Below are 57,671 nucleotides of genomic sequence, written 5' to 3'. Positions count from 1 at the left end.
AATATAAGTATTCAATTTTGTTTGGAAGCAGCAGCCTAAAAAATTGGTCTATTTTTTTAGAAAATCTTCAACCGTATATTGGGTAATTACTTTCTTACCTAAAAGAGTTATTGCTTTTTGCGGACATTGGTTAATGCAGCGATAACACATCGTGCATCTATTGCTTACAGTCGGTTCCTCGTAAGGCATAGATAAATTATTCATAGGACATACCATTACACAATTACCACATCTAACACAAAGTTCTTTATCAATTTTTAGTTTGTCAGAATAACTTCTGGTTTTATTGAAAAACCAGAGTCGCTGACCAAAAAGTCCAGCTAAATGAGAGAAAAAACTCAATCCTTCCTGAGTTGGTTTGCCATTTCGCAACTTCTGGGCAGCAATATCCAGTTTATTATTAGCTCTTTCGACTAGTTTCGTATTTTGCATTAAAGAACGTTTTAGCGCTTTTACATCACATATACAGTCAGGCATTTTTATATGTAATCCACCTGTGATAGTTGCTCCATACTTTTTCAAAATTCTTGCTGATACGCCGGCTCCATCACCACTGAAAAGCGACATTGTAGCTATTATAAATATCTTTTTCCCATTCCAAATATGAGAGTTGTCTATTATAAAGTCTCGAACTGTCTTGGGCAGATTACTGTAATATATGGGATAAGCTATTATAAGGCTATCATGGCTTGAAATTTCATTTATAGCTAACTCCGCTTCTTCTAAAGGGATTGCTGAAATTTTCTTATCATAGATGGATATAAATTTTTCTATACAATATTTTGTATTTCCCGTACCGCTAAAATATATACCAATCATTTTACTCCTCCGATTTCAAGATTTATGATAGCTTCAAGAATATCCCATTGGTTTTTCCAGCACTGCCTTTGCCTCGTCGTAAGAAATATTTGTTTTGTTACGTAACTTTCCTACCCCCTTGCAATTCTTGCAGGATACCATTTGGCAAACCATGCTGTAAAAAGCCCCATTAATAAGGGGGCGAGCAAATTGATTAGTCCTATGTATTTTGCCACGGCACTGCTCATTAAGAAATATGAGTATATGGCAATAATTAGATATAATATACCCCAAGCTAAGGTTAGAATCTTGTTTGTTTTTATAAACAGCGGATTAGCAAACGCTTCGTCGCCATTATAATCATTACTTGAATAGTAGGCTGTCAGCGGAATTTTGGCAAGGCACGATAAAATCCACATTAACCCGAACAGCAGGTAGGATAAACAAACTATAAGTTTTAAACTTATGTTAAGCAATGCTAAAACACTTAAAGCAGAAACCATTACAATACTTATTTTGTCGTATATTGTCAGTTTGAATTTGTATGTTAAAATCGGCACAATCGAGCATATTATAACCCCTGCAATACCCGCCCATGTTTTATTTATCGGCAGTAATACCCATAAGATTATCCATTGAATTAAAAGGATATTCATATTGGTTTTAGGTTCAGCCTCAGGAATAGATTTTTTTGTGCCAAAATAATCATCCATTCTGAGCATTGTATTAAAGTCGCCTAAGACTCTGCACTGTTTTTTCATCATGACCGCTGCACCGTTTGCTTTTCCCTCTGAAATTTTATGCCATAAATCAAATGTTGTTTCAATTCGTGTAGTATATGGCATAAAATCATCAGTTTTCAGGATGCACTTTTCTTTTTCGAGCCATAGCTGATATGTTTTATTAATGTCGGCAAAATAAAATTCAATCACGGCATCTTTTACATAACTTTGCGGGTTGTATACTGCAGCCATTTGCCGCATAAAGTTATAAGATTTATCATCTTGGTTACTGTTTTTAGCAGGCTCATTAATCTGCCAGCTGGCATCTGCTGCTTCAACAAATACTTTCGTCGGCAATATGAGTTCATTTAACTTATTTTGCGTGAGCTCAGAAAACTTCCCTGTTTCTGCAAATTCTCTGCCTGCTTGTTCTGCATAATATAAATATTCAGAAGTTTTACCGTCAAGCTGAGGCACAGAAAAAAGTTCTCCTTCAGGACAGATTATTTTCGTCAGTTTATCCCCGAATATAATCTCAAATTGGCGAAAAAGTGCGTCATAGTTATTTTTTACAGTATAAAATCCGCAAGTTGAAATAAGAACATAGCATTGATGTGATAAATCATAACGTGGAGGGTGGCCCGTTGTCCCGTCTTCGTTTATGCTCATATATGGTAAATTTGTCGGCAGCATGCGGTCAAGAAAAGCCTTGATTTTTGACGGCATACCAAAATAATAGAGCGGAAAACTCCATATGATAAGATCTGCTTTGATATATTGCTTAATAAGCTCTTCCATGTCATCTTTAATGACACATCTACCCGGCGTTTTTGTCCAACAGGTAAAGCAGCCCCGGCAGGGCTCTATGTTTTTTGTTTTGATTTCCACAATGTCTATATTGTGCCTTTGCTTGCTGCAAAGCCCCTTTAAAAAGGCTTTCGTTATTTTGAGAGTATTACTTTGCTCTCCCTTCGGGCTGCCATTGAGCACTAAAATATTCACAGCGCTGCCTCCAGATGTAATAAAATACTGGTACCTTGTTAATCCATAAAAATTCACCAGTTTCAAATATCCTTATTCCATTACTTTTGCCTTTGTTCTGATTGTTGTTTGATTGCTTCTGTATATCTTTTTTCCGGAAGCGTCAAAGCCTCGTATTTCATAATAGTATATTGTATCAGGCTGCAGGTCTTCGTCTGTGAAGATTCCATCAAAATTTCCGGATATCTTTTTACCATTGCGATAAAGCGTATATCCTGCAATATCCGAATCAACTACCGCTGCGCTAAAGCTTAAGGCGGCTTGTGTATCAGTTACATCTGATGCGGTCAGTTTTCCGAAATCCGAACTTGCTACCACATCTTTATTATTCTTATTTACTGTAAATCTTATCTTATTATCTGCACCTTTGTAAGTGTCAAAATTAAAGGTATCCAAGATTTCAATTATAACTGTTGCTCTTCCTTTTTTGTTGATTCTAAGGATATCATCATCAATATCGGCTATTTGGAAGTCGCTGGTAGTTATCTTATATTGACTGCTGTCAAGATACATAACGGCAGAGCTGTTATCGCAAAATACGGCTTTCACCTTCAAAGGCGCTTCTTTTTCCTCCTTCAGCATCTTTACCGGTACCACCGCCTGAAATTCCCTGACTTTATGGTTTGCCATAAAACTATGATTTGAAATATATTCTTCTAAGATATTAAGCGCAGCATTAAGGTCTGCCTTGACTTTCGCGGCTACCTGCATATTTAGAGTTTCATCGCCGTCTATTATATCCACTAAATCTTCAATGTTATTTTTAATTGAACCTGCACTTTTTACCGCATCTTTATCACTTTTAAAATCAACTTTAATGTTCCTGACGAGTTCTTTATACTTCTGAGCCTCCTCGCTATCCATGCCGCCATATTTTAAATATATGTCATCGATCTTTCTTAAAATATCGGAAAACATAAGGTTTACAGATTGCTCGGTATCTTCCGTTGTAATTGCAGGCTGTCTGAACACGCCGAGTTTTAGCGCACTGTCATATCCTCCGCTAAAAAGCGACTGAAGTTCAAAAATTCCTACACCATTTGCAGATGCGGCTCTTGCAGCTGCAATTTGCCTTAAAAGTATCTGTATATCAGGTTTTGTAGTTGTGGCAAGCCCCACGTTTACCTGTGCATGCCCTTTAGCAAAAGCCTGTGTTTTATTTATATCTTCAACAACCGGCTGTTCGTAAAGATAATATGACATAGGTATTATTGTGTTAATATAATCCTGCGATATCCAATCCTTTGGATTTTGAAATGTGTCCATTATAGTCTTGTTATAATCCGGCCATACATCTATAGATATTTGAATATCCGGTTTTATAGACTTGACTTCCGAAATAACCCTGTATGCAAAGGAATTTATTATGCCGACTCTAAAATCGCACCAATCCTGCCACAATTTATCCTCCAGAGTCAATGATGCAGGATCAGCTCCGGCGTAATTTTTGAAAAGCTGCCGCGTGTATGAATCGTACCCGAAATCATTAGAATAATCACCAGACTCCGGATATCTCATATAGTCAAACTGTATGCCGTCAATGTCATATTTTTTGACAAGTTCTTTATACATTCCTGATATAAAATCACGAACTTCGGGCATGGCCGGATTCAGGTAATAATATTTAGTTCCCAAACTGTCTTTAAAGTATCTGTCACCTTGCCTGCTCTCAATCATCCATTCGGGCTTTTTCTGTGCTACATTCTGACCTACTAAAAAATCCTCAACCCACGCATAAAGCTTTATTCCTCTGGCATGTGCCTCTGTAATATATGCTTGCAGCACATCAAAACCATCATATATAGGATTATGCTCCATAATTTCATTATTTGTCGGGTATATGCTGTATCCGTTCCAGTATGTTTCAAGATAGACGATATTTATATTGATATCTTGCAGCATGTCAAGGCGTTGTTTTACTTCATCGATGCTGGTTTCCCTAGGTCTGTGCCATACCGCCCTGTTTTCAACTTTTGGTGATTCAAATGTCATATAATAAGCTATATTTGCCTCATTTTGTATATCATTTACGGTTTGTATCAGCTCTCTGTACTCACCTTGACTTAACAGTTCATGCACTTTTTGCATTTGGGATTTGGTCAAATCTATTTTATCCTGTATTTCATCATAATCAATATCGATATATTGTATTTTAGCCAAATTCAAACAGTCCTGAGCCGTTTTTATGGCAAGGTCGGCTGTATCGACATATGAATCCGGTGTTAAAATAATCCTTATTTCCTGTTTCTCTTTATTCAATATTACCCTTGACCCTAAACGAGCATAACTTTGCAGCCAATCTGCTCGGGTTCCGTGACCGGATATTACGAATCCGCCATCCGGAATTTGCAGATTATTTCCGCCCACATTTATTATTTTACCGTCTTCCTGAACAGTCACTTCATAGCCGTATGGGTTTGTGCCGGTATAATCGCCGTAACTTGAGTCGTAGATTATTATCTGGTCCGGACCGCGGAAACCATCATATGGCTTGTCGTTTTTCTTGTCCCAAGCCAAGGGATTATCTTCAATAGACATGGGGTTAAACGCATCATATGTAGTCTTGCCGGCGCTGTAAAGTTTCATATTATCTGTTACAACTGTTACTTTATCACCAAGCTTGACGTTTTCATGGAGCTTATTATAGAAGGAATTCCCGGAATGTATGGATATAACTACTCCATTTGATGGTATGGGTGAGTTGTTGTCTACTACTACTCCGTCGTCATTTTTTATATCAGCTATATCACAAACAGCTCCATCCACCACCGTTAATTCCATTCCCCACCCATTAGTCTTTGTAGACTCGTCATAGGACGAATCATATAATACGATGCAATTTGCGTTTCTTTGTGAATTGACATCATCTATCGGCACAATCAAATTCCCTAGTTTAAAATATTTCTCAGGCAGAATAGGCACATCCAAATTTACAAGTGCTGCTTCCTCACCTATATTAACATTATTTACAAAATCGGCCTTCTCTTTTGTATATGAAATAACATAGCCGTCTGCCGGGATATAAGTGCCTTTGAGCCCATTGGTATTTTTATATGCTACTATATTATTTACAACTACAAACTCAGCAACGCCATCAGCAAAAGGCTTTGTATATTCTCCAAAATTCCTGGTATAAATCGCAACTTGCTCTTGCTCTCGCTCTTTATCAACCAAATTTACGGAGTAGGCGGTGCCATTTTCAAAGACAATCTTCGGCATGCCGGATGCCGCTATATCTATAGTGCTCGCTCCTGCACTAAACTGTATTATGAAGACAGCCGCAATAAAAGCGCCTAGTGCGATGGTCTTGGTAACTTTCAAATTATTTAGCTCCTTTCAGTTTTCGGACAAGATATATTTTATATATGAGTATGTATCAATTATAGCAGGTAACAGCGAAAAACCCAACCAATTCCCTTGTCAAAAATTGTTTTTTTAGTAACAATTCAGAGGTCTGTCATTCTGCTATATACTGCTGTCATTGTTATGAATATATACCTAAACAAAGACGCACTTAACTAAGGGTGGTTGATTAATCACCCTTCGACCAGCTCAAAGAGCAATGCCCAAAAAAAATTATATTTTAGGTAGCCACTGAAACGGGAAATGACACTCCTAATTCTTGTAATTTTTTAAAGTAATAATTAGCTTTTTTCTCTTTATTGAACTTTGTATAATAATCGCTACCTAGATCCTTAAAATGAACATTATCTTTTAACATGTGGTATATTGCAATGAGCATGGAATGGGCTACGGCAGCAGTTGCTCTATCAGCTTACGGCTGCTTACACCGGTTAAGCTGGAAGCGAAAGAACTTAGCTTTATATTAGCACCTTCTAAGGTTTTTTCCAGACGATTAAGTTCTCTTGAACGCTCTTCGATTAGATTTTTACGGCAGCGTACTATTTCACGAAGTTCGCGTTGTTCCTTATCAGGGATAAAACTACTCTTTAAAAGACTATGTTGTAAAAGATCTGCTATCCATTGAGCATCTTTGATATCAGTTTTACGCCCGGGGACAGTTTTCATGTGACGTGCATTAACAACCATCACATCAATGTTTGGTAATTCCAGAATGTTATAGATAGGTTTCCAATAAGCTCCCGTACTTCTGCTTTTTTCCCGTTTCTAAAGCAGGCAACAATAAGTTTTTTGTGCACGTCAATCCCACAACAACGCTCATAAACAGTTTGTATAATAATATTCCTTGCTATTGTTATTATGGCGTTACCCCTGTCTTAATAGCTACATTGCTATACGTCTTTCAAAGACAATTTGTGGTTCTGCAGCAGGAGTATTTTCAAATTCTGAGTCGATCTCATTGTGACAATGACACTCGAACTCATGCCATAACTAGTGTATAATCAAGGAATAGCAATTAATATTCGTTTATTGTGGCGTGGAAACACGTGGGAATTCTGAGTGCAGCGAAGAATCTTATCTATTTAATCCTTATAAAGATTCTTCACTGCGTTCAGGATGACAAGTTGTTTCCAATCTCCGAATAGTAACATATAGGACTTTCTGTATTAAATTTCTGTTAAACTTGGATTCTATCACAAATCTCAAGTAATGCAAATATAGTTTTATCTTTACCCGGTCTGTCGCATTGAATTTTGTCGAAGTTATTAATACAATCGTTTTAATTATTGGTTTTTAGAGACCTTATGTTATGCTTGTTCGCTGCTAGTTGCTAAATTATATTTGGTATATATTCTATATATTATCACCGCTGTTTCTGCTCTTGTTGCATTTCCTTTCGGATTTATCATGTTGCCTGTGCTTCCTTGAATAATGCCTTCTTTTATCAGTGTGGCCACACCTTCAATTGCATAGCTGGAAACTTCGCCAGCATCGGCAAATGTGCTGATGTCTTCAAATGTTCCGGTGGTGGATATCTTGTTTGTTGTTTTTAGGGCTCTTGCTACTATTACCATCATGTCTTGTCTGGATATTTGTGCTTGTGGGTTGAATTTGTTGTAACCTATTCCTTGTGCTATGCCTAGTTTTTTGGCTATGCCTAACGGTTCGTAGTAGTAGGTGCCTGGTTCAATATCGTCAAAGTTTGTGTCAATGTCTGTTTTAAGATTTAGTGCTCTCACTAGTAATGTTATGAAGTCTGCTCTTGTTATGTTTTTTCCCGGTTCAAAGGTGTTTTCTGTGGTTCCTTTTATGATGCCTTGGGACGCTAGTGTTTCTATTGCTTCTTTTGCCCACGGGTAGTCTGTTATGTCGTTGAAGGTCTTTTTGCTGGGTGTTGGTTCGGGCTCTTTTTCTTCGGTTTGTTCTGTTTTATTACTGCCTCCTCCGCTGCTTGTTTTTTTGGTAACTTTTACTTCACAGGTGGCTGTCTTACCTTGGTAGGTTGCTGTTATTATTGTTTCTCCTACTGTTTTGGCAGTTATTATTCCTTTGTCTGTTACTGTGGCTACTGATGAATCGGATGTTTTGTATTGGGCTTTGTCTGTTATGTCTTGCTCGCTTCCGTCACTGTATGCTGCGATGACTTGTAGTTGTTTGGTCTGGCCTATCTTTAAGGTGTATTTTGTTTGGTCTAATCTAATCATTGTTAGTGTCGGTTCTATTGTTTCTTTTGTTACGTTAAATTCTTTTGTATCTATGATATCCCCTTGCCCTACTATTAATGTGTATTTTCCTTCTGGGGTATCTTCCGGTAAGGTGAAGTTGTCTTCAAAGGGGCTGCCGGTTAGTACGTTTACGTATAGTACTGTTTTGTTAGGTCGTAAGACTTTTACGGTTACTTCTCCTAGATTGGTTGTGCCTTTTATGGTAATCTGATCACCGGGTCTTTTGTTATGTATGTCTTCTAGGGTTATAGTATCAGCAGCTATTGCTTTAAAGGGCATTAGTGTTGTTAAGAGGATTATTAGAGTTAGAATGCTTGTCATTCGTTTTTTCATGGTTTCATTCCTTCCTCTTTTGTGCTAGGTGATTGTATCTACAACAGATACAATCACCTTTGGTTCTTTATTTAGTGTTGGTATTAAAAATATCTCTTTTTATACTTAAATGTTTAAAATTCAATATATCAGCTTATAAATACTTTTTCTCTAGTCGAGTTCAGTCGGTTCTGCAAGATTTAACGGAGCAGTTATATCACTGTCAAAGCGATCAAATACGAATACTTTTACTTTGTAAGCTAGGCTTTCATAGTCTTTTACATTAAAGTGAGCTGTGAATACTTCTTCAGTTACTATATCTTTCTCTAATGCAATGATGCTTATCGGTGTTGTGCCTTTCATCAGTTGGAATAGAACTACTTCATTACCTGGATGTGTATTTGATTCTGTCTTGTGTTTTACTTTTACCTTGGCTTTGATACCTGTGGTTCTGTCAAGTTTAGTTCCAGATATAATGGTGAATGACTTTTCTTCTGATATTGCTTCTACTGTTATATTTGCCACAGCTTTGATGTCTGTCCCTTCAACAGTTCCTTTTACTGTAAACTTGCCTATATTAGCATACTGTTCAGGATTTATTTCATTCCAAATTACATTTACTTCAGCTGTTGAATTATCGCTGTATATCACTATAACTTTGTCAGGAAGTATAGGAGGTTCTCCAACTTTAGTTGTAATTTCTACAGGTTTGATTGATGATATTACTTTTTCTGGGATATCTTCTGCTATTACCTCGATTGTTTTTTCTATGGGCTGTACTTGTAGTTCTTCAACTTCTGTTGTTTTTATAAGAGCTTTTGATATTCCTATAATACCTGATTTAGTTTCGGTAATTTCTTTGGCTTTAAAAACTATGTCAAATAGTTCTATTGCTTCAGCTGTTACCGGTTCTTTAAAGTCGATGGATACCTTAACGCTTCCTAGTTCGTCCTCATAGACTTTACTTATTACAGTATTGTCATCTGCTGTTTGACATGTTATAAGTTCAAATAGGTTAGTGTCGTAATTTATTGTTATGTCTGCTGCATAGACTGCTTCTGTTACATTGCTTAAGCCTATTTTTGTTGTAAATTCAATGCCTGACTGGACTGAGTTAGGGCTTGTTAGGGTGATTTTTGGTTCAGCAATTGGTTCTTCATCTGATTTTTTAAATTTGGCATCTGCCCAGTCAGCATGATCCTCCGCATTTCCATCTCCCGCGTCATGGGCCACTAATTTTAGCTCATTTTTACCTCTTACATCTATACTTATAAATTGTGCTGGGGTTCTTGCAGTCATTACATCACTTTCAAATACTTTCTCACCATCTAACCAAACTTCAAATATAATACTGCCATTGCTTATTTCACGGTCTACCCCGATATATGACTCAAAAATACCATAACCCTTTCCTTCAATGTCATATATGATTTCTGAGTCGGCATGTGTTCCTATACCTTTTTCGAATGTTATTACCTGATTCGATGGCCCTAACAATCTTAATGGATTACCTTCAACGCTTTTATCTCTTTGGATGGTTTGCCAGCCACAAGTAGCATTTATCCAGTCAATATCGGAAAGATATATTTCTGGAACAGTAATAAATTTGATTGAATAAATAGTTGTAACTCCTAATTCTGATGTTGCTGTTATAGTCGCGGTTCCGGGCAGTGTTTCTGCTTGGGTTACTTCTAATTGGACTTTATCACTCGTGGGTATAGGCTCAACTACAGGTGGTATGGTTCTGCTTCCTTCTAAAATTTGTATTTCATAATCCGGTATTTGGCTATTAAAAGATGGTAACGGCTTTCCATCAATGTTAATACCTTTTAATGCATCTAGGCTTATTACTTCCTTGTTCAATTCCATAGGTGATTGTGTTGACAAAGTAATTGGTTTTAATCGATAGCTGTAAGAATATGGTTTGCCAGGATAAAGTGTAAACTCAGAATGAGGTTTTGCACCCCAGCTATCGTCACCACCTAATCCCATCTGCTTATAATTTAACCGCAAAGTAATATCATCGCGACGTACCAGTTTATAGGGATGGCTTGCAGTAGATAAGTCTTCAGGTGTGTAATGCAGTGCGTTAACTTCAATAAGCGGCATTCCTATAGCCAACAGCCCAAAACCTTCATCATTTGTCAATGTTACCCATCTAACATCGGTCTTATTTCCGGTTTCTGAAGGTTCAAGATACGGTATAAATTCTTCATCCACAGTACTATTATATACTCCCACAAGTGCACCTGTATTTCTATCCCAATAATTTTCTTGAGGTCCTCGTCCATACCACTTAATATTTTCAAATTCTTCCGGCAATGTTAGTATTGTTCCTATTTCAGGTATTTCAGGGAGGCTTGAATCCGATATTAATGTATTGTTAACCACCACATCGCCACTGCCGTAAAAAACATATGTTGCTTTGTATTCTGACTCTACTTTTGTAGGCAATGTTGCATCTACGTCTATCTGTATAACTTGATCTGCAAGCCTTGTTACCGTTACATTGCTTATTTGCCTATTTTCTCCGGCATAGCGCCATGTAGCAGTTCTTGACGGCATGCCGTTTCCTTTATCATTATCAATAGGTGCTCTCCAGAAGTTGGGTATTGGACCTTCTTTAATGACTTCTTTGTCATCATACACATAAGATGACATAGTTCCTTTAGATTTATCAAACACTATGGTAAATTTATCTCCGTTTATTAATATTTCCTCATCATTTTCCTCAAGTTCAAGCTCAGGCATATCCGATATGCTTAAGGATAATGGTTCTTTGCTAAAAGGCATACTAAACTGTTCTTTGGCAATTTCATGACCTGCATCAGCCCAAGGAGTATCTTCTTTTAATGTAAAGTTTATATTTAGCCAATATTCTGCACCGGGTTTTATCTGTGGAGTCTCAAAAGGCACCGTAATAACTTTAGAAGAAAGGGGGGCAAGGTCAATTACTATATTGCCTGAGTCGATTATTTCATCATCTTCTAATAACTCCCATGACATATTAAATTCTTCAAGATTTGTAAACAAATATTTATTTTGTATTTCTATCTGACCGTTTTCTAAATCAACAGCTTTAATTCCTATATTTTGATACACTTTTTTTACTTCATAAAGTTCCGGCTGCACTGTCCTGTCAGGGAATATTAAGCCATTTGCACAGAAGTTTCCATCATTTGGATTGTCTCCCCAATCTCCGCCATAGGCAAAGAATTCACTATCACGATAACCATCTTCCTCTACATCTTCAAAATCCACCCACAGCACTGTACTTTCATCGGGTTGTCTTTCATGGTTATTTATTTCATCAATAGTAAGTGCACGGTTATAGATTCGGGCATCATCAATTAAACCATTAAAACCTCGATTCCTCTCAACATCCCGGCCTATTCCCACAGGGTATGCGTTAGCCGTGATTTTTGCGGTGGTTTCTTTTTCAGCTTTTAATTCACCATCGATATATATCGTTAATTTTGTTCCATCATAGGTTCCTGCCACATGATGCCACTCTCCAAACCAGTCTGACGGTGTATCTGCAGCAGCCGCTACCCATTGAGTCCATTGCCCCGGAATATCTGCATCATAAATATAAAATTCAATTACACTTCTATTTTGTTGCAAGTAATTTGCAGTATGCTTAATTGCAAATTGACTGTCACCCTTTGCAATAATTACATTGTCACTGCTTGCAGAAGCTTCTGGTTTTACCCAAGCTTCAAGGGTAAGGCCTTGACCTGTAATGTTTAATTCAGGTACATCAGGTAAAATTGTGTATCCCCTCAAAGCATTACCAGATCTACCTACTTCTAATTCACCAAACATCTCGGATTTAAATTTATTGTTACTTTTATCAGAAATTATTCTCTTAACAGGCGTAGGCCATCTAAGGGCTTGATCTACCCAATCCCATATAAAGCCGCCTTGAAGATTCGGGTATTTTTCTATAACATCCCAGTATTTGAATAAGTTGCCTACACTGTTACCCATAGCATGGGCATATTCACATAATATATATGGCTTAGTGCCGGTTTTACCGTAATTTTCAACAGTACCTACTCTAGCATACATATTGCTTTGAACATCAGCCCATTGGTTATCCCCTTCATAATGGATGATACGTGTAGGATCTGCTTGCCGTGCCCATTCCGCCATATGCTTGAATGTGGTTCCGCTACCGGCCTCATTACCTAAAGACCATATTAGCACCGATGGATGGTTCTTATCTCGTTCTACCATACTCTTCATTCTATCAAGGCACGCATCTAACCAGTTAGGGTCACTTTTAGGTAATGTACCATTAGCTCCATGAGATTCAACATTTGCTTCGTCAATTAGGTAAAGACCATATTCATCGCAAAGGTCATACCACATTGGATCATTAGGATAGTGTGATGTGCGCACAGCATTTATATTAAATTGCTTCATTAATAGAATATCTTGAATCATTCTTTCTTTTGAGATGACCCTTCCGGTGTCCGGATCTATTTCGTGTCGGTTTGTACCTTTGAACATAATAGGCTTACCATTGATTTTCATCTGCTTATCTTCTATTTCAAATTCCCTAAAACCCACTCTACAACTGGTAGTTTCGAGGATATTATCTGTTGAATCTTTTAAACTCAACACCAGTGTATAAAGATTCGGGTCTTCAGCCGACCATTTTAGCGGATTCTCTATAAACTGCTCTAATTCTACTGAAACTTCATTTTCTTCTTCACCGAAGCTTGCCGTTGTATAAAAAGGTTCTAATAAAACCGGAGATTCATCTGCATCATACAACATTGCTTCAACTTTATAATTATCAGGATTTTCAATACCAAGGTTCCTTAAATCTACTCTGAGGTTTAAAGTTGCATCTTTATATTGATCATCTAGATCTGTCTCGACTTTAAAATCGCGTATATGCACCTTTGGTACTGAGTAAAGATATACATCACGGAATATACCGCTTAATCGAATAAAATCTTGATCTTCCAGCCAACTTCCGTCAGACCAGCGGTAAACCTCAACAGCAATGGTATTTTCACCCTGTTCTAAATACTCCGTGATATTAAATTCTGCAGGTGTAAAGCTATCTTCGCTATAGCCTACTTCTTGTCCATTTACCCAGAGGTAAAAAGCTGATTCTACACCTTGGAAGGAGATAAAAACCTCGCGTCCATCCCAGTCTTCAGGTATAGTAAATGTGTGTCGATAAGAACCAACGGGGTTATATACCGTAGGGGCTTTCGGTGGTTTAGGATTTTCATAACCTGTCCAAGGATATGTAACATTAGTATATATAGGGTAGTCATATCCTTGTAGCTGCCAGCAGCTGGGAACCGGTATCTCATCCCATTGGCTTACATCAAAATCCTCTTTATAAAAATCCACAGGTCTTGAAGCCGGATTTTTAGACCAGTGGAATTTCCACTGTCCGTTAAGTAGTTTAAAGTAGGGAGAGTTGTCTCTGTCTCGCATTAGAGCCGTTTCAACATCAGCAAAAGGTATAAATGTCGCATGAGCTGGTTCTCGTTTTACCTGAAATAGCGTAGGATTGTCATTCCATTCTTGTATGCCATCCGACGGCATCGCAAAGGCAGCTATACCTAAATTAGTCAAGATAAAAACCAATAAAACGAAGCTAGTAATAAGTTTTTTTGACATTTTTGTTTTTTTCCTCCTGTCTAAGCATAAAAATTTAACAGATCAGTAAATCCTACACGGTTTTTGCTAACTCACACTATATATTCGGTATTATCATCTTATTGCTATTACCCCCCTCTATATATTTATTTCTGTTGTTTGTATCATCCTCCCTTTTATAAAATCAATATTATGCATTCTAGTGGTTTTAAGATATTTTTCGACAAATAACTGGATTATCGTTATCTTTTCTGCTATAATACCGTAAGAGACATTTGTTTCGCTTTTGTTTAATGATGTGGGGACAGCATTATACAGGTGGACATTTGTCTCTGTTTTTTTGTTTTTATCTTTTCGCAAAATATTTGCGAATGTCAAAAGCTACGGCAGTAATAATTATGATGCCTTTGATAACTTGCTGCCAGTAAGCGGAAACTCCTAGGATAACTAATCCGTTGCTTAGTACTTCGAATATTAATACGCCGGTGATGATTCCAGATACTCGACCTATGCCGCCGGAAGTGGATACGCCTCCTATGGTGCAGGCTGCTATGGCGTCAAGTTCATACATTAGGCCGTAGTTGTTTGTAGCTCCTCCGGTTCTTGCGGCAAGTAGTGCCCCGGCCAAACCGTAAAGACCGCCGGCTAGTGCATAGACTTTAACTAGTGTGGGCTCAACTTTTACTCCGGATACTTCTGCTGCACTGGGATTGCCGCCTATGGCGTATATGTATTTGCCAAATTGTGTGTGGTTATACATAAACCAAATTGCGGCTATTATTATTGCTGCTATGAGGACTAGGTTGGGTATTAGAAGCATTGAGCCGGATGCAAGGTTTGTAAAGTCGTCTCTTAGGCCTCCTATGGGCTGTGCATTGGTGTATATGCATGCAAAGCCGTATACTATTACTTGCATGCCCAGTGTGGCTATGAATGCGGGTACTTTTAGGTATGCTATTATTGTGCCGTTGATTATGCCTATGATGGTTCCTATGAGTACGGCTAGCAGTATGGGTAGTATTATGGGCAGGTCGGGCAGGTTTTCGTATATTTTGTATGCGTAGTCAGGTCGTTGCAGCAGGCTTGCGGATATGCATGCTGTAAGGGCTACAACGCGGCCTGCGGAAAGGTCTGTGCCGCGGGTGATTAGTGCTCCGCTTACTCCTAATGCTATTATCATGCGCACTGAGGATATGCGCAGTATGTTGCCTATGTTTGAAGGTGATAGGAAGTTTTTGTTGAGTATGCCTATTGTTAGGGATAATACTAGAAGTACTATGTATATGGCGTTGTTGCTTAATATGGTTTTTAGTTCGCTGGTTTGCAGGCCTGGTTTTGTTTTTGGTTTTGTAATAGCCAATTTGTTACCTCCTCTGTGTCTTCTATCTTTTGTTTATGCAAACTGCGTCGCATATTTCATTATTGTTTCTTGGTTTGCTCTTTTGCCGTCTATGAAGCCGCTGACTTTTCCTTCGCACATTACCATTATTCTGTCTGACATGCCTATGAGTTCTGGCATTTCTGAGGATATCATGATTATGCTTTTGCCTTGTCTGGTAAGGTCGGTTATTATGGTGTATATTTCGTATTTTGCTCCTACGTCTATGCCTCGGGTCGGTTCGTCTAGAATTAGAATTTCCGGTTCGGTTAGCAGCCATCTTGAGAATATTGCTTTTTGTTGGTTGCCTCCGGATAGGTATTGTATTTGGGTTTTTATTGATGGGGTTTTTATTTGTAGTTTTTTTACTGCAGCTTTTACTGCTGTGCTGCTGGTTTTTTTGTCTACTATGAAGTTGAGTTTTAGGTATTTGTGCAGTGCTGCGATTAGGACGTTTTCTTCTACGGAAAGCATGGGGAATATGCCTGTTGAGCGCCTGTCTTCGGTTAGGAGTGCCAGGCCTTTTTGTTTGGCGTCAAATGGGTGGTTTATTGTGACTTCTTTGTCTTTTATGTAGATTTTGCCTTTTGATATGTTTCTTATGCCGAAGATGGCTTCTACTAGTTCTGTCCTCTGTGCTCCTACTAGGCCGCCTATGCCTAATACTTCACCGCGTTTTAGGTCGAATGTTACGTTTTTGAATGATCTGGGGTTGATGGAGGTAAGGTTTTCTACTTTCATTATTGTTTCACCCGGTATGTTTTTGCGCGGTGGAAATCTGTGGGTGAGTTCTCTGCCTACCATTTTTGTGATTATTGTGTCGATTGTTAGTTCTTGGACAGGCCATGTGCCTATCTTTTTGCCATCTCTCATTATGGTAACTTCGTCGGATATTTCTAGGATTTCTTCGATTTTGTGGGATATGTATATTATTGCTACACCATGGGCTTTTAGGTCTTTGATTATTCTAAATAGGTTTTCTACTTCGTTTTCGGTTAGGGATGATGTGGGTTCGTCCATGATGATTATTTTCGATTTGTATGAAACGGCTTTGGCTATTTCTACTGCTTGTATTTGTGAAACTGATAGTTTTGATACTAGTGTGGTTGGGTTTATGTCTATTTTTAGTTCTTCCATTAGTGTTTTTGTGTCTTTGTACATTTTTTTGTGGTCTACGGCCGGTATGCCTATGATTTTTTTGGTGGGGAATCTGCCCAGCCAGATGTTTTCCATTACGCTTCTGTGGGGTATCGGCTGGAGTTCTTGGTGTATCATTGAGATGCCGTTTTCTATGGCGTCTTTGGCGGTTTTGAGTTCGACTGTTTTTCCGTCTAGGATTATATGGCCTTTGTCCGGGGTGTATAGGCCAAATAGGCATTTCATTAGTGTGGATTTGCCGGCTCCGTTTTCGCCTACCAGGGCGTGGACTGTGCCTGGTTTTAGTTTTAGTGTTACGTTGTCTAGTGCTTGGACTCCGGGAAAGCTTTTTGATATGTTTTGCATTTCTAGTATGTGCTCTTGTGTCATTGTTCTCACCTTTTTTTAAGTTAGATGTGGGTTTGGGGAATTTTAGGGAGTGCATGCACTCCCTAAGTTGTTTGTTGTGTTATCTGAATTGGTCCATATTTTCTTTGGTTACGGGCTGGTATGGTACCCAGCAGTATTTGCCATCGGTTAGGCCTTCAAGTTCGGGGTCTTTGCCTTTGGCTAGTGCATAGGATATTTCTAGGATTGCGTTGCCTTGACCTTTGGCATCGTTTAGTACTGTTCCCAGCAGTTTGCCGTCTGCTAGTGCGTCAAGGGCCGGTGCTGTGGCGTCTACGCCTATTACGGGCATGTATTTGTCGCCTTGGAAGTAGCCGGCGGCTTTTAGTGCTTCGATTGCTCCTAGGGCCATGTCGTCGTTGTTGGCAAATACTACTTCGATTTTGTCTCCAAAGGCGGAAAGCCATGCTGCCATTTTTTCTTGGCCCTGGGCTCTTTGCCAGTTGCCGGTGTCGCTGGCTAGTTTTTCGGTTTTTATTCCGGCTTCTTCTACGGCTTTGATGGAGTACTCGGTTCTAAGTATTGCGTCTTGGTGGCCGGGTTCTCCTTCCAGCATTACATACTGCATTATGCCGTCTCCGTTTTTGTCTGCTTCTGGATGGTTTTTCCAGTATTCTACGGCTATGCTGCCTTGCATGGTCCCTGATTCTTCGGCTTTTGCTCCTACGTAGTATAGTTTATCCCATTTGTCCATGTCTTCGGATACGGGTTCACGGTTGAAGAATACTATGGGTATGTCGGCTTTTTTGGCTTTGTCTATTATGACTGAGGCTGCGGTTCGGTCTACCATGTTTACGTCTATTATGTCGTAGCCTTGGGTTATGAATGTGTCTACTTGGTCGTTTTGGGTCGCTTGTTGGCCTTGGCCGTCTACGGCGTTGATGGTGATTTTGTCGCCTGTGGCTTTGCTCTTTTCTGCTGCGTCTTTTTCTATCGCTTGGCGTACGGTGGAGATGAAGGTGTCGTCGAATTTGTAAAGGCATAGGCCTATCTTGATTTCGCTGCCGGCTTTCTCGCCGCCTTCTGCTTGTTCGTTATCTCCTCCCGCAGGTTGACCGCCTCCTCCACAGCCAGCTAGAAGACCTATTAGAAGAACTGACATGAGAATGATTGATATGGTTTTCTTCATACTTACTTACCCCCTGATAAATAATTTTTTTTTATATAATCCAGCACCTATTAATTTAATGTGCTGCAATTATCAAAGTAGGTACAGATTATGAAAATCCATACTTCCAATAATGTTGTCTACTTCTTTTAAAACAATTCCACCCGTTACAGGGCTCAGTGCCGCTGCTGCCGAAACCGCTACGGCATATTTAATACATTCTGTAAGAGGCCAGTTGTTGGAAAGTCCTGTGGCAAATCCGGCTACCATTGCATCACCACAGCCTACGGTGTTTACAGGGCGGATTTTAGGAGGAACCGCCAAGTAGGCTTCTTTAGTCAAACCGCTTGCCACCATTACGCCTTCGGCACCTAGTGATATTGCAACGATTTCAGGACCCATGCCCACAAGTTCTTTTGCAGCAGATGCCAAGTCACCGGTATCTTTAAGCTTTCTTCCTAAAAGCAGCTCCGCTTCTGATTTATTCGGTTTTGCTAAAGTAGGAGAACTCTGTATACCTTTAGCCAAATACTCGCCGCTTGTATCGAGTATGACCTTTTTATTTGCATCTTTTGCGATAGATACGAGTTTTGCATATATATCTGTATCAATGCCCCGAGGAGCACTGCCGGAAAGCGTTATCACGTCATATTGCTTAACTGAGCTTGTGTAAAATTCTAAAAACTCATCAAGCTCTTCTTCCGATATATATGGCCCAGGCTCCAACAGTTCTGTATGAATATTTGAGGATAAATCTATAATATTGATGCAGGACCTGGTTTCACCATTTACATGTATAAACTCAAAAGGCATTTTTTGCTCTTTAAGCTGCTGCTCTATAAAGGCTCCTGAAAATCCACCGATAAATCCGGTGACACTTACGGTCTGATTCAGTGAATTCAGCACTCTTGCTACATTTAATCCCTTTCCGCCGGCAGTCGGTATTACCTCTTTTACTCTTGTCACCGTTCCGGGCTTAAAATTCTCCACGGTATATGCCTTATCTATGGATGCATTTAAGTTTACTGCAAGAATCATCTATGACTCCGCCATTTTAGTTTTAAAAAGGTTGATAATATTTACCGGCGTTGGGTCTACTCCCCGATATATCGGCGCATACAGTGTAATAAAGTCTCCGAGATATACTAGGGAAAACATGCGGCAAAGTCTGTTCGGACCTTCAGCATAAACCTGTCTTACCTTGCCCATTCTGGCAGATAACATTTCTGCGGTTATATCCTTGCGTTTTTTAATTTTAGGGCTGTCTAGTTCATCATCCCTAAGTAAAATTAAATAAAATTTTGAAATAAGGTCCTCCGGCATATCCCACCCGACGGCTTCATCATGGTGCAAGTTAGGTATGACATTATAAAATGCCATGAGTTTGCTGTTTTCGCCAAACTGATTTTTTATCCTCCAAGCTACCGAATCATAATAGTCAAGTGAGCCGTAAACCAAAGGTATGTATCCATATAGTTCCATAGCTATTTGCTTTGCCGGGTTGTCTTCAACCGGCACATCGACACCATATTTTTGTTTAAGTTCTGAAAACAAGTTTATAAGTTGTTGGATTTCATGGGTCTTATCCGATATCAGGCCAAGTTTTGACAATATTACAAGTATGGGAATAAATATGTAGCCTAAGACCCTTCTGGGATGGCCGATATCTTGCGGAACTATGAGACAGGGAATTTGATTTTCGGCACATTTGTCTTGTAAAAGCCCGCCGGCTGTAATTGCAAGCATATATGCGCCTTTTGATTTTACCTGCTCAAAAGCCGAAAGCGTTTCTTCGGTATTTCCCGAATGAGAAATCACAAAAATTAGTGAGTTTTCATCCACATAAGCCGGCACGTTATAACCCTGGTTAATTATTACCGGAATATCAAGTTCATCAAAGAGGTATGACCTCAAAAGCCCTGCGGCCACCGAAGATCCTCCACCAGTACCTAATATTACGAGTTCATGGAAATTATGCATTGGTTTTTCTATTTTGAAATTTTCAGCTATTTTTAAACCTTCCTCGAACTGCATGTCATACCTTTCCGTTGTAAGTAAAGAACTCATGCTGTCAATTTGTCTGACTTTTTTCACATCATTTAAATCAATCAATTTGCTGCCTCCTCTATGCCTTGTTATATGAACCTGCTATATGAATTTTAGATTTCACTACCTCTTTTACCGACTCTATCGCAGGTTTAAAATATTTTCTTGGGTCGGTTTCATCTGGTTTTAATGAAAAGAATTCTTTAAGTTCTGCTGCAAATGCAATTTTAATATCTGTCGCAATGTTGATTTTGCATATTCCGCACTCGACGGCTTGCTTAACATCATCTTCGGGCACGCCGGAGCATCCGTGCAAAACCAGCGGAATGCTTACAACTTTGCGGATATTTCGGATAATGTCAAAGTGAATTTTGGGAGTCCCTTTGTAAATTCCATGGGCTGTGCCTACAGCAATTGCTAATGAATCTACGCCGGTTCTTTTTACAAATTCTGCCGCCTCCATAGGGTCTGTTAGCAACTCTGTGCTCGAAGAAATATTCTCCTCAACTCCGGAAATATGGCCAAGCTCTGCCTCAACTTGGACATGCTTTTTATGTGCATAGTCTGCTACTTGCTTAACCAATGACACATTTTCTTCAAAGGGCAGCATAGAACCATCGATCATTACCGATGTATAGCCGACATCTATACACTTTATTGCAAGGTCCGCCGAATTTCCATGGTCAAGATGTAGGGCTATGGGAATGTCTGCAGCCTTTGATGCTGTTTCGGCCATGGCAGCAAGGTAATCTATGCCTGCATACTCACAGGTTCCCGGAGTTGTTTGTAATATCAACGGGCTTTGTTCTGCTTCGGCAGTTTCAACCACGGCTTTTAGCGTTTCAAGATTATGAATATTAAAAGCTGCTATTGCATACTTATTTTGTTGAGCCTTTTGCAGCATTTCTTTAGAAGATACCAGCATTATATCGCCTCCAACTTATAAAATACCCAGGTTTATCATGGCTAAAGCTGCGGCTCCGACCGTACCCGACTCGCTTTTCAGTTTGGCCGGAATAATAGGGAGTTTATTTCTCAATATTCTCATAGAATGTTCATCAAAATATTTTTGCAGTGGATTAAATAGTTTATCTCCCATTAGCGAGACGCCGCCGCCAATAATAATTACTTCAGGATTTATCAAGTGCGCAAATGTGGCAAGGCCAATCCCTAAAAACTCCGCAGTTTCGTCTATTACCAGTTGAGCAAGCTCATCGCCTTTTTCCCATGCTTGTGATAAGGTTTTTGTTGTAATTTTATCTAAATCTCCGTCAATCATTGAAGTCATCACCGTATTATGGCCTTCGAGGATGTATTTTTGTGTTCGACGGACAATTCCCGGAGCTGAAGCATACATTTCTAAACAGCCTCTATTTCCACAATTACAGTAAAGGCCATCTTTTACTATAGTAATATGGCCGATTTCACCGGCACTGAGAGAATGACCTCTATAGATTTTACCGTCAAGAATTATTCCTGAACCGATGCCGGTGCCTAATGTTATGCAGATTAAATTATCGATTCCGACACCGGCACCAAAATGCTTTTCGCCAAGAGCTGCCGTTCTTACGTCATTATCCATACATACAGGAACATCAAACTCATTTTGAAATTGTTCCAGCACAGGTATGTTTTGCCATCCTAAATTACCGGCAAAAAGGGACATGCCCTTATCTATATCAACCAGGCCCGGAATTCCCAGGCCTATTCCGACAATTTTAGAACCTGCAGCATTATTTATTAGTTTGTGAATTTCTCTTTTCATATTGCCTATCACGTATTCGGGCCCTTTTTGTGCTTCTGTTGGAATGACAGTGCTGTTTATGATTTCGCCCTTTTCATTTACCAAGGCTGAGGCAATATTCGTACCTCCTAAATCGACGCCGATAAAATACATTTTTATCCCTCCGCTTTAGACTTAAAGGATAGCTGTCATTACCACATCGGCAGCTCCCTTAACAGTGGCCACTTCACCCATATCTGAAAATTCAATTTCACACAAACTGAAACTATTCTCCAGTGACCGTGTTTTTACTGTATCTAAAATAGTATCTTCAATAAAAGCCCTTGCTCGGACTATTCCCCCTCCAATCGTCAAAAGCTCAGGGTTAAATGTGTTGATGGTGTTAGCAATACCTATACCAAGGTATCGCGCCACCTGTCTTAAAATCCTGCCGGCCAGTACATCGCCTTTTTCTGCTGCTTCATAAATAATCTCAGGGGTTATTTCATCAAGATTGCCCCCTGCCATATCTTGGGCAACTGATGACCTGCCTTCTTTAATTGATTTAACCATGGCTTTGACCAGTGCATTTTCCGAAACAAGCGACTCCAAGCATCCATAGTTGCCGCAGCTGCACAAAGGACCTCCCACGTCGATTGTTGTATGGCCGATTTCACCGGCACTGTCTCCGTGGCCGCGATAAAGTTTGCCCTCTATAAAAATGGCAGAACCCACACCGTATCCGACCTTTAAAAAGACCATGTTTTCAACGCTGCGTGCCGTGCCATAGTGAAACTCACCTATAGCCATAGCCCTTACGTCATTTTCTACAAATGTAGGAATGCCTATCTTTTCTTCTACAATGTACTTAATGGGTACATTTCGCCAGCCTAGGTTCGGTGCGAATATGGATATACCTTCTTTTGATTTTACCGGTCCGTGGACAACTACACCAATGCCAAGTATATCGGTTTTAGATTCTTGCTTTAAATCAGAGATAGTTGTAAGCATAAGCTCCAATATATCATCCTTGGGCACTTTTTGGACCGGGTATTCTCTTTCCGTTAAGACCTGTAAATCTCCATTTACAAGATAGCCCCTCAACTTATTGGAACTTATATGAATCACTACGACGTTTAAGATGTCAGGATTTACAGTAAGCAGTATAGGCCGCCTGCCACCGCTTGACTTTCCGACTTTGTATTCTACTACAAGCCCTGAATCCAGCAACTTATTTGTTATGTAAGTAATGGCAGGTGCGGTAAGGTCGGTAACCTTAGCTATAGCTGCCCGAGATATCGGCCCATAATGTCTTATTGTATTAAGAACCAAGCAGTCGTTAGCATTTGTTGTGGCTTTGAATTCATCAAGATTAAATTTTTGCATAAAATTCCCCAACTTAATTAAAATTTTTACTTCTTTGTATTATATATTCGACATTAAAGTTAAAAATCCTTCTACTTTTATTAATAACTTTATTAATTTTTTTATTAAGTAAAATTCTTAATAAAAAAAATTGCCAATAGGATTCCCCTGATTTGGCAAAAATAATGCAATAATGCCTATTGACCATGAATTTAGAAAAAGGGGGTTTTTACAGTAACATCATTATTTGGCAGCATCGAATGGTTTGAGCTACTATAAAGCATATTATTATACCTGTTATGGTCGGAACCAGAAAGGAAATAGCTGTCCATTTAAGACTTTGGGTTTCTTTATAGATGGTAAGCAGTGTGGTGCCGCAAGGAAAATGATTTAGAGAAAACAACATTGTGCATACTGCTGTAAGATAAGTCCAGCCATTATCAATTAATAGTTCCTTAAGAGCTGAAAGGGTTTCGATTTCGATTAAAGAGCCCGTTGCCATATAGCTCATTGCTATAATAGGTATGACAATTTCATTGGCAGGAAATCCTAAAATAAAGGCTAGGAGGATATATCCGTCCATCCCCAAGAGATGGCCAATGGGCTCAAGGGTTTTTCCACTCCATTTTAGAATGCTTAGATTTTCAACGGTCGTATTGGCCATCAGCCATATTATTAGCCCTGTAGGAGCGGCTACGATTACTGCACGGGCTAGTACAAACAAGGTTCTATCCAGCAGGGACCTTATTAAAATTTTTCCAACCCGGGGTTTACGGTAAGGCGGCAGCTCCAATGTAAATGTGGACGGTATGCCTTTTAAAATCGTAGCCGATAGTATCCTCGATACTGCAAGAGTTATTAATACTCCTATTATTATTGTGCCTAATAGAGCAAGGGCAGCAATTACTGTTTGGAATTTTCTGAAAGAACCTGCGATAAATATGGAAGAAAGCGCAATCAATGTGGGGAACCGGCCATTACATGGGACAAAATTGTTCGTAATTATTGCTATCAGTCTTTCTCTGGGAGAATCAATAATCCTACAGCCTATGATTCCTGCGGCATTGCATCCAAAGCCCATACACATAGTAAGGGCTTGCTTGCCATGTGCACAAGCTTTTTTAAAAAAGTTGTCTAAGTTAAAAGCCACTCTTGGTAAATATCCCAAGTCTTCAAGCAGGGTGAACAGCGGAAAGAAAATAGCCATGGGCGGCAGCATTACAGATACAACCCACGCCGATGTTCGATATACGCCTAAAACCAGTGCGCCATGAATCCATTCCGGCACACCCCACCTAAAGCAGTAATCGGTTAAAATATCCTCTATCCGAAAAAGTACCTTTGCGATAATTTCCGAAGGGTAATTTGCCCCTGAGATTGTAAGCCAAAATACAAAACCTAAAAGAGCTAACATAATCGGAATACCAAAGGTTTTTGATGTTAAAATATCATCTATTTTCCGGTCCATCTCATTATATCTCTTGTTTTCAAAGCTAACTACCATCTTGCTGATTTCCTCGGCTTTCCTTACAATTGATGAAACTATAGCATCTCTTATCTCATCTGTTCCATGGTATTTTGCTTGTAAAATCTCATTTGCTTTTTTTAATTCTTGCTTTAAGTCATCATTTTTATAAAGTCGGGATTTAAGGAAGCTGTTTATAGTGTCAAGGGTTTCCCATTCCCCTTCTATCAATCTCAATGCCACCCAGCGGCTGTCGAGTTCATCTTTTACTATATTTTGTAAATAAGGTCTTAGGTGTTCTACCGCTTCTTCAATAACTTCATCGTATTTAATTTTCAACGGCATAGCTTGTATTTGATTATCAGCAACTTTATAAACAAATTGCATCAATTCATCAATGCCTTTGCCGTCGCGGGCATTAGTCCCCACCACCGGTACGCCTAAAATTGCCGATAGTTTTTCAAAATCAATGTTTATCTTTTTTCTATCGGCTTCATCCATAAGGTTCACGCATACTACTACTTTATCCGTTATCTCCAAAACTTGAAGCACCAGATTCAAATTCCTTTCTAAACATGTGGCATCAGCGACTACTATGCATGCCTTTGGTTTTGCAAAGCAAATATAATCCCTTGCTACTTCTTCTTCCACTGAATTTGACAGTAAGGAATAAGTCCCAGGCAAGTCAACCAATAGAAATTTGTTATCAGCATAATAGTAATTTCCATAGGCCAGTGTCACTGTTTTACCCGGCCAGTTCCCCGTATGCTGGTTCAAACCTGTAATACTGTTAAATAATGTGCTTTTTCCCGTATTAGGATTACCTGCTAATGCAATTACAACACCATCTAAGACAGCATCATTCATCGAATACTCGTTTTTCAAGGCTCCAAGCCATGTAGATTGACCTGTTAAACCCATTGGTAATTCACCCCGATCTAACACATTTCTACCAGGATTTTAGATGCTTCTTCCGACCTCAAAGCAATTACAGCTCCTCGAATTTGATATGCGGTAGGGTCTCCTGACGGACTTTTTCTCAGAGCTTCAACTTGAGTTTCTTCAATTAAGCCTAAATCCAACATTCGGCGCCGTATATTGCCTTTAGCCGTAAGCTTTTTTACTCTCCCGCAACTTCCAACAGGCAAGTTATCTAATAAGATAAGGTTTTTTTCCATGTGTAAAATCCTCCCTTATAAATTATGACATATTTTTTCTCGTTCCTTAATAAGTTAGTCTAGGGAAACATTCCTTTTAAAACTAATATATGCTGTTTATCTACGCAGTGTTACAAAGGGAGGGATTTTTAATGAAAAGCGATGAGGAATTTTATACATACCGGGGATATGAGATGCTTCGGCAGGAAAATATCCCGCTGACACCCAGTATGGAAGATTATCTTGAAATGATTTACAGGACATGTAAGGCTCAAGGTTATATACGCATGACAAACTTAGCTGAACAGTTAAACGTCCAGGCTTCATCGGCTACGAAGACGGTGCAAAAGCTTACGGAAATAGGCCTGCTGGCCTATGAGAAATATGGGATAATTCAATTGACCGATAAGGGAAAACAATTGGGGAGTTTTTTCTTGAAAAGGCATAAAATCATTGAAACCTTTCTGAAGAATATAGGTGTAAAGGACGACATACTTCACCAGACAGAAATGATTGAACACCACTTGACTTTAGATACGGTAGAGAGTATCGATATTCTCAACAAATTTTTCAAAGATTATCCGGAGATTTTACAACAGTTTTTAAAATATAAAGAACATTTAAGTAAAATTTAAACCGCCATTCTCCTTGAAATACGGCGGTTTAAATTTTATTAGTTTATTTATTAAAACAGAGACATGATTTCCTCTAAGGATATGGAACCGAAATACTCTTTTAAATCCATTTTTAAAAGGACTCCTCTTATTTCCTCCTGCTTAAACCTTTGCCCTTTCAACTGTTCTTCCACTTCTGAAACATCGCCCACACTCATAAAGTCACCAAGAAACTTAATATCCGTTATAATTCCATCTTGTACATTCATGTGAGCTTGAATTTCTCCACCCTTAAAGCGGCAGGAACGGCTTAAATCAAATTCAGGAGCACTTCCGAAGTTCCAGTCCCATGTTGCATACTTTTTATTTCTTAAGCTTATGATATTTTCCATGTCTTCGGGCATAAGCGTATATTCCTTTAACTTACTGCCTTCAACCTCGAACACAAACTTGAGCAGCATTTCTTTAAATTCCGAAACCGTTATATCGGTTTTTAAATAATCTTTAATATTTGCGACACGGCTTTTTACAGACTTTATGCCTTTTGATGTGATTTTTTCCGGTTTTACATTCAGCGCTTTGCCAAGCACCGTCAAGTCCGAATCAAATAACAATGTTCCATGATGAAGTATTCGTTTTTTTGCGACATACTGAGCATTGCCGGAAATTTTTTTCCCTGCGATGATAATATCGTTCCTTCCTGAAAACTCCGCATCAATTCCCAGTTTATCAAGGGCCTTTACAATTGCCTTAGCAAATCTTTCTATGCTATTAAAATCTTCCTTTCTATAGTCTACTATGAAAGTAAAGTTGACATTACCTAAATCATGGTATACCGCACCACCTCCTGACATTCTTCGCACTACTGTTATTCCATGATTTTTAACATATTCCAGATTAACTTCTTCTATTGTGTTTTGATTTCTCCCAATAACTATAGTGGGATTGTTTTGATAAAAATAAAAATAATCATTGGACGGATCTAGGTATTTTACCGCATATTCATCCAGAGCCATATTAAAATACGGATCATTGGAATCATTTCTTATGTATAGCATCACAACTCTCCTATCTTTTTTTGATATATTAAATTATATCAGGAAGGAAAGTCGATTGACAACCTGGTTTTTAAATTGCTTTTTATTCCTGTATCGTGTATATTCAGACCTCATTAGTAAATACTAAGCATAAATATGTTTTTATTTGTCATATTGCAAAGATAATTTTTTAAATGGGGTTTAAGTTATGTTCAGTTGGATGAAGAAACTGCATAGAACTTTAGTGCATTCAAGTTCAAATCAACAATCCGAATCCGATCAAGATATCCCGGACAAAAAGGGTGAACCTTTATCCAAAGATATCAAAGTTAATTTTGAAAAAATGCAAGACATTTTTGCTAATTCCAGTGATGCAGTGATTCGCCGGTTTGAAGTAGGTTCAGATGTAAAAATAGGTGCATTTATAGTTTACATAGACGGCCTTGTTGACAGAGAAATAGTGCAATTAAGCCTGATGAAACCTTTGATGGTAGACATCAATCCGACTACTGTGGGCTGTAAATTTAATTAAAAAAAATGCTTTAACTATAATAAAAGAACGGATTTTATCTATTAGTGAAGTTAATGAAATAAATTGCCTGCAGGATGCTGTTAATGCAGTCTTGTCCGGAGATACGGTAATGTTCAGTTGGATGAAGAAACTGCATAGAACTTTAGTGCATTCAAGTTCAAATCAACAATCCGAATCCGATCAAGATATCCCGGACAAAAAGGGTGAACCTTTATCCAAAGATATCAAAGTTAATTTTGAAAAAATGCAAGACATTTTTGCTAATTCCAGTGATGCAGTGATTCGCCGGTTTGAAGTAGGTTCAGATGTAAAAATAGGTGCATTTATAGTTTACATAGACGGCCTTGTTGACAGAGAAATAGTGCAATTAAGCCTGATGAAACCTTTGATGGTAGACATCAATCCGACTACTGTGGGCTGTAAATTTAATAAAAAAAATGCTTTAACTATAATAAAAGAACGGATTTTATCTATTAGTGAAGTTAATGAAATAAATTGCCTGCAGGATGCTGTTAATGCAGTCTTGTCCGGAGATACGGTATTGTTTTTAGACGGCTCATCGACTGCTCTGATTGCAGGCAGCCGCGGTTGGGAAGCGCGCAGTATCGAAGCACCGGATACCGAAGTCGTTGTCCGAGGGTCGCGCGAGGGTTTTACTGAAACATTGAGGACAAATACCGCTTTGCTGCGCAGGAGAATTAAAAGCCCTAACCTGAAATTCGAAAGCATGAAAATAGGAAGGCAAACCCAAACCGATGTGATAATAGCTTATATAAAAGGTATTGCCAATGATAAAATTGTTGAAGAAGTAAAAAGAAGGCTGTCTCGAATTGATACCGACTCTATACTTGAATCAGGCTATATTGAAGAATACATCGAGGATAATCCCCTTTCTTTTCTGCCTACAGTGGGAAACAGTGAAAAACCTGATATGGTTGCTGCGAAGATGCTGGAAGGGCGAGTAGCCATATTAACTGATGGCACTCCTTTTGTGCTCACAGTCCCATACCTTTTTGTCGAGGCCTTTCAAAGCAGTGAAGACTATTACTCGCGGCCTTATTACGCTTCTTTTTTAAGAACATTAAGGTATATAGCATTTTTTATATCCGAATTTGCTCCGGCGGCTTACATAGCTCTAACAACTTTTCATCAGGAAATGCTTCCGCCGACCTTACTCATAAATATGGCCGCATCTAAAGAAGGGACTCCTTTTCCTGCTTTTATAGAAGCCATGATTATGAATATCATATATGAAATCTTAAAAGAAGCTGGCGTGCGGCTGCCAAGGCCCGTCGGCCAAGCCGTAAGTATTGTGGGAGCCCTTGTTGTGGGAGAAGCGGCTGTTTCGGCAGGCCTCGTAGGTGCACCAATGGTCATCGTTATCTCTGTTACTGCTGTTTCAGCTTTCGTAGTTTCATCTATCAATGATACTACAACGATCATGCGATTTTTTTATATGATTTTAGCCGGCTCACTTGGGATGTTCGGAATAATGATAGGTGCCGCAGGGTTTTTAACACACTTGGCCGCTATGCGTTCCTTCGGCGTACCGTATCTTTCTCCAATTGCCCCCATATCCACACAAGATATGAAAGATGTCTTTATACGAGCTCCATGGTGGGCTATGCATACAAGACCGCGTGTGATCGGTTGGAAAAATCTAGTAAGGCAAAAATATAATCTAATCCCTGAACCAAATAAGGATGATGATAATAAATGAGGAATGTTATATGTTAGAAGACGGAAAAATATCCAATCTGCAGTTTATATGCGCTTTTGTTCTCAGCCGGCTGATGCTTACTATGACCTATCTTTCTTATTTTAAAGCTCCGCCGTTTAATCAGGACTTATGGTTATCCGCTCTTTTATCAGCGCCAATGCATATACTTCTTATGCTTCCGGCCTATTTTTTGGCAAAGCGCTTCAGGAATATGTCCGCTGTTCAATCGGCCGAAGTAATTCTTGGTCCCGCGGGAAAATTAGTATCGGCTTTATTTGTCTGGTTTTTTATACACCGAACTGCAACAATCTTGAGGGAATTCGGGGAATTTTTTACAGCGATTTTATATCCGGAAACCCCCATTCTGGTTTTTATAGGCTTAACTGCTTTGTTTGCCGCATATGCGGTCAAAAACGGGATTGAAACTATTTGCCGTATTGCACAAATTGCACTTCCTGTAATACTTTTTTCTGTCCTTTTAATTATGGCACTATTAGTAAAGGTTTTTGACTTAAGATGTATCTTGCCTGTTTTAGAAGACGGTATTGCTCCTGTCATATACGGTGCTTTTGTTATATCTTCCAGAACCGGAATGATATTGGCCATACCCATGTTGATACCTTACATAAATATACCTGGAAAATTAAAAAATTATTTGATTATCGGCTTAATAATACTCTCCTTCTATTTTTGCATTATTGTGTTATTAACTGCAGGTGTTTTCGGAGTTGAACAGGCTAAAATCATCGATTTCCCGTTTTTCTATGCAGTACAGCTTATAAGTGTAGGGGATTTTCTGGAAAGAATAGATGTGCTTTTTGTTGCCATATGGATTTCAGGCATGTTTGTTCATGCATCAATTCATTATTATCTTGCAGTTTTAGGAACGGCTCAGTTTCTTAAGTTACAAGACTATCGGCCCATATTACTGCCTATGGGAATCATAATTGTAAGTCTTTCCATTTTGCAATCCGAGAATATGGTTGCTCTTAATAAATTCCTGTCATACAAGGTATATACCTGGTATGTACTGTTTTTTACGGTAATTTTACCATCCTTTTTGCTTCTGGCAGCAGTAATTCGTAAAAAAGGAGCAGATTCAAGATGAAAAAGTGCTTTATAGTCTGTCTTGCAGTTATTTTGCTCGTGACTTTAAACGGCTGCTGGAATCGTCGTGAGCTGGATGCTATATCGATTGTAACAGCAGTAGGTATTGATAAATCAAAAACTGAAGAAAAAATACAGACTACCTTTCAGATAATGAAACCCAGTGCATTAAAGACTTCTGGTTCTTCAAGCTCAGGTGAGCAAAAAGGTGTTTGGACTTTGTCATCTACCGGATACACCATCTTTGATGCCGCCAGAAATGCCACAATGCAAACAGACCGCAAATTATTTTTCCCTGAAAATAAGGTTATTGTAATCGGAGAGGAGGTAGCAAAATCGGGTATAGCTCCGTTCTTGGATTTTTTTCTTAAGGATCCCGAACCAAGGCGGTTAAGTTGGTTGTTAATAGCAAAGGGCGAGGCTAGTGATATTATAAAAGCCAAGCATGAACAAGAAAATATTCCGGCAAAAGCTATTAGGGGTATGATAAAAGCCAGTAGTGCCACCTCAACAGCCGTTCAGGTCAATCTCAATGATTTTGCAAAATGTCTTTCAACTCCCGGCGTGGACCCTGTAGCATGCCGCATTGAATTGATAGGTGATGGTAAGCAAAGTGATAAAAAAATGTGTGTTACTGGTGCCGCTGTATTTAAAAAAGACAAGCTGGTAGGGTGGCTGGATCGCCCTGAAACTCGCGGTCTTAACTGGGTCTTGGGCAAAGTAGGCAGCGGCATTATCGTTGTAAAATCGCCAAAAGAAGAAAACAAAGATGTTGCACTTGAAATAATAAGAGCCGGCAGCAAAATAACTCCTGAAATTCGAGACGGTAAAATAACAATTACCGTTGAAATACATGAGGAAGGCAACTTGGCGGAACAAATGTCGAATGTGCAGCTGACTAATGTGGAGACTTTCAAGGAACTGGAAAAGCGAAAGGCGCAGGTAATAAAAAACGAAATAAATGCCGTTTTAGATAAAGCTCAAAAGGAGTGGGGAACCGATATTTTCGGATTTGGTGAAGCAATACATCGAAAGTATCCGAAAGAGTGGAAAGAGCTTAAGGGGAAATGGCGAGAGGAGTTCCCTAAAGTCGACATACAGGTCAAAGTTGACGCAAAGCTTAGAACTGCCGGCGTTTCTACAGCACCCAGCAAGGTGAGATAAGGCGTTAGAAAGGATATGGCTATGGAATATGGTCTGATTATCTTACTTGTATTATTAATAATATTTTTAGAAGTTCCAAGTCTCATCCAAAAGAAACTTTGGAGAGAACTTACAGCCTTTTTTGTACTTCTTGCTATTGGTTTTGTCTTGAGCCTTTTGCAGATTATGAAGGTGAAAATACCAAGCCCTAATGATGCAATCATATTTATTATTGAGTCTATATCAAAAAAGTTAAAGTAGTATTGTATCAATGCACCACGTTCAGTCTGCATTATAATACGTGGTGCTTTTTGTATGTACACCTTTCATGGCGTAACTTATACTGCATCAAAATCTTTTTTAACGTAGTAAGTAGTAAAAAGTCTGATATAATATATGTAAATATGCCATGGTGGTGATGAAATTGAATGCGGAACAGCGCAGAGATAAAATCTTAGATTTACTGCAGTCGCATCCAGAACCTTTATCCGGCAATGAGCTGGCAAAAATCTTTGAGGTTACCCGCCAAATAATAGTACAGGATATAGCCATTCTAAGGGCTTCCGGAAAGGATATTATCGCAACCGCTCAAGGATATATGATAAAAAAACCCTTCCCGGTATGCACTAAACAGATAGCCGTTTGCCATGACGAAAGAGATACTCAGGAGGAACTTTTAACCTTCGTCGAATGCGGCTGCAAAGTGATAGATGTAATAGTCGAGCACCCTTTATATGGCGAGCTTCGGGGCATGCTAATGCTATCCAATTCTCAAGATGTAGATACCTTTTTAAACGCCGTAAACCGACACAAGGCCAATCTGCTTTCCCGATTAACAAATGGTGTCCATATTCATACGGTGGAGGCCATCAATTTTGACTGCATCAGCAGAGCCGAAAAACTGCTAAAAGAAAAAGGCTTTTTACTTGAATAAATTTTTTTAAAACTAGTTGACTATTCATGTGTATATACAGTATAATAGTTGCTAAATAACCATATCTAATTTTTGCATTAAAACGCAAAAACTAAAAAAAATTGAAAGGACTAATGTGCAATGAAAACTAAACAACTTGTCACAAGTGCTTTACTTACGGCTTTATCACTGCTTATACCAATTGCCTTTGGGGGATATCTTCGGATATATATTCCGCCCTTTTCGGCTACCTTGGCATCACATGTACCCTCAATGATATCTATGCTAATCAGTCCAACAGCAGCGGTAATGGTAGGGTTGGGTTCTTCACTGGGTTTTTTATTAATATTAGGGCCTGTTGTGGCGGCTAGGGCATTTATACATGTAATCTTTGGAGTTGTCGGCGCTTACTTAATAAAAAAGGGATTCTCCTTTTCCAAAACTCTGCTGCTTGTAACTCCGATCCATGCTCTGGGTGAGGCTTTGATAGTCCTTCCACTGGGCTTTGACCTGTATACTGCCTTTGTCGTAGTAGGTGTTGGGACTATTTTGCATCATTTAATCGACAGTGCTGTAGCCATAGGCTTGATAAAGGTGCTTTCCACCGGATTGTCTTTATCAGGAAAAAATTTTTAATCGGCCTTTATCCACGATAAAGGTTCTTGCTTGCTATTTCAGCAGCTTAACTCTCTTTTAACTATATCATCCAGGATAATCCCTGCTTCCTTTATGACATTAAGACACCTAACCTCATCGTTATGGTGTTTTTCTTTTAATTGGGGACAGTTTATATCTCCCATCTTATCCCTGTATCGATTCAAAAACTCCTTTTCCAAAGTCTTTACTCTATCGCTTTCATGTGCCCTGTCCTTTACAAAAAGCACCCCCAGCACCATTATACCCCCTGTCAGAGCACCGCACACACTGTCGATGCCCATGCCCCCTCCAAAACCCGCAGCCATTTTCAGCGCATTTTTGTCCAATCCCAGTTTATATACATCATTGGCTGCATAAAGGATTGTTTCTGCACAATTTAAGTTATGCTCTTTAGAGTAGTACTCTTCTATTTTTTTAATTAGCATAATAATCTCTCCTTATATAATATATTTTGACCTATTTTTGCCCCATTGATTTTAATATATGCTCCCGAGCCTTTATTTCCAAGGAATCATCCAATTCCTCAAGGTTTGCGATATTATACTTATTTTTCAAGGCTATGGCTATAATTTCATCACAGAGCTTTGGGTTTTTGGGAAGGAGCGGGCCGTGCAAATAAGTTCCGATGGCGTTCTTGTAACGCACTCCTTCAGTTTTATCCTCGCCGTTGTTTCCAAAGCCGGAAATTACTTGTCCGAGAGGCTTTAAGCCATTTAGGTATGTCTTTCCTATGTGGTTTTCAAATCCGACAAGATAATAATCTTCAGTTTTTACTACTATATTGCCCACAAAGTGACTATCTGCGGGTTCGGTATAAAAGTCAAAAAGACCCAAACCGTCAGCAGTTCCTCCTTTGCCTTGATAGTATTGACCCAAAAGCTGGTATCCACCACATATGGCAAGCAGAACTTTGCCTTGCTCAACTGCATCTTTGAGGTTTGCTTTTATGTTTTTCATATCGTGTACTGCAATACTCTGTTCACTTGCAGCACCTGCACCGACAAAAAACATATCCACATCTTTAAAATCTACTTTATCCCCCATGTGATGCTCAATGACATCCAACTGAATATTTCGCCATTGGCAGCGTTTAAACAGTGCAAGGACATTGCCGGTATCGCCATATAAATTCAACAGCTCAGGATACAGATGGCACATGGTAAGTTTCATTATCCTCATTTCTCTCCTTTAATATTTTTTGGATGTCAAAAAGCAGGCTGTAGTTCAGTAAAATATATCCCGCATCACTTTCGGATTTAACGATACCATCAACAACATCCTCAAGGTTTTCTGCGATTATTAGTTTTTCAGGCTCTACACCCGCATATTTTAGCCGAAGTGCAACATCGTATCTTCGTTGGCCGAACAATATATAGCAATATATTGTTTCATCAACTTCCTGCAATATCTCAAAATTTGTATCCCACAGCCACGAAACATCCCTGCCGTCCTGTGGAAGGTCATTGATGCCTATAGCTACAGTTTTCAAGCTTGAATCACGACTTACGACCTTCATTGACTCATTAAAACCTATCGGATTTTTAGCAAGATTTAACGTAATGGGTTTTTGAATATAAAATTTTTCCATTCTCCCGACTTGAGGTCTGTAGGTTTCAATACCCTTTAATACAGTTTCCGGAGTATTTCCCGCCAAAGCTCCGCAAGATGCGGCTGCCAATGTGTTATAAATGGAATATGTATCGTTGATGTTTATATCTGTTTCTACTATGAAGTCTTTATCCTTGCCCCAAACAATCAATTTCCTTTTTCCTGATTTATCCTCTATAAATGCTCTAAAGTCAGGCACAGGTCTTGTAAAGCCGCATTTTTGACAGGTATAGTGACCCAACTGTCCGTAATAGCAGTAATTGTAATGTAATCTATTGCCGCATTTTTTACAGAAAACGGCATCTCTAGCCAAGCCTTTGCTGCCCATGTCTGTTTCGGTTTCAACACCATAGTAATACTTCATGTGCGGCAGCCCATCGCCGAGACTAACCAATGCGGGGTCATCTGCATTTATTAATAATACTGTGTCTTCAGATGTTTTAATGGCTGTTTTAATTTTATCCAGGAGGACATCCATCTCGCCGTGTCGGTCTAACTGATCTACAAATATATTTGTAAATACAATAATATGCGGCTTTATATGAGCCATTACTTTCGGCAGTGACGCCTCATCCACTTCCAAGCAGGCATAATCCCACTCAAAACTTCCAAGGGTACTGCTGTTTATAAATGCCGAAATAAGCCCCGAATTCATGTTGGCACCCAGCTGATTGCAGACACAGGAATGACCTGATTGACGAATTATGGAATATATCATGTTATTTGTTGAAGTTTTTCCATTTGTTCCGGTAACAAATATTATTTTATCTTTTACTTTTGAACCAAACCATGTAAGAATATCGGGGCACAGTCTAAGAGCCAATTCTCCTCCTATATTTGTTCCCTGATGACCTGTCAGTTTAGCAAGTGCTGAGGTCATTTTTGCTGCTATCACAGCCAGGATTCTTCTCAACTTATGTCCCTCCCCTTTTAAATACGGCATTAATCAATAAAACTGTTTTTATTATAGCATTAGAAATTCTGTGATGCAATTTCTGTTAATAATACAGATTATGCAGTAAAAAGCATTAAGGGAGTGTTTCGCTAATCATAAAAAAGCAAAACACTCCCTTGAGATGCAGTTATAATTTACAAGGAGTTTATTTCCTCAGTTGTATAAAGTTTTATTCCGGCAGACTGCAGAACTTCTACTGCCTTTTCGGGGTCCTCGACTCTAAATAGTATGAGGGCCCGTTTTCCGTTTCGCTTTATAAACGAGTAAAGGTACTCAATACTCACGCCGGCTTCATTCAGCGTTTGAAGGGCTAAATTTAAGCCGCCGGGCTTATCGGCTACTTCAACAGCCAAAACTTCAGTTGTACTGACCGGAAATTTCTCGGCTTTTATGGCAGCAACTGCTTCTTCCGGTTTGTTTACAATCATGCGAAGAATACCAAATTCCGTAGTATCTGCAATGGATATTGCGCTTATATCAATATCATTTTTCTCGAGAATATCAGTAACTTGAGAAAGTTTGCCGGGTTTATTTTCCAAAAACACCGATATCTGTTTTACAAACATAAAACCCCTCCGTTCATTTTGCTTGGAATAAACCTCTTACAGCTTTCTTTTATCAATAACCCGTTTTGACTTGCCTTCGGTTCGTTCAATGGTATGTGGTTCAACCAGTTTTACGTTAACATTGATTCCCAGAGTTGTGTAAATTGACGAAATGATTTTTCTTCGAACCTCTTCCAGTTTCCTGACTTCATCAGCAAACAATTTTTCTGAAACCTCTACCAAAACTTCCATAGAATCAAGGTTGTCTTTGCGGTCTACAATAATTAAGTAGTGAGGCTCCGCATCGCCGGCAGTCATCAAGGCACTTTCAATTTGCGACGGGAACACATTGACTCCTCTGATAATGAGCATATCATCCGTTCTGCCTAAGAGTTTTTCAATTCTGGCATGAGTCCTGCCGCAGGAACACGGCTCGTAGGAAATGGACGTAATATCTCTCGTCTTATATCTGATAACAGGCAAGCCTTCCTTATCAATGGTTGTAATTACCAGCTCGCCCCTTTCACCCTCGGGCAGAGGTTCTTCTGTATTCGGATCTATGATTTCAGGAATAAAGAAGTCCTCAAATATATGAAGGCCTTGCTGCTCCATGCATTCGCAGGCTACACCCGGACCGATTACTTCGCTTAATCCATAAATATCCAATGCCTTAAGCCCAAGCTTTGATTCCAATTCTTTGCGCATATTATCCGACCATGGTTCTGCTCCAAATATTCCGGCCTTTAGGTTTAACTCCTCGTGCTTTATTCCCATTTCTTCCAGGGTTTCAGCAATACACAGAGCATAAGAAGGAGTGCATGCAAGGATTTCGGTTTTTAAATCCTTCATCAGCATCACCTGACGGCGGGTATTGCCACCAGAGGTAGGAACTACTACCGCACCCAGTTTTTCCGCACCATAGTGGAAACCCAATCCGCCTGTAAAAAGGCCATAGCCGTATGAAATCTGGACTACGGATTCCCGCTTTCCGCCACCCATCGTAAGACATCTTGCTATTAACTCAGCCCAGTTGGCTATATCCCTGCGGGTGTATCCAACTACTGTCGGCTTTCCGGTTGTGCCCGAAGAAGCATGAATTCTGATAATTTCTTCAAGAGGCACAGCAAACATATTGTAAGGATAATTATCTCTTAAATCCTGCTTAGTGGTAAACGGCAGCAGCTTCAAATCTTCAAGGCTATTGATGTCTTCAGGGATTATTCCTCTTTCCTGCATCTTTTGCCTGTAACTTTCTACATTGTGATAAACTCTGTCTATGGTTTCTTTTAGCTTTTCAAACTGATATGAACGGAGCTGGTCTCTACTCATACATTCTCTTGCTTTATTCCAGTGCATAAGCGTCCCCCCTAACTTGAAATTTTGCTTTAGAATGTAATATTCATACTAACTATCTGCGATACTAGATTTTAATAGTTAAGTAAAATTATATAATATAATATCAAAAATGCAACCAATATTTTAAACTAGATTAAATTGCCAGGTTCAGGCTTTTCTTAGTCTTGGTGTAAAAAGTTAAGTGTATATTCATATCTTAACTTTTTGTTAGTATCATAGCTCTCCCCATCCATACATTTTATTTAATCCGCAAAGGGCAACCGCAGTCGCCCCCATCAAGCCGCCATCATTGCCAAAAGGAGATGCCTTAATTTTTAAGTCCTCATTTGCTCTCAAGTATATGGAGCGCCGTATGTATTCCCATAGTGTTTTTTCAAAAAGAGGAAACGACAGGGATACACCTCCACCGATTACTATCATTGCGGGGTTTAATAGGTTGCAAGCTCCAGCTATGGCTTTACCCAGGTAATAACCTTCTAATCTGAATGTCTCCAGTGCAATAAGGTCTCCTTCTTCTGCAAGAGCTGCAATGGTTCTTGCATCTGTGATTTTGCCATGAATTAACCGGTTTCCACCAAGTTCAATGTAATTTTTCACTATTCCGCCACCTGCAGCATACATCTCAAGACACCCTCGCTTGCCACATTTGCACCGGCGCCCATGCTCAACTACGGTCACATGGCCCATCTCCCCGGCACAGCCCGTAGCTCCGTAGTATATTCTATCTTTTAAGAATATACCCCCTCCGACACCATTAGAAACCGTAAGATATAAAAAATCTGATACATTTTGGCAAACCCCAAAAAGCCGTTCTGCCAAGGCACATGCTTGTCCGTCGTTGTCTGCATACGCGGGTATTCCAAATTGCCTGCTGAGTATAGAACCTAGAGGTATGTCCCTTATTCCGGAAAAAGAAGCCTCAATCCAATATCCTCTTTTAGGGTCTGCCAAGCCCGGGATGGTGACTCCAATTACTTTTGGAGTGTAATTCTCGTTTTTCTCTAAAAGTTCTTGCGCGGCGGCAATAATTGATGTCACCAGTTCATTCCCTGTTTTTTCAAAACATGTATAGCGTTTTTTCGCATATATTTCGCCTTTTTCACTTACAAGACCAACTATGTATTTTGATCCACCGATGTCTATTGCCAGTACCGCAGGCTTTGTCATGCTAAATCCCCCAATACGAATAATGTTCACAAAACCTATAAATATTTCTCTGGGTTGATTATCATCGATAGGTATGGAACAAGATTTGATGACATGCAAAAATAAAATCTTAGTCTAACTTAAGAGCCGAATCAAAACTTACTTCCGATGGTTCGAAGTTTATTTTTTTTGTAAACTCAAAGGCTTCTCTGGCACCAAAGGTCCGCTCCATGCCACTGTCTTCCCATTCAACCGAAAGTGGACCATGGTAACCTATTTGGTTTAATTCTCGGATAATACCATCAAAGTCAACATTACCATGACCTAGGGATACAAAGTTCCAGCCCCTTCGAGTATCGCCAAATTCAATGTGACTGCCCAATATTCCTGCCTTCCCGTCTAACTTTACTTTTACATCCTTCATGTGAACGTGATATATCCTATCAGCAAAATCTCTTATGAAGATACAAGGATCTATACCCTGCCATACCAGATGAGACGGATCGAAGTTAAGTCCCAAGGTGGGGCGATAGTCAAAGGTCTTGAATAGTTTTTCGGTGGTATAGTAGTCAAAGGCAATTTCAGTGGGGTGCACCTCTAAAGCGAATTTAACATTACACTGGTCAAATACGTCAAATATTGGGGTCCACAGTTCTTTGATTTTCCAAAAGCCCTCTTCCACCATCGTCTGGGGAGTCTGAGGGAAGGAATACCAATACGGCCAGATAGGAGAACCTAAAAAACAAGTAACGATATGTATGCCTAGTTTCTCTGCTGCCCTTGCAACAGTTTTCATCTCTTCTATTGCCCATGCACGGATTTCATCAGGCTTCCCTGATAAGTCGCTAGGTGCAAAGTTATCCAGTCTCGGATCCCAGTTGTCGCCAACACATTGTCCAATGAGATGAGCTCCTAATGCCCAAACTTTAAGGTTATACTTTGACAGGGTAGCTTTAAAATCTGACACATATGAATCCTCCCGGATAACTTTATGGACATCCAGGTGTGAATGACAAGCAACTTCTATGCCTTCATAGCCTATAGAACTTACCATTTTGCAAAGTTCATCCAATGGCATATCGCCAAACTGTCCGGTAGTTATTGTGATTGGTCTTTTCATAATATTGCTCCTTTCTCACTTTACATCTATAGTCTTGCCAAGCTTTGCCGACTCCTCATTTGCAAAAATTACATTCATGGCATGGATTGCGCTCTCACCGCTTAAGGCAGAAGGGGTATTCGTAATAATACTGTTTACAAAAGCATCTATTACCCCTGTGGATGTTCGCCCACCGCTGGTCTGCTCTTTGTTGGATGTAAGAAAGTCCAATTGATATGGTGTAACATCTCCATTCCTTTTCTCGATAATGAGGGAATACTTCGGATCATCATATAAGCGGATAACTCCATCTGTGCAGTAAAGCTTTGTCGAGTTATCTTCAACGCCGTAATTGGTCCAGCTCACATGCATAGTCCCAACGGCGCCGCTCTCAAGAGTATAAATACAAAAAGCGTTATCATCCACAGATATAGGTTTACCATCAGGGAGCTTTTTGTCCAAAGTTGTAACAACAGCCGAGGTTTTGACTATCTTCTGACCCGTTATGTAATATATAAGGTCTGTCTTGTGCACGCCAAGGTCTGCAAGAGCGCCGAAAGATGCTATGCGCTTGTCGAGAAACCATGAATCCTTACTGCCTGTCCAGCCCTCCGGACCCGGATGACAAAACTTAGTCTCGAATGTAATTACCCTGCCCATCTCACCGCTCTGGAGTATCTCTTGTGCCTTCATATGGGCCTTTGCCAGCCGTTGATTTAATCCTATCATGAGAAACTTCCCGGATTTTTGGGCCTCTTCTACCATGGCTTCACAATCTTGCCGTGTAGTGGCCATGGGTTTTTCGCATAGAACATGTTTCCCTGCCCTGAGGGCAAGAATAGAAATAGGTGCATGATATATATTTGCAGTGCATACACTCACTGCATCCAAATCTGAAGCCAATAGAGATTCTAGAGAGTCAAAAGCTCTGCCGCCATACTTTTCAGCCATAGCCTGAGCCTTTTCCGGCACCATATCAAAAAAGCCGACAATCTGACAGTTAGGGTTTTCTGAATATTCAGGCGCATGACGAACTTCAGTGATTTTGCCGCAACCTATAATACCTATTTTTAGCATAAGATTTCTCCTTATATAATATATTTAGGCTTTTAAACAGGTAAACCTATGAACCTGCTTGTAAATTTTTTATAAGGTTTGCTTGATTCATAATTACAAGTTGTTTTTTAAGTGGTAATATTAACTGGACTTTTTGCTGTTCTGTAGTTTCTGCATTAGAACTGCAATTACTATAATTGCGGCACTTATGGCACCATTTAAGTAAGTAGAAACATCCGCAGCCGTAAGTATGTTGCTTATCATTTTAAACATGAGGACACCGATGAATGTCCCAATAATTTTGCCTTTACCGCCGCTCATGGATGTACCGCCTATTGCCACTGCGGCAATGGCATCCATTTCAAATCCTGTAGCTGCAGATGCTGCCGCCACAGCCGTAGTACGAGAAGCATAAATTAGAGAAGTAATGCCGCACATAATACCTGTTACAATAAAGGTACAGGCCTTTACCAAGTCTACATTAATGCCCGAAAGTCGAGCGGAAGTCTCATTGCTGCCCACAGCATAGATATACTTGCCGAACTTGGTATGTTTCATAATGATATCGAATATGATACCTGCAGCGCAGAAAATTATCATCAGGTATGGAATTTTAAATTTCGGTGTTATGTAAATCCCACCGACGGCCAACATTCGCAAGCTCTCATAATATTCTTTATTTACCGTAAACGGGCCGCCAGAGCCAAAATGATTAATAATGGAGCGGCATGCGCTTTGCATGGCCATGGTTGCTATCATGGCAGGAATTCCGCCCTTTGTAACCATGAGACCGTTTAGTCCTCCTAAGATAAAACCTACTACGATACAGAAGAGAAGCATAATAAAAATACTTCCGGTGTTATTAAGTACAAGTATGCCAAAACTGCCGATGAAGGCCACCTGTGATCCTACAGATATATCTATAAGGCCTGCAGATATTACCATGCTCATGCCCATAGCAATAAGGCCCACCATAGAGCTCTGTACAAATATGTTGGATATGTTCGTCCATGTAAAGAAATTCTTGTTGACGCTTGCAGCGATTATCACCAGCAGTATAAAAGAAAGAATAAAGCTGTATTCCGTAATCAGCATTTTATATAGATCTTTTGGATATTTAGTTTTATTAGACATGTTTTTTATAGTTTTGAGCATATCTTTCACCCTCCAAATTTGCACCGGTAGAATAGTACATTACATTTTTCTCGGTCATCTCATGACGATTTAAAATGGCATTAATTTCGCCCTTGTAGAGCACAATACAGGAATCTGCTACCTTATAGATTTCAGGGAACTCCTGGCTGAATATGATGATGGCCTTTCCTGCTCGAGCCAAATCTAGTATGAGGCGGTATATTTCAAACTTAGTGCCTACGTCTATACCTTGAGTCGGATTGTCAAAAAGCATTATTTTTGCATCGGTTTCCAGCCACCGGCCTAAGATAACTTTTTGTTGATTTCCACCCGAAAGAGAGGTAATAGGGTTTTGGGGTTGCTCTGTTTTTATGGATAATGCCTTTTTTTGACGCAAAAAACGCTGGCTCTCGATTTTGGAGTTTATAAAAAATCTCTTATGCTTGGTATTAAAGTATCCCATTGAAATGTTGTCATAAATAGAAAGATCATTGTGGATACCCCGCTCCTTCCTCATTCTCGGTACCATTACTATCCCATGGCAAAGGGAGTCACGTATATTTGTCCCTGCTTTTAAATGAATTCCGTCAACTATAATTTCACCCTTATACGGTATTATACCGTAGAGGGCATCGGCTATAGCGTCACAGCCGCTCCCATGTAGGCCGGTTATGGCCAGTACCTCACCTTCATGTAAATCAAAGCTAATATTTCTAAAACCTTCGCCAGTCAAGTTTTTCACTGAGAGTGCTATCTTTTCCCCAAAGCTGCTTATTCGCTTCGAAAATTCATCGTCAGCCAACTGGCGGCCTATCATAAGCTCCGTAATACCGTTTTCGTCCATATCTTTTAAATTGCCTTCGGCCACTAACTTGCCATCGCGAAGGACATAATATGTTTCGCATATTTCAAAAATCTCTGGTATCTTATGTGATATATATATGAAACTGACGCCGCTATCTCTAAGCTGGCGCATTATTGAGAAAAGATTTTCTATCTCATTTGTGGAAAGTGCAGTTGTAGGTTCATCCATTATTATAAGCTCACACTTAAACAGCAAAGCCTTGGCTATTTCCACCAACTGCTTATCGGCCGCAGGCAACTTTTCCACCGGCGAATTAGGGTCGATCTTAACCTTCATACGCTCAAAAACCTTATTGCAACGACTTATCATCTCTTTTTTGTTCAAAAACCCAAACTTATTAGTTATTTCATTTGCAAGGAACATATTCTCAAATACCCTAAGGTCATTGCATAAATTCAATTCTTGATGTATGAGACGTATCCCATGCTGATTTGCAATCTTTGCATTAGCAATATTTACCTTTTCGCCGTTGATGAATATTTCTCCTGAAGTCGGGGGATAACTGCCTGCAAGTACATTCATGAGCGTGGATTTGCCGGCACCGTTTTCACCTAAAAGGCCGACTATTTCTCCAGGTCTCACGGTAAAGTTTACATGGTCGAGAGCTCGCACAGGTCCGAAGTCTTTAACGATGCCCTTCATTTCAACTAGCATTTTATGTTTGCTCCCTTCAATGATTATCATAAAAGCCGGCCAGGGTTTGCCGACCGGCTTTTATAGTCAGTGTCTAAATAATGATTAAAATTTCCCTATAGAATATCTTTCTTTGTAGATATCACTGTTCCTGTACTCTTCAAAATCATATGTAGCATCGCCTGCATTGCTGATAGAGAAAGATGGAATCAAATACTGACCGTTTACTAAGTTGGCTCCTGTGTATTCTTCTCCATAAAGATGTGCTACTGAAAGCCGTAAAGCTTCGCGGATAAAGGACGGCGCAAAATAAAATGTGCAGAATTTTACGGGGAGTTTGGTGTTTTCGAATTTTACAAGAGTGTCTTCGCGACCACCTACTGATGTGATGAGTTTTATATTGATTTTAGCCGGGCCTGAATATGCTTCAAGTGCATTCATGAGGCCATCAACGATTTCATCATCATGGGTGACTATAAGGTCCAGCTCCTCTATTTCTTCAACAGTGTGGGCATTGAGCCAGTCTTCCATCTGACCCTGGGCCGTTTCTGTAGACCAATCGGTCACAAAGGTGTTTGCAACCTGTTTAAATTTGGGTTCGATAACTTCATCCATGCCTTCATTGCGCTGGGAGGTAACGGTAGAACTATCACCTACGAAGCGAAGATACTGCACTGAATCCATATCTGCATAGTATTTGTTAATATATTCGCCCATCATTTTGCCAATACCCACATTATCGCCCATGATTTCGCCGACTAAGCCCTCAAAGTTGCTGATAAGACGGTCGTAAACTACGAGTTCAACACCAGAATCGATGATACTCTGAGCAGCACTTCTCAAGGCTTCACCTTCCATAGGCCATAACATAATCAGATCTACATCGCCTCCTGCCAAAAGGTTCTCTATTGAAGTAATCTGATCGGAAGCCTCAAGCCCATCCTTAACCACTATTTCAAGACCATCATATTCCGTCATTAAGGCCTCTGCTTCCATCTTGGCATGAGCAACACTCTCGCCAGTAAAGCCGTGGTCTCCCGAAGGAATCACAACACCGATTTTGAACGACTTCGTTTCAGCCTGTTCTTTAGGTTCTTCCGGACTAGTTGCGGAATTATTGCTACCACATCCGGCCAACAACAAAACCACCATGGCTACAGTAAGAATTAAAGACAAAAATCTCCTCATTTTAATATCCTCCTTTTGAGTTTTTATTTTTATGATAATAGGCTTTCGCCTTATTATCCAAAGTCAATAAAAGGTTTTGATGACTCTGATATAGCAGTCGGCTTTTTGCTTACTGTTTTGATTAATTATGTATATTAAATATGATTTTAGTATAAAAATCTTCATTATTTAATTTCATTGTCAATATGTAGTGTGCTTTTTTATAATAAAAACAATATATGGATATTACATATTTTTGAGTAATATTATAATATCTTCTAGATTTGCAGTTCCTGTTACCTTAAGTTGCTTTATTACTATGCTTGATGCCGCACTGCCGACATAAGCAGCTTCCTCATAAGTAGCTCCTTTTGTTAATGCAAATACCGCTCCAGCATTGAACGCATCTCCTGCACCAACAATATCTATGGGGCCTTTCACAGGAAATGGTGGAATTTTATGGGAATTGCCGTCAAACAAGACGCTGCCATACTCTCCCAGAGTCACATATATAGGCATGTGCTTTTTTTTATAGAGCAGCTCTGCATACTTAAGTGCCGTATCTCCATCTATAACCTGAGCATCTATGCCGAATATTTTAGAAATTTCCTTTTCATTGCATTTTAAAATAGAATTGTTGAATCTATCTATATATCTGCGTGAATCTACATAGAACACAACACTGCTATATATCCGTGCCAGGTTACCCAAAAATTTTCTTATATGAGAAGTTACAGCCGCAAAATCTTCTTCTTCAAACTGGTCACATATGATTACTCCATCGCTTAATTCAGCAACCGCTTTAATGTTTTCAATTAGCTTTTCCTGAAGAGCCATAGGGGTTTTAGAAAAATTTTTTATATCAATTCTATTCATTTCATGCTCAGAATCTTTTTCTAAGCGTATAGGCTTTTCGTATGCGCAGGTATATCGCTTTTCCGTATGAATCATAAATGATGTATCTGCACCTACCTCTTTGAGACATTTTTCCAGCTCGTATCCATCGCCGTCTTCACCCAATATACCCACACAGTATACTTTTGCCCCCAACGAGCAGAGGTTGTTTACTATAGTACCTCCGGCACCGGCGTAAATTTTCTTTTTTACTACCTGGTATGCTGTAAGTCCTGTTTCTAGAGAAATCTCATCCAAAGCTCCATCTATGTATAAATACTTATCAATGCAAAAGTCTCCAAACACTGTTATGACCGGCTTTTTTCGGCTCTTTAAAATTTCTATTAACGCTTTGTTATTCATGCTATTTTTCATCCTCTATAGCTATTGCAAACTTTGCTATACTTGGCAGAGTATCTTTGTGCAGGCCTTGAATATAGTAACTCTTTCCGCCATCGGCAACGGTACGAGTAAGTATTGTCTTCCAGGGTCGAAAGTAATATCCGGGGTCTGTCTTTGGCGGAATAGTGCTGTAACCTCCATCAGGTATAGGCTGTATATCCATTACTCCTGTGGTAAAGTTAGTAATTCTTTTTCCCCGCTGATGCGCAACATTCCGCGCCATAGAAAGGGCTTTTAAGTATACTTCAGGACCTGTGACGGCTGAACCAAAGTTGAGATATACTCCGTTTTCAAGGTTTGTTATAGTCTGGGTGTATATGAGAAAATCACGGTAGGATGCTTCACCTAGAACTCTGCCATCCGTATTCGGATGCTCATGTAATATGTCATTTCCTATACCAATATGTACTGTACAAGGCACGCCCATATGATAGCCGTTTGCTAAAACACTGTATTCTTTATAAGGAAGGTCGTTTTCCCATATGTAGCGGCCAATAGCCTCGCCGGCGCCTAGGCCATCTTCCACGCCTTCGCTTAAGATGTCGTTTATCATTCCGGTCTCATGCCATAGGCCAAACTGGCCCTCGCTTACATATTTGGCCACTGATTCACAGGTCTTGCCAATCAAGGAAAATTCAAAGTCATGTATACTTCCTGCACCATTGGTGGCAAAGTGAGTTACGAGCCCCCTCTTCATAAGTTCTATCATGTATAAGGAGCAACCCGTGCGTATAACATGTGCACCATACATAAGAATTGATGCAGCATTTTTCTTTTTTGCATCGACAATAGCTCTGGCAATGGCTCTTACTTTCTCATCATCAATAATGGCAGGAGAACTGTCAACAGGAATGATAGTACTTAACAGATCTACATCGTGTTTCCTCTCATCTAAGGATTTTATATTCAGTTTTGACGTATCAAACATTTTAAAGGGCATAATATCAATCCTACCTTTTACCAAGTATGAATTTTAAAAGCCTACTAGTATTTGTAAAATCAGGAATGACACAATCGGCTCCTGCTTCTAAAAGTCGCTGCCGTTTCCACTGATTAACCGAGGTATCCTTCAGTGTCTCGTTACTGGCTACAGCTACCGCATAGCCACCTACATTCTTGGTAAGTAATATTTCTACATACCCGTCACCAAAGGAAATGAGCCTATTTCCCTTTACGCTCTTTTTCTCTATCAAATTTTTTAGAACCTGTTCCTTTGAACAGAGGATGCTATTGGAATCCGTAGCGCCGTGGATTGATTCAAACATATTTGAAACACCTAAAAGACCGGTTTCCTTAAGCACGTCTACTTCATCGGTGCCGCTAGTTAAATAGCATTTTATGCCCATCTCATTTAGAGCTATAAGGGTATCCTTTACGCCAGGAACTAGATAGGCTGCTGGATTTCCTCCATCTTTCAGATAATCTAGCCTACTTTGTATATGTTTCATAAGGCGATACAAGTATTCTTTTTTATACTCCATTGGCTCTTTTGGAACCCCGCCATATTTTTTTACTATCTTACAGAGCTCCAGGCACTGGAAAAAGGTCTGTTTACCTGTAAGCCTATCTATAAAATCAGTGACTATTACTTTTGCATTATCTTTTTCAGGTGCCTTCGGACATGTTAAGAGCTCATCTGTAAAATATTCACACATAATCGACCGCCAACCTTCTCTAAGAAGGCTTACAGTACCATCAAAATCAAATATTGCACATTCAGGAATCTCACCACTGGGATAGCTAATTACTTCAATGTCCCATACATTTTTGAGCTTTTCGCGAAGAGTGCAGATAAGTGAATGTATGTAAAACATGTGAAGGTCTTCGATTTGTTCCATTGAATATGTAGGTGCTATAAGGCAAAGGTCGCAAAGGGATTTCATCCGGCCGCCGTCACGACCTCCGAAACCAATGACGGTCATGCCCATTTTTCGAGCCGTCTGGCAGACTTTTATGATATTTGGTGAGTTGCCGCTACCACTAAAGACAATCAACAAGTCTCCACGACGTCCGATAGTCCGAAGCAGGATACTGTAAGCATCATCGTAAGAGAAGTCGTTGGAAAGACAAGTTATAACGGCATTTGAGTCGTTTAAACATATAGAAGAAAAGCCTTCCCTACCCCATACCCGGCATCCCTTCATCAGGTCGTTTATAGCATGGCTTGCTGTAGCGGCAGAGCCGCCGTTACCTGCAGTAAAGATAAACCTGTCCAAATCTTTGCTGAGCAGGATTTCATCAGCAATAGCACGTAATATATCAAAATCTGTGCTTAATAAAGCATTACTTACCTGACGGGCATATTCCTCCGGTTGAGGCGAACCATTATAATCACAAGATACATGATTTTCCAATTTTTCACCACATTTCGCTATTTTTTAATTGTTAAACGATTATCTCATCAGGTTATGTTATAGCTGCGAGATGTTTCGCCGCAGTTAATCGCAAGTAGAAATTGGTGCTGATGATTCTCTAATAATAAATTTATGTGGGAGTACTACTTTTTTTTCAATATCATTTGTTTTGTTCATACATGCATGTAGTATTTTAAAAGACTTTCTTCCCAGGTCATAGCACGGCTGAGCAACCGTTGTGATGTATGGGTGAAACATTGTAGTATAATCAACATCATCAAAGCCGGTAACGGTAAGATCTTCCGGAACTCGAAGACCCATTTCTTTGGCTGCAGTAATGGCTCCAAGCGCAATGGTGTCTGATATACAAAAAATGGCTGTGGGCCTGTCTTTTTGCTGAAGCAGCTTAAATGCCGCAGCCTTTCCGCTTTTAAACGAATACTCCGCACCGGCTAAGGCAATGTAGTCTTTACGCACTTCGATGCCATGGCGCTCTAAAGTGTCTTTATATCCTTTAAGCCTTAACAATGTGGAAATATAACTGTTGGAGCTGCTGATTGTAGCAATTTTTTTGTGTCCGAGACTTATGATGTACTCCATAACCTCCAGAGTTGCTTTGTAGTTGTCAATAGATACTCTGGGGATATCTAATCCCTTAACATACTCGGAACAGTGGACTATGGGATATTTATCAGCGTATTCTTTTACCCACATGGAATCTATATTGCTTGCAAGGAGTATTGCTCCGTCTGCCCTTCTTTTCTTTAGCATATCCATGCCGTTTTTCTCCCGCTCCTCATCTCCCCCGGTATTGTAAATAAGCGCACTATATCCCGACTTACGGGCCTCATCACCGATTCCCGCAAGGATATGGGCATAATACGGGTTGGTTATATTTGGAGCTACTATAAGGATAACCCTGGTTTCATTTCGCCTGAGATTTCTTGCTGACATGTTAGGCTCAAAGGACAATTTCTCTATAGCCTTATATACGCGCTCACATGTTTCGGGCCTTACCGAACCTTTTTTATTTAAGACCCGTGATACTGTTGCCACTGAAACATTGGCTTCTCTGGCAACATCTGCAATTTTAACCATATAAACCTCCAAATTGTATATGTTATAAATGATAGAATTTTTGCAATTATGTAAAATGTAATCCATTACATTTGCTTTAAAAAATATAAAATGGAATGTAATCCATTACATTCTCAGTATACTCTTATAAAATCATTTTGTCAATATTATCTCAAAATTATTATGTTGACTTTTACGGTATTATTGCCTACAATAAGGTTAAGTAAATAGACTGCTTAAGGTGCCCATTTGGGAGAATAGGGAAGTCCGGTGCAAATCCGGCGCGGTCCCGCCACTGTAAAGGGGAGCTGTTTAAAAAATATCCACTGATAAATCGGGAAGGGTTAAACAGCTGTGAACCCAGCCAGGAGACCTGCCTTAAGAGTTTGATTTTCCGGGGATGATGGTAAAGTTCACGGTCTAATGACAAATTAGACTGTGAACTTTTTGTTTTCTCCCAAAATCACCTTCGGCAGATTTTAAAAAATGAAAGGATGATCATGTATTATGGAACAACAAAAAACAAAACAACTTGCGCTTACAGGTATGTTTATTGCTTTAAGTGCAGTGGGTGCCCTTATAAAAGTACCCAGTCCTACAGGTACGGTAGCTTTTGACTCGGCACCGGGTTTTGCAGCTGCACTTTTGCTGGGACCCGGTCTTGGAGCATTATCAGCAGCTCTTGGCCACCTTTTTACAAGTCTTTTTGCAGGATTTCCCATGACTTTTCCCATTCATATTATTGTAGCCCTGGAGATGGCAGCATTTGCTGCAGTATATGGCTATCTTGGGAAAAAGAATTTGCCTTTGGCAGTGGTAGCGGTTTCTATTTTAAACGGCGTTATAGCTCCGGCAACATTTATAGTTTTTCCTCAGTTTGGAATGGCATTTTTTGTATCTATGCTTGTTCCTCTTTTGGTAGCCTCTGCGGCAAATGTCATTGTTTCGGCATTGATATACAAAGTTATTTCCGGTACAATCAAAACCGATATTTCTAACAATTAATTTGAGTTTGAGGTTATTGTGGAAATTTTTAAATTTACAGCAGCATACAACTTTTTTATCATAATCAGGAAACAAGATATTTATATTTTTTAGACCAAAATTGACTTCTTGCAGTGCAATCAAGTTTCAGCCATTTCTCTTATCCGCTGTACTGCATATTAGTTCATAAAGATCAAACAAAATATGGAGGTTAGCGCTCAAATGCACGAGAATGATTTGATAGCACCAAATAGAGACGTAAGTTTTATAAAGTTAAACGAAAGCCTTTATATGGTGGTTGCCTGCGATTCTTGCGGCGGGGCCGGTGAAAAAGAAAAAGATGTAGTTAAAGTTCCACCGTATATTGTAGGCAGGTTTACCAGCCGAGTTGCTTTGATGGAGACCTTGTCAGTAGGAGCTGCTCCAAAGGCTTTAACTGCTGCAATTTGCAATGAGCCTGACCCCACCGGCGAAGGCATGCTTTCAGGCATAAGAGAAGAGTTAAAAGATGTCTCCCTCGATTTGCCTCTGGTCATTAGCACAGAAAAGAATATGAAAACATATCAAACCAGCTTAGGAATTACCATAATCGGAATTGCAGAAAAACAAAACCTGCGTGTAAACAGAACAATGGCAAATGATAAGCTTTACTGTGTGGGCATGCCTAAAGTGGGTGATGAAATCCATCTGGACGATACTGAAATTGCTACAAGTTTGCTTGTAAAAGAATTGCTTAAAGTGCCTGATATCCACGATATAATCCCCGTAGGTTCAAAGGGAGTAGAAGGTGAGGCCCAGATGCTGGCGTCATTTTTAGGACTAAGGCTAAATTGGAAACAAAATCTGCCCATTGACATACAAAAAACCGCAGGTCCATCTACATGTGTGCTGGTAACAAGTCCTGTGGAGCTTAGAATATCACAGCCACAACCTGTTTGGCTGCTTGCAGAATTTATGTAATAACAAAAAATAAACAAAGGGGGGTTCATTCAAATGCTTTGAATGAACCCCCCTTTGTTTTACTCGAAAAGCACTCCCGCACCTACAGTTCCCGGACCTGTATGGACTCCTATAATCGGACCTACCTGTGTAAATATCTTAGCTTTAATTTGCAAGGCATTTTCCAATGCTTCTTTAAGATATAAACCGGCTTGTTGAGCTGCACCGTGAGCCACTACCAGACTCTTGTATTTTCTGCCCCGAGCCATATCTTGAAAAGCTTGCACAATACTGTTAATAGCCCTCTCCTGGCTTCTTGCTTTACTGTAAGTGTGATATATGCCATCATCCCCTACCCTAACTACCGGCTTTATGTTTAAAAGAGATCCCATCATGCCTTGGACTTTTCCAATTCTACCGCCTTTCTGCAGATATTCCAACGTATTTAGTGTGAAAAGGACTTCTACATTCTTCCTTACTGCTGAAAGACCTTCAACAATCTGTAACGCGCTCAGGCCTTCTCTGATATTCTTGGCTGCTTCTACTACCATAAGTCCTATTCCCAGGCTGATAGTCTTGGAATCTACTATGTGAATTCTCTCGCCGAACTTTTCTTTAGCAATATTGGCCGAATTTAACGTTCCGCTTAATCCCGATGAAATATGTATGGATATTATTTCATCATATTCTTCAAGTAAATTACGATAAATACAGGCAAAGTCCTCAGGAGATGGTTGTGATGTGGTAGGAAGCTCCTTCGCCTGTGTTAAAAGCTCATAAAATTTATCGCCGGCAATTTCATAATCTAAATACTCTTCATCTTTAAATCTTATTTTTAAAGGAACTACATGTATGTCATATTCTTGCATAATTTCTTCCGTAAGGTCGGCTGTGCTATCAGTCACTAAAGCAATCCTGTTCATTTACATCCTCCGTTTTGACTTGTTTGTGAAAACTCCAATACTCAATGTTTATTATTTCGCTAAAAAATGATAAAATCCTTTATTATATTTAGAAATAAAAACTTCTCAAAGGCAAAGTATTATAGAAAATCAGAGACCTTGACATATAAATGGCAAAAGTTTAGTATTTAGTAAAGCAATTATATTAATGGATGGAGGTTTTAGAATGAGTAAAGCAAATCCCACGAGAGATGAAGCTTTTGAACTTTTAAAAAAGTATAATTCAAATGAGGCTTTAATTCGACATGCTTTAGCTGTTGAAGCAGTTATGCTCCATTTTGCGGAAATATTCGAGGAGCCTGATAAGGAAAAATGGGGTATCATAGGCCTCATCCATGATTTGGATTATGAGATGTATCCCGACCAGCATTGCCAAAAGGTCCGAGATATACTTACAAAAGTGGGTTGGCCGGAAGATTATATAAGGGCTGTCCAGAGCCACGGGTGGGGAATTTGCTCAGATGTGGAGCCTATTGAAAAAATGGAGAAGGTTCTTTACACCATTGATGAACTAACTGGCCTTATCACGGCAACAGCTCTGCTACGTCCAAGCAAAAGCGTATTAGACCTTAAGACAAAGTCAGTCAAGAAAAAATGGAACCAAAAAAGCTTTGCGGCAGGGGTTAATAGAGAAGTAATCGAAAAAGGTATAGAGCTTTTAGGCCTTGAAAGAGATTTTATAATTGATGAAACTATAAAGGGAATGCAGAAGGTCGCAGAAGAAATCGGCCTAAAAGGAAACTTGTGATTAATGTTAGTAGAGTAAGAGTGGGTTATTTAGGCCCACTCGCATTTTTTTATAAATAAATTACTTATTTCCTTTTCCAGAAAATCCTTAACTTCAATAAGTGAACTAAATTCTTTAAATATAAGCTTCCGGACTTCCTTAGAAGGCCGCCTTAGGTCGGGAACACAGATGGGATACATTTTGGCTCGCAAGGCAGCCTTTAAGCCGTTTTCCGAATCTTCCAACACAATGCACTCATTAGGTAAGCAATTTAACTCTTCTGCCGCCTTTAAAAATATATCCGGTTCAGGTTTACCCCTTGAAACATCGTCCCCGCATACTATCAAATCAAACCTGTCTTTTACATTAGCTAAAGACAAGCATTCTTCGGCTTTTTTTCTGTATGTGGAAGTGGCAACCGCTTTTGGAATAGATGCCTTTTCGAGAAAATCTATCAATTCATATAGGCCTTCTTTAACCGGAAGTCCATTTTCTTTTATATATTTGTTAAAATACGCTAATTTTACTTTTTGGATTTCAGAGTAAGAAAAACGTTCGCCCAGGTATTTCTTGAAATAAGGTAATGCATCACCGGCATTCAAACCTGTTGCCCCGGCAATTATATCGGGATCAAGCTTGAATCCTAGTTCTTCTCCTGCTTTTTGCCAGGCCAAAGCTGAAATCCTTTCTGTATCGAACATCAAGCCGTCCATATCAAAGATAACTAATGATAATTTTTCCATATTTTACAGCACACCATCCCTGATTTCCTTCAATAAATCAAACTTGAGCTTTACTTTAACAATAAAAGAGTATTATGTCAAGCACTTCAATTTTTGCATTCTTTTACAAAACTGCAAAACAACAATGGGTTTAGCCTCATTTAGCCTTATAATGTAAACAGTTAATAAAAAGTAGAATTATGTACTTTATAAGTTCATACAGCCTCGTTTTATTTTTTACTTTTTTTGAAAAAACTCAAGTAATACAAGTAATAAAGGGACGCGTAGTTATTTTATGATAAAGTCATATTAAATTTATTCCGGTAAGGTATCGCCTTTGAGAGTTAGCTTGTCTTGTAATTATTTTTTGATAATATCACTTGCTAACTTATCTTTTCATCTCCCGCTACATGCACGCGAATTAAATTGGTAGTACCCGTTACATTGACCGGAACGCCGGCAGTTATCACGACTAAATCACCTTTTTTAACCATTCCGGAACTTAAAGCCCCTCTTACTGCTTCAAAAAACATTTCATCGGTTGAGGAGGTTTCTTCAACTTTAAGAGGAATTACGCCATGAACAATTTGAAGGGTTTTTAAAACTTTTTCCTTAAACGTAACCGCTATAATCGGAATACCCGGTCGGTATTTTGCAACCGCTCTTGCAGTATAGCCTGACTTTGTGGAAGTGATTATCGCTTTTGCTTTAAGTTCTGAAGCTATAGAACATGTTGCATGACTTATGGCATCAGTTACAGACTTTGCAGTTATCTGTTTTGCATTTAACGCCATATGCTTCGCACGCTCAATAAGTGCCTGATCAGCCTTCTGTGCTATGCTCGCCATCATCCTTACAGATTCTATGGGATATTTTCCCGCTGCTGTTTCTCCCGACAGCATAATTGCATCGGTTCCATCAAATATGGCATTTGCAACGTCGGTAACTTCAGCCCTTGTGGGCCTGGGATTTCTAATCATGGAGTCTAACATTTGAGTGGCAGTCACAACAGGTTTTCCCGCCGTATTGCATTTACTTATTATTTTCTTCTGAACTAAAGGTATCTCTTGAACCGGAATCTCAACACCTAAATCTCCGCGAGCTATCATGATTCCATCAGCCGCATTGATTATTTCATCAATGTTCTGAACACCTTCACGGTTTTCTATCTTTGCTATTATGTGAATATCACTGCCGCCGTTTGAATCTAATAGCTTTCTTATTTCATTTACATCTGCAGCTTTTCTTATAAACGAGGCTGCTATAAAATCCGCACCCATACCTATGCCAAAAATTATATCTTCTATGTCTTTCTTTGCTAATGAAGGCAAATCCAAGGATTTGTTAGGTATATTTACACCCTGCCTATCGCTTAACTGGCCACCGTTTACAACAGTGCAGGTAACATTTTCGCCTCGTATTTCTTTTACTTGAAGCTCTATTAAACCGTCAGATAAAAGTATCCTGTCTCCCGGCACTACTGCTTTAGAAATCTTTTCGTAATTTATAAAAGCCTCTTTTTCGCTACCTATTATTGGAGTTGAAGTAATTGTAAATTCCTGGCCTTTTTCCAGAGTTACCTTCCCGCCATAAAATGTTCCCAAACGTATCTCAGGCCCTTTTGTATCAAGCAGTAATGCTGCATTGGATTTTAATTCTCTACAGGTTTCGCGCAGGACCTTAATTCTCTTGGAATGTTCTTCATGGTCCCCATGTGAAAGATTTACACGAGCAATATTCATCCCTGCTCTGATTAATTGACTCATTATATATTTATCTTCGCTTGAAGGACCAAGAGTGCATATTATTTTTGTCCTGAGCATAAAATCACATCCTTAAAATGATAATACATCTGACAATTGATATAATTCCATATCCAAGGGTTTAGTAGCACTAAGCACTTTTTCTATATCAGTGATAACCAGTTCCCCATTGATAAGACCTAGCATTTTATCCTTTGTGTTTTGTATTATTAAATCAACAGCTTTTCCTCCAAAACGGCTGGCCAATATTCGATCATATGCCGAAGGATTGCCACCTCTTTGCAAATGACCTAAAATGATAACTCTTGTTTCAAGACCGGTTTTTTCCTGGATAACTTTTCCTACTTCCATGCTGTTGGCCGCCCCTTCGGCAACTACGATAATACTGTGCAGTTTGCCTCTGATATAGCCTTTTTCAATTTTATCACATACGGCATTTAAATCGAATGGAATTTCCGGTACCAAAATAGTTTCAGCCCCGCTGGCAAGGCCGGTGTATAAAGCCAGATGACCTGCTCTTCTGCCCATAACTTCTATAATAAAAGTTCGCTCATGTGATGTTGCAGTGTCTCTAACCTTGTTTAGTGCATCAACCACTGTATTTGCAGCAGTATCAAAACCAATACAATTATCTGTAAATGCTATGTCATTGTCAATCGTTGCAGGAATCCCGATTGTAGGGATACCAAGTTTTGACAAAGCATTGGCGCCTCTAAGAGAGCCATCTCCTCCTATTACAATGATTCCCTCAATACCAAAAGCTTCAAGATTTTTTAATGCTTTCCTTTGCCCTTCTTCAGTCTTAAACTCATCACATCTGGCAGTAAGTAGAGTGGTTCCTCCGCGATGTATAATATCACCTACCGAACTTATATCCAATTTTACAAAGTCCGAGTTTATTAGTCCCATAAAGCCTCTATGTACACCATAGATTTCAATGCCATAATGTATAGCTTTCCTAACTATCGCTCTGACTGCAGCATTCATGCCGGGTGCATCTCCGCCGCTTGTAAGTACTCCAATTCTGTTCATATATCATTTCTCCTTTCAACTATAGATTCTTCTCCAAAATAACATTTTGCGCTTCTTGTGCTTCGGATTCGGGAACTATTACCTCAATATAGCAGCCATGTCTCTTGCTTTTCATTACCTCCCTTGTCGCAACTAGGAAACCTTCACTTCGTATTGCCTCTTCCACTTTAAGGGCAGTTTCTTTATCTGAGGCTATATATATTACAGTCCACAAATCCACCGGCCTCCTTTTTTTGGTTTTATAAAGGATAGTTGTAAATTACTGTTGCCCTACCACTAATTTATCCCAAAATAAATAATTTCTCAAGCCAGTCCTTTCAGTAAATAAATTTAAATTATTAGCCGAAATGTCCAGCTTCTCGTTTAGTAAAAAACTTTTATCTATATCTTTCAGATGTATCACAACTTGTGTATTGCCGGAATGTGTGGAAATAAATTCTTTGATATCACTTATAACATTAGTATCATCCTGGCCGGACAAGGGAATCACCAACAGCCTTGCCGTATTATCTTTTTCCATCGGAATAATTTCATCCACAATGACCTTTGGTGATTCATCCTCTTTATAACTAATTCTGCCTTTTAGGTACACCTTTGAATCCGCAAGCAAATAAGATTTGTACTTTTCAAAAATTGTAGGGAAAACTATGGC

48 protein-coding genes, 1 pseudogene and 1 riboswitch (1 of these 50 cut by a window edge) are annotated in these 57,671 nt (G+C 39.4%); of the genes and pseudogenes, 11 read left to right on the top strand and 38 right to left on the bottom strand.

Features of this window, described 5'->3' with window-relative positions:
* Window positions 1–48: 48 nt before the first annotated feature.
* The 16 genes and pseudogenes from TEPIRE1_RS03850 to TEPIRE1_RS03775 form a co-directional block, all read right to left on the bottom strand.
* Complete coding sequence (locus TEPIRE1_RS03850) at window positions 49–819, bottom strand: EFR1 family ferrodoxin (protein WP_013777864.1); 771 nt, start codon at window positions 817–819, stop codon at window positions 49–51.
* A gap of 110 nt (window positions 820–929) precedes the next feature.
* Window positions 930–2,522 carry a flavodoxin family protein gene (locus TEPIRE1_RS03845; RefSeq protein WP_013777863.1) on the bottom strand — a complete coding sequence of 531 codons (1,593 nt, stop codon included), beginning with the start codon at window positions 2,520–2,522 and terminating at the stop codon, window positions 930–932.
* A 72-nt stretch (window positions 2,523–2,594) separates the two neighbouring features.
* The gene (locus tag TEPIRE1_RS03840; protein WP_013777862.1) at window positions 2,595–5,882 is read right to left on the bottom strand and encodes a glycoside hydrolase family 10 protein; all 3,288 of its coding nucleotides are present in this window, start codon (window positions 5,880–5,882) and stop codon (window positions 2,595–2,597) included.
* 435 nt (window positions 5,883–6,317) lie between these two features.
* Window positions 6,318–6,757 (bottom strand): annotated as a pseudogene (locus TEPIRE1_RS14070) (IS110 family transposase); the annotation flags it as partial.
* Between the two features lie 474 nt (window positions 6,758–7,231).
* The gene (locus tag TEPIRE1_RS03830; protein WP_013777861.1) at window positions 7,232–8,482 is read right to left on the bottom strand and encodes an S-layer homology domain-containing protein; all 1,251 of its coding nucleotides are present in this window, start codon (window positions 8,480–8,482) and stop codon (window positions 7,232–7,234) included.
* A 150-nt stretch (window positions 8,483–8,632) separates the two neighbouring features.
* Window positions 8,633–14,110, bottom strand: a complete 5,478-nt coding sequence (locus tag TEPIRE1_RS03825) for a glycoside hydrolase family 2 TIM barrel-domain containing protein (protein WP_013777860.1) — start codon at window positions 14,108–14,110, stop codon at window positions 8,633–8,635.
* 325 nt (window positions 14,111–14,435) lie between these two features.
* Entirely contained in the window at window positions 14,436–15,449 is a 1,014-nt protein-coding gene (mglC, locus tag TEPIRE1_RS03820; RefSeq protein WP_013777859.1) for a galactose/methyl galactoside ABC transporter permease MglC, read from the bottom strand.
* Between the two features lie 33 nt (window positions 15,450–15,482).
* A complete protein-coding gene (locus TEPIRE1_RS03815) occupies window positions 15,483–16,994 on the bottom strand; it encodes a sugar ABC transporter ATP-binding protein (RefSeq protein ID WP_013777858.1) in 1,512 nt (503 codons plus the stop codon).
* A 79-nt stretch (window positions 16,995–17,073) separates the two neighbouring features.
* Window positions 17,074–18,141, bottom strand: coding sequence for a galactose ABC transporter substrate-binding protein (locus TEPIRE1_RS03810; protein ID WP_013777857.1), 1,068 nt, complete (start codon window positions 18,139–18,141; stop codon window positions 17,074–17,076).
* 72 nt (window positions 18,142–18,213) lie between these two features.
* Window positions 18,214–19,158: a 1-phosphofructokinase gene (gene pfkB, locus TEPIRE1_RS03805; protein WP_013777856.1), complete on the bottom strand. Its 945-nt coding sequence runs from the start codon at window positions 19,156–19,158 to the stop codon at window positions 18,214–18,216.
* On the bottom strand, window positions 19,159–20,232 hold the full coding sequence (locus tag TEPIRE1_RS03800) for a bifunctional phosphoglucose/phosphomannose isomerase (protein ID WP_013777855.1): 1,074 nt from the start codon (window positions 20,230–20,232) through the stop codon (window positions 19,159–19,161).
* A gap of 13 nt (window positions 20,233–20,245) precedes the next feature.
* Window positions 20,246–21,091 carry a class II fructose-1,6-bisphosphate aldolase gene (fba, locus tag TEPIRE1_RS03795; protein ID WP_013777854.1) on the bottom strand — a complete coding sequence of 282 codons (846 nt, stop codon included), beginning with the start codon at window positions 21,089–21,091 and terminating at the stop codon, window positions 20,246–20,248.
* Between the two features lie 15 nt (window positions 21,092–21,106).
* Window positions 21,107–22,063, bottom strand: a complete 957-nt coding sequence (locus TEPIRE1_RS03790) for an ROK family protein (protein WP_013777853.1) — start codon at window positions 22,061–22,063, stop codon at window positions 21,107–21,109.
* A gap of 21 nt (window positions 22,064–22,084) precedes the next feature.
* Entirely contained in the window at window positions 22,085–23,275 is a 1,191-nt protein-coding gene (locus TEPIRE1_RS03785) for an ROK family transcriptional regulator (RefSeq protein WP_013777852.1), read from the bottom strand.
* Between the two features lie 208 nt (window positions 23,276–23,483).
* Window positions 23,484–25,640: a ferrous iron transport protein B gene (gene feoB, locus TEPIRE1_RS03780; protein ID WP_015295057.1), complete on the bottom strand. Its 2,157-nt coding sequence runs from the start codon at window positions 25,638–25,640 to the stop codon at window positions 23,484–23,486.
* Window positions 25,641–25,657: 17 nt separating this feature from the next.
* Window positions 25,658–25,897: a FeoA family protein gene (locus TEPIRE1_RS03775; RefSeq protein WP_013777850.1), complete on the bottom strand. Its 240-nt coding sequence runs from the start codon at window positions 25,895–25,897 to the stop codon at window positions 25,658–25,660.
* Window positions 25,898–26,028: 131 nt separating this feature from the next.
* Between TEPIRE1_RS03775 and mntR the strand changes: the two genes are divergently transcribed.
* A complete protein-coding gene (gene mntR, locus TEPIRE1_RS03770; protein WP_013777849.1) occupies window positions 26,029–26,511 on the top strand; it encodes a transcriptional regulator MntR in 483 nt (160 codons plus the stop codon).
* Window positions 26,512–26,561: 50 nt separating this feature from the next.
* Here the strand turns inward: mntR and TEPIRE1_RS03765 are convergent, their stop codons facing one another.
* Window positions 26,562–27,548, bottom strand: coding sequence for a lipoate--protein ligase (locus TEPIRE1_RS03765; protein WP_013777848.1), 987 nt, complete (start codon window positions 27,546–27,548; stop codon window positions 26,562–26,564).
* A gap of 187 nt (window positions 27,549–27,735) precedes the next feature.
* Between TEPIRE1_RS03765 and TEPIRE1_RS03760 the strand changes: the two genes are divergently transcribed.
* From TEPIRE1_RS03760 to TEPIRE1_RS03730, 7 genes are all read left to right on the top strand, one after another.
* Window positions 27,736–28,059 carry a spore germination protein gene (locus tag TEPIRE1_RS03760; protein ID WP_015295056.1) on the top strand — a complete coding sequence of 108 codons (324 nt, stop codon included), beginning with the start codon at window positions 27,736–27,738 and terminating at the stop codon, window positions 28,057–28,059.
* 109 nt (window positions 28,060–28,168) lie between these two features.
* The gene (locus TEPIRE1_RS03755) at window positions 28,169–29,779 is read left to right on the top strand and encodes a spore germination protein (RefSeq protein WP_013777847.1); all 1,611 of its coding nucleotides are present in this window, start codon (window positions 28,169–28,171) and stop codon (window positions 29,777–29,779) included.
* Window positions 29,780–29,789: 10 nt separating this feature from the next.
* Window positions 29,790–30,887, top strand: coding sequence for a GerAB/ArcD/ProY family transporter (locus tag TEPIRE1_RS03750; protein WP_013777846.1), 1,098 nt, complete (start codon window positions 29,790–29,792; stop codon window positions 30,885–30,887).
* On the top strand, window positions 30,884–32,050 hold the full coding sequence (locus TEPIRE1_RS03745; protein ID WP_013777845.1) for a Ger(x)C family spore germination protein: 1,167 nt from the start codon (window positions 30,884–30,886) through the stop codon (window positions 32,048–32,050). Before TEPIRE1_RS03750 ends, TEPIRE1_RS03745 begins: the two co-directional genes overlap by 4 nt.
* Window positions 32,051–32,065: 15 nt before the next feature.
* Entirely contained in the window at window positions 32,066–32,290 is a 225-nt protein-coding gene (locus tag TEPIRE1_RS03740; RefSeq protein WP_023211385.1) for a hypothetical protein, read from the top strand.
* A 163-nt stretch (window positions 32,291–32,453) separates the two neighbouring features.
* Window positions 32,454–32,963 carry a transcription repressor NadR gene (locus TEPIRE1_RS03735; protein ID WP_013777843.1) on the top strand — a complete coding sequence of 170 codons (510 nt, stop codon included), beginning with the start codon at window positions 32,454–32,456 and terminating at the stop codon, window positions 32,961–32,963.
* 120 nt (window positions 32,964–33,083) lie between these two features.
* Window positions 33,084–33,578, top strand: a complete 495-nt coding sequence (locus TEPIRE1_RS03730) for a hypothetical protein (protein WP_013777842.1) — start codon at window positions 33,084–33,086, stop codon at window positions 33,576–33,578.
* A 38-nt stretch (window positions 33,579–33,616) separates the two neighbouring features.
* Here TEPIRE1_RS03730 and TEPIRE1_RS03725 read toward each other — a convergent pair whose 3' ends face one another.
* From TEPIRE1_RS03725 to TEPIRE1_RS03655, 15 genes are all read right to left on the bottom strand, one after another.
* Entirely contained in the window at window positions 33,617–34,024 is a 408-nt protein-coding gene (locus TEPIRE1_RS03725; protein WP_013777841.1) for a C-GCAxxG-C-C family (seleno)protein, read from the bottom strand.
* Window positions 34,025–34,055: 31 nt separating this feature from the next.
* Window positions 34,056–34,769: a type 1 glutamine amidotransferase gene (locus TEPIRE1_RS03720; protein ID WP_015295051.1), complete on the bottom strand. Its 714-nt coding sequence runs from the start codon at window positions 34,767–34,769 to the stop codon at window positions 34,056–34,058.
* Window positions 34,738–36,120, bottom strand: coding sequence for a MurT ligase domain-containing protein (locus tag TEPIRE1_RS03715; protein ID WP_013777839.1), 1,383 nt, complete (start codon window positions 36,118–36,120; stop codon window positions 34,738–34,740). Before TEPIRE1_RS03715 ends, TEPIRE1_RS03720 begins: the two co-directional genes overlap by 32 nt.
* A 176-nt stretch (window positions 36,121–36,296) precedes the next feature.
* Window positions 36,297–36,728 (bottom strand): ACT domain-containing protein, encoded by a 432-nt coding sequence (locus TEPIRE1_RS03710; RefSeq protein ID WP_013777838.1) that lies wholly within the window; start codon window positions 36,726–36,728, stop codon window positions 36,297–36,299.
* 36 nt (window positions 36,729–36,764) lie between these two features.
* Complete coding sequence (locus TEPIRE1_RS03705; RefSeq protein WP_013777837.1) at window positions 36,765–38,063, bottom strand: phenylacetate--CoA ligase family protein; 1,299 nt, start codon at window positions 38,061–38,063, stop codon at window positions 36,765–36,767.
* Window positions 38,064–38,276: 213 nt separating this feature from the next.
* Window positions 38,277–39,230 carry an ROK family protein gene (locus TEPIRE1_RS03700; protein ID WP_013777836.1) on the bottom strand — a complete coding sequence of 318 codons (954 nt, stop codon included), beginning with the start codon at window positions 39,228–39,230 and terminating at the stop codon, window positions 38,277–38,279.
* A 109-nt stretch (window positions 39,231–39,339) separates the two neighbouring features.
* Entirely contained in the window at window positions 39,340–40,329 is a 990-nt protein-coding gene (locus TEPIRE1_RS03695) for a sugar phosphate isomerase/epimerase family protein (protein ID WP_013777835.1), read from the bottom strand.
* A gap of 15 nt (window positions 40,330–40,344) precedes the next feature.
* Window positions 40,345–41,385: a Gfo/Idh/MocA family protein gene (locus TEPIRE1_RS03690; protein ID WP_013777834.1), complete on the bottom strand. Its 1,041-nt coding sequence runs from the start codon at window positions 41,383–41,385 to the stop codon at window positions 40,345–40,347.
* 120 nt (window positions 41,386–41,505) lie between these two features.
* Window positions 41,506–42,519, bottom strand: a complete 1,014-nt coding sequence (locus TEPIRE1_RS03685; RefSeq protein WP_013777833.1) for an ABC transporter permease — start codon at window positions 42,517–42,519, stop codon at window positions 41,506–41,508.
* A complete protein-coding gene (locus tag TEPIRE1_RS03680; RefSeq protein ID WP_013777832.1) occupies window positions 42,491–44,017 on the bottom strand; it encodes a sugar ABC transporter ATP-binding protein in 1,527 nt (508 codons plus the stop codon). Before TEPIRE1_RS03680 ends, TEPIRE1_RS03685 begins: the two co-directional genes overlap by 29 nt.
* A gap of 84 nt (window positions 44,018–44,101) precedes the next feature.
* A complete protein-coding gene (locus TEPIRE1_RS03675) occupies window positions 44,102–45,184 on the bottom strand; it encodes a sugar ABC transporter substrate-binding protein (protein ID WP_013777831.1) in 1,083 nt (360 codons plus the stop codon).
* A 225-nt stretch (window positions 45,185–45,409) separates the two neighbouring features.
* Entirely contained in the window at window positions 45,410–46,420 is a 1,011-nt protein-coding gene (locus tag TEPIRE1_RS03670) for a bifunctional heptose 7-phosphate kinase/heptose 1-phosphate adenyltransferase (RefSeq protein ID WP_013777830.1), read from the bottom strand.
* A gap of 1 nt (window position 46,421) precedes the next feature.
* Window positions 46,422–47,399, bottom strand: a complete 978-nt coding sequence (locus TEPIRE1_RS03665) for a GSU2086 family protein (protein ID WP_013777829.1) — start codon at window positions 47,397–47,399, stop codon at window positions 46,422–46,424.
* Window positions 47,400–47,409: 10 nt separating this feature from the next.
* On the bottom strand, window positions 47,410–48,813 hold the full coding sequence (locus TEPIRE1_RS03660; RefSeq protein WP_013777828.1) for an SIS domain-containing protein: 1,404 nt from the start codon (window positions 48,811–48,813) through the stop codon (window positions 47,410–47,412).
* An 84-nt stretch (window positions 48,814–48,897) separates the two neighbouring features.
* Window positions 48,898–49,911, bottom strand: a complete 1,014-nt coding sequence (locus TEPIRE1_RS03655; protein WP_013777827.1) for a LacI family DNA-binding transcriptional regulator — start codon at window positions 49,909–49,911, stop codon at window positions 48,898–48,900.
* A 201-nt stretch (window positions 49,912–50,112) separates the two neighbouring features.
* A riboswitch (cobalamin riboswitch) is annotated at window positions 50,113–50,285 on the top strand.
* Window positions 50,286–50,397: 112 nt separating this feature from the next.
* On the opposite strand from TEPIRE1_RS03655, the gene TEPIRE1_RS03650 reads away from it, so the two are divergent.
* Window positions 50,398–50,895, top strand: a complete 498-nt coding sequence (locus tag TEPIRE1_RS03650; RefSeq protein ID WP_013777826.1) for an ECF transporter S component — start codon at window positions 50,398–50,400, stop codon at window positions 50,893–50,895.
* 201 nt (window positions 50,896–51,096) lie between these two features.
* Window positions 51,097–51,834 (top strand): hypothetical protein, encoded by a 738-nt coding sequence (locus tag TEPIRE1_RS03645; protein WP_013777825.1) that lies wholly within the window; start codon window positions 51,097–51,099, stop codon window positions 51,832–51,834.
* 59 nt (window positions 51,835–51,893) lie between these two features.
* Here the strand turns inward: TEPIRE1_RS03645 and TEPIRE1_RS03640 are convergent, their stop codons facing one another.
* On the bottom strand, window positions 51,894–52,736 hold the full coding sequence (locus TEPIRE1_RS03640) for a DegV family protein (protein WP_013777824.1): 843 nt from the start codon (window positions 52,734–52,736) through the stop codon (window positions 51,894–51,896).
* A gap of 205 nt (window positions 52,737–52,941) precedes the next feature.
* Here TEPIRE1_RS03640 and TEPIRE1_RS03635 point away from each other — a divergent pair, with 205 nt between their 5' ends.
* Window positions 52,942–53,523, top strand: coding sequence for a hydrolase (locus TEPIRE1_RS03635; protein WP_013777823.1), 582 nt, complete (start codon window positions 52,942–52,944; stop codon window positions 53,521–53,523).
* Between the two features lie 29 nt (window positions 53,524–53,552).
* On the opposite strand, the gene TEPIRE1_RS03630 is transcribed toward TEPIRE1_RS03635, so the two are convergent.
* The 5 genes from TEPIRE1_RS03630 to TEPIRE1_RS03610 form a co-directional block, all read right to left on the bottom strand.
* Entirely contained in the window at window positions 53,553–54,245 is a 693-nt protein-coding gene (locus tag TEPIRE1_RS03630; RefSeq protein ID WP_013777822.1) for an HAD family hydrolase, read from the bottom strand.
* Window positions 54,246–54,607: 362 nt separating this feature from the next.
* Complete coding sequence (pyk, locus tag TEPIRE1_RS03625; RefSeq protein ID WP_013777821.1) at window positions 54,608–56,047, bottom strand: pyruvate kinase; 1,440 nt, start codon at window positions 56,045–56,047, stop codon at window positions 54,608–54,610.
* A gap of 12 nt (window positions 56,048–56,059) precedes the next feature.
* Entirely contained in the window at window positions 56,060–57,019 is a 960-nt protein-coding gene (pfkA, locus tag TEPIRE1_RS03620) for a 6-phosphofructokinase (RefSeq protein WP_013777820.1), read from the bottom strand.
* Window positions 57,020–57,038: 19 nt separating this feature from the next.
* Complete coding sequence (locus TEPIRE1_RS03615; protein WP_231848318.1) at window positions 57,039–57,239, bottom strand: hypothetical protein; 201 nt, start codon at window positions 57,237–57,239, stop codon at window positions 57,039–57,041.
* Window positions 57,240–57,278: 39 nt separating this feature from the next.
* A protein-coding gene (locus TEPIRE1_RS03610) for a DNA polymerase III subunit alpha (RefSeq protein WP_015295043.1) crosses the window boundary here: on the bottom strand, window positions 57,279–57,671 show its final stretch. The gene runs 3,036 nt beyond the window's last position; only the last 393 of its 3,429 coding nucleotides appear in the window; its start codon lies off the right edge, out of view; its stop codon occupies window positions 57,279–57,281.

It is taken from the genome of Tepidanaerobacter acetatoxydans Re1, from assembly GCF_000328765.2.
Taxonomy (GTDB): Bacteria; Bacillota; Thermosediminibacteria; order Thermosediminibacterales; family Tepidanaerobacteraceae; genus Tepidanaerobacter; species Tepidanaerobacter acetatoxydans.
This window is presented reverse-complemented; position numbering and strand designations above follow the sequence as displayed.

Coding starts and splice junctions, on each gene's coding strand:
- TEPIRE1_RS03850 (WP_013777864.1), bottom strand. CDS start 819: ATGATTGGTATATATTTTAGCGGTACGGGAAATACAAAATATTGTATA.
- TEPIRE1_RS03830 (WP_013777861.1), bottom strand. CDS start 8,482: ATGAAAAAACGAATGACAAGCATTCTAACTCTAATAATCCTCTTAACA.
- TEPIRE1_RS03825 (WP_013777860.1), bottom strand. CDS start 14,110: ATGTCAAAAAAACTTATTACTAGCTTCGTTTTATTGGTTTTTATCTTG.
- TEPIRE1_RS03815 (WP_013777858.1), bottom strand. CDS start 16,994: ATGACACAAGAGCACATACTAGAAATGCAAAACATATCAAAAAGCTTT.
- TEPIRE1_RS03810 (WP_013777857.1), bottom strand. CDS start 18,141: ATGAAGAAAACCATATCAATCATTCTCATGTCAGTTCTTCTAATAGGT.
- pfkB (WP_013777856.1), bottom strand. CDS start 19,158: ATGATTCTTGCAGTAAACTTAAATGCATCCATAGATAAGGCATATACC.
- fba (WP_013777854.1), bottom strand. CDS start 21,091: ATGCTGGTATCTTCTAAAGAAATGCTGCAAAAGGCTCAACAAAATAAG.
- TEPIRE1_RS03790 (WP_013777853.1), bottom strand. CDS start 22,063: ATGTATTTTATCGGCGTCGATTTAGGAGGTACGAATATTGCCTCAGCC.
- TEPIRE1_RS03785 (WP_013777852.1), bottom strand. CDS start 23,275: ATGCAAAAATTTAATCTTGATGAATTCAAAGCCACAACAAATGCTAAC.
- feoB (WP_015295057.1), bottom strand. CDS start 25,640: ATGGGTTTAACAGGTCAATCTACATGGCTTGGAGCCTTGAAAAACGAG.
- TEPIRE1_RS03775 (WP_013777850.1), bottom strand. CDS start 25,897: ATGGAAAAAAACCTTATCTTATTAGATAACTTGCCTGTTGGAAGTTGC.
- mntR (WP_013777849.1), top strand. CDS start 26,029: ATGAAAAGCGATGAGGAATTTTATACATACCGGGGATATGAGATGCTT.
- TEPIRE1_RS03765 (WP_013777848.1), bottom strand. CDS start 27,548: ATGCTATACATAAGAAATGATTCCAATGATCCGTATTTTAATATGGCT.
- TEPIRE1_RS03760 (WP_015295056.1), top strand. CDS start 27,736: ATGTTCAGTTGGATGAAGAAACTGCATAGAACTTTAGTGCATTCAAGT.
- TEPIRE1_RS03755 (WP_013777847.1), top strand. CDS start 28,169: ATGTTCAGTTGGATGAAGAAACTGCATAGAACTTTAGTGCATTCAAGT.
- TEPIRE1_RS03750 (WP_013777846.1), top strand. CDS start 29,790: ATGTTAGAAGACGGAAAAATATCCAATCTGCAGTTTATATGCGCTTTT.
- TEPIRE1_RS03745 (WP_013777845.1), top strand. CDS start 30,884: ATGAAAAAGTGCTTTATAGTCTGTCTTGCAGTTATTTTGCTCGTGACT.
- TEPIRE1_RS03740 (WP_023211385.1), top strand. CDS start 32,066: ATGGCTATGGAATATGGTCTGATTATCTTACTTGTATTATTAATAATA.
- TEPIRE1_RS03730 (WP_013777842.1), top strand. CDS start 33,084: ATGAAAACTAAACAACTTGTCACAAGTGCTTTACTTACGGCTTTATCA.
- TEPIRE1_RS03725 (WP_013777841.1), bottom strand. CDS start 34,024: ATGCTAATTAAAAAAATAGAAGAGTACTACTCTAAAGAGCATAACTTA.
- TEPIRE1_RS03720 (WP_015295051.1), bottom strand. CDS start 34,769: ATGAAACTTACCATGTGCCATCTGTATCCTGAGCTGTTGAATTTATAT.
- TEPIRE1_RS03710 (WP_013777838.1), bottom strand. CDS start 36,728: ATGTTTGTAAAACAGATATCGGTGTTTTTGGAAAATAAACCCGGCAAA.
- TEPIRE1_RS03705 (WP_013777837.1), bottom strand. CDS start 38,063: ATGCACTGGAATAAAGCAAGAGAATGTATGAGTAGAGACCAGCTCCGT.
- TEPIRE1_RS03700 (WP_013777836.1), bottom strand. CDS start 39,230: ATGACAAAGCCTGCGGTACTGGCAATAGACATCGGTGGATCAAAATAC.
- TEPIRE1_RS03695 (WP_013777835.1), bottom strand. CDS start 40,329: ATGAAAAGACCAATCACAATAACTACCGGACAGTTTGGCGATATGCCA.
- TEPIRE1_RS03690 (WP_013777834.1), bottom strand. CDS start 41,385: ATGCTAAAAATAGGTATTATAGGTTGCGGCAAAATCACTGAAGTTCGT.
- TEPIRE1_RS03685 (WP_013777833.1), bottom strand. CDS start 42,519: ATGCTCAAAACTATAAAAAACATGTCTAATAAAACTAAATATCCAAAA.
- TEPIRE1_RS03680 (WP_013777832.1), bottom strand. CDS start 44,017: ATGCTAGTTGAAATGAAGGGCATCGTTAAAGACTTCGGACCTGTGCGA.
- TEPIRE1_RS03675 (WP_013777831.1), bottom strand. CDS start 45,184: ATGAGGAGATTTTTGTCTTTAATTCTTACTGTAGCCATGGTGGTTTTG.
- TEPIRE1_RS03670 (WP_013777830.1), bottom strand. CDS start 46,420: ATGAATAACAAAGCGTTAATAGAAATTTTAAAGAGCCGAAAAAAGCCG.
- TEPIRE1_RS03665 (WP_013777829.1), bottom strand. CDS start 47,399: ATGCCCTTTAAAATGTTTGATACGTCAAAACTGAATATAAAATCCTTA.
- TEPIRE1_RS03655 (WP_013777827.1), bottom strand. CDS start 49,911: ATGGTTAAAATTGCAGATGTTGCCAGAGAAGCCAATGTTTCAGTGGCA.
- TEPIRE1_RS03650 (WP_013777826.1), top strand. CDS start 50,398: ATGGAACAACAAAAAACAAAACAACTTGCGCTTACAGGTATGTTTATT.
- TEPIRE1_RS03645 (WP_013777825.1), top strand. CDS start 51,097: ATGCACGAGAATGATTTGATAGCACCAAATAGAGACGTAAGTTTTATA.
- TEPIRE1_RS03640 (WP_013777824.1), bottom strand. CDS start 52,736: ATGAACAGGATTGCTTTAGTGACTGATAGCACAGCCGACCTTACGGAA.
- TEPIRE1_RS03635 (WP_013777823.1), top strand. CDS start 52,942: ATGAGTAAAGCAAATCCCACGAGAGATGAAGCTTTTGAACTTTTAAAA.
- TEPIRE1_RS03630 (WP_013777822.1), bottom strand. CDS start 54,245: ATGGAAAAATTATCATTAGTTATCTTTGATATGGACGGCTTGATGTTC.
- pyk (WP_013777821.1), bottom strand. CDS start 56,047: ATGCTCAGGACAAAAATAATATGCACTCTTGGTCCTTCAAGCGAAGAT.
- pfkA (WP_013777820.1), bottom strand. CDS start 57,019: ATGAACAGAATTGGAGTACTTACAAGCGGCGGAGATGCACCCGGCATG.